This is a genomic window from Nonomuraea sp. NPDC050547 (assembly GCF_044457345.1).
Taxonomy (GTDB): Bacteria; Actinomycetota; Actinomycetes; order Streptosporangiales; family Streptosporangiaceae; genus Nonomuraea.
The window spans coordinates 168,878-225,127 of sequence record NZ_JBITGW010000019.1 but is presented as its reverse complement, the minus strand read 5'-3'; the positions used below and the strand labels follow the sequence as shown (position 1 = coordinate 225,127).

56 protein-coding genes (2 of these 56 only partly in view) are annotated in these 56,250 nt (G+C 69.9%); 19 read left to right on the top strand and 37 right to left on the bottom strand.

The window, feature by feature from the left end; genetic code table 11:
• On the bottom strand, nt 1-253 hold the start of the coding sequence (locus ACIBHY_RS40445; RefSeq protein WP_397309506.1) for an ABC transporter ATP-binding protein. Its footprint begins 665 nt before the window's first position; 253 of the gene's 918 nt are visible here — the first part of the coding sequence; its start codon is at nt 251-253; its stop codon lies beyond the left edge, outside the window.
• 146 nt (nt 254-399) lie between these two features.
• On the opposite strand from ACIBHY_RS40445, the gene ACIBHY_RS40440 reads away from it, so the two are divergent.
• Entirely contained in the window at nt 400-1,032 is a 633-nt protein-coding gene (locus ACIBHY_RS40440) for a TetR/AcrR family transcriptional regulator (RefSeq protein ID WP_397309505.1), read from the top strand.
• A gap of 359 nt (nt 1,033-1,391) precedes the next feature.
• Here the strand turns inward: ACIBHY_RS40440 and ACIBHY_RS40435 are convergent, their stop codons facing one another.
• From ACIBHY_RS40435 to ACIBHY_RS40415, 5 genes are all read right to left on the bottom strand, one after another.
• A complete protein-coding gene (locus ACIBHY_RS40435) occupies nt 1,392-2,612 on the bottom strand; it encodes a cytochrome P450 (RefSeq protein WP_397254134.1) in 1,221 nt (406 codons plus the stop codon).
• A gap of 49 nt (nt 2,613-2,661) precedes the next feature.
• Nucleotides 2,662-3,240, bottom strand: coding sequence for a hypothetical protein (locus ACIBHY_RS40430; RefSeq protein ID WP_397309504.1), 579 nt, complete (start codon nt 3,238-3,240; stop codon nt 2,662-2,664).
• Between the two features lie 157 nt (nt 3,241-3,397).
• Nucleotides 3,398-5,065: a CocE/NonD family hydrolase gene (locus tag ACIBHY_RS40425; RefSeq protein ID WP_397309503.1), complete on the bottom strand. Its 1,668-nt coding sequence runs from the start codon at nt 5,063-5,065 to the stop codon at nt 3,398-3,400.
• A gap of 52 nt (nt 5,066-5,117) precedes the next feature.
• Nucleotides 5,118-6,446 carry a M14 family zinc carboxypeptidase gene (locus tag ACIBHY_RS40420; protein ID WP_397309502.1) on the bottom strand — a complete coding sequence of 443 codons (1,329 nt, stop codon included), beginning with the start codon at nt 6,444-6,446 and terminating at the stop codon, nt 5,118-5,120.
• Nucleotides 6,443-6,811: an FAD-dependent oxidoreductase gene (locus tag ACIBHY_RS40415; protein WP_397309501.1), complete on the bottom strand. Its 369-nt coding sequence runs from the start codon at nt 6,809-6,811 to the stop codon at nt 6,443-6,445. Before ACIBHY_RS40415 ends, ACIBHY_RS40420 begins: the two co-directional genes overlap by 4 nt.
• A 156-nt stretch (nt 6,812-6,967) precedes the next feature.
• Here ACIBHY_RS40415 and ACIBHY_RS40410 point away from each other — a divergent pair, with 156 nt between their 5' ends.
• The gene (locus ACIBHY_RS40410) at nt 6,968-7,660 is read left to right on the top strand and encodes a GntR family transcriptional regulator (protein ID WP_397309500.1); all 693 of its coding nucleotides are present in this window, start codon (nt 6,968-6,970) and stop codon (nt 7,658-7,660) included.
• Nucleotides 7,661-7,804: 144 nt separating this feature from the next.
• On the opposite strand, the gene ACIBHY_RS40405 is transcribed toward ACIBHY_RS40410, so the two are convergent.
• From ACIBHY_RS40405 to speB, 10 genes are all read right to left on the bottom strand, one after another.
• Entirely contained in the window at nt 7,805-8,614 is an 810-nt protein-coding gene (locus tag ACIBHY_RS40405) for an alpha/beta fold hydrolase (RefSeq protein ID WP_397309498.1), read from the bottom strand.
• A 68-nt stretch (nt 8,615-8,682) separates the two neighbouring features.
• Nucleotides 8,683-9,357 (bottom strand): TetR/AcrR family transcriptional regulator, encoded by a 675-nt coding sequence (locus ACIBHY_RS40400; RefSeq protein WP_397309497.1) that lies wholly within the window; start codon nt 9,355-9,357, stop codon nt 8,683-8,685.
• 242 nt (nt 9,358-9,599) lie between these two features.
• Nucleotides 9,600-10,427, bottom strand: a complete 828-nt coding sequence (locus tag ACIBHY_RS40395; protein WP_397309496.1) for a hypothetical protein — start codon at nt 10,425-10,427, stop codon at nt 9,600-9,602.
• On the bottom strand, nt 10,424-10,960 hold the full coding sequence (locus ACIBHY_RS40390; RefSeq protein WP_397309495.1) for an RNA polymerase sigma factor: 537 nt from the start codon (nt 10,958-10,960) through the stop codon (nt 10,424-10,426). Before ACIBHY_RS40390 ends, ACIBHY_RS40395 begins: the two co-directional genes overlap by 4 nt.
• Nucleotides 10,961-11,247: 287 nt before the next feature.
• On the bottom strand, nt 11,248-11,607 hold the full coding sequence (locus ACIBHY_RS40385) for a GNAT family N-acetyltransferase (RefSeq protein WP_397309494.1): 360 nt from the start codon (nt 11,605-11,607) through the stop codon (nt 11,248-11,250).
• 297 nt (nt 11,608-11,904) lie between these two features.
• A complete protein-coding gene (locus ACIBHY_RS40380) occupies nt 11,905-13,116 on the bottom strand; it encodes a hypothetical protein (protein WP_397309492.1) in 1,212 nt (403 codons plus the stop codon).
• Between the two features lie 223 nt (nt 13,117-13,339).
• Complete coding sequence (locus ACIBHY_RS40375) at nt 13,340-14,056, bottom strand: hypothetical protein (RefSeq protein ID WP_397254114.1); 717 nt, start codon at nt 14,054-14,056, stop codon at nt 13,340-13,342.
• A gap of 301 nt (nt 14,057-14,357) precedes the next feature.
• A complete protein-coding gene (locus tag ACIBHY_RS40370) occupies nt 14,358-15,047 on the bottom strand; it encodes a hypothetical protein (RefSeq protein ID WP_397309491.1) in 690 nt (229 codons plus the stop codon).
• A gap of 632 nt (nt 15,048-15,679) precedes the next feature.
• Nucleotides 15,680-17,179: a purine-cytosine permease family protein gene (locus ACIBHY_RS40365; RefSeq protein ID WP_397309490.1), complete on the bottom strand. Its 1,500-nt coding sequence runs from the start codon at nt 17,177-17,179 to the stop codon at nt 15,680-15,682.
• Nucleotides 17,176-18,117 (bottom strand): agmatinase, encoded by a 942-nt coding sequence (speB, locus tag ACIBHY_RS40360; protein ID WP_397309489.1) that lies wholly within the window; start codon nt 18,115-18,117, stop codon nt 17,176-17,178. The genes ACIBHY_RS40365 and speB overlap by 4 nt, the downstream gene beginning before the upstream one ends.
• Nucleotides 18,118-18,220: 103 nt before the next feature.
• Between speB and ACIBHY_RS40355 the strand changes: the two genes are divergently transcribed.
• Entirely contained in the window at nt 18,221-19,663 is a 1,443-nt protein-coding gene (locus tag ACIBHY_RS40355) for a PucR family transcriptional regulator (protein ID WP_397309488.1), read from the top strand.
• Nucleotides 19,664-19,779: 116 nt separating this feature from the next.
• Here ACIBHY_RS40355 and ACIBHY_RS40350 read toward each other — a convergent pair whose 3' ends face one another.
• The 5 genes from ACIBHY_RS40350 to ACIBHY_RS40330 form a co-directional block, all read right to left on the bottom strand.
• The gene (locus ACIBHY_RS40350; RefSeq protein ID WP_397254105.1) at nt 19,780-19,983 is read right to left on the bottom strand and encodes a hypothetical protein; all 204 of its coding nucleotides are present in this window, start codon (nt 19,981-19,983) and stop codon (nt 19,780-19,782) included.
• A gap of 157 nt (nt 19,984-20,140) precedes the next feature.
• The gene (locus ACIBHY_RS40345) at nt 20,141-20,620 is read right to left on the bottom strand and encodes a hypothetical protein (RefSeq protein ID WP_397254103.1); all 480 of its coding nucleotides are present in this window, start codon (nt 20,618-20,620) and stop codon (nt 20,141-20,143) included.
• A 170-nt stretch (nt 20,621-20,790) separates the two neighbouring features.
• Nucleotides 20,791-20,952, bottom strand: coding sequence for a hypothetical protein (locus ACIBHY_RS40340; protein WP_184963816.1), 162 nt, complete (start codon nt 20,950-20,952; stop codon nt 20,791-20,793).
• Nucleotides 20,953-21,072: 120 nt separating this feature from the next.
• The gene (locus ACIBHY_RS40335; protein WP_397309487.1) at nt 21,073-22,485 is read right to left on the bottom strand and encodes a DUF2207 family protein; all 1,413 of its coding nucleotides are present in this window, start codon (nt 22,483-22,485) and stop codon (nt 21,073-21,075) included.
• Between the two features lie 2 nt (nt 22,486-22,487).
• Nucleotides 22,488-23,048 carry a LemA family protein gene (locus tag ACIBHY_RS40330; RefSeq protein ID WP_397309486.1) on the bottom strand — a complete coding sequence of 187 codons (561 nt, stop codon included), beginning with the start codon at nt 23,046-23,048 and terminating at the stop codon, nt 22,488-22,490.
• Between the two features lie 91 nt (nt 23,049-23,139).
• Between ACIBHY_RS40330 and ACIBHY_RS40325 the strand changes: the two genes are divergently transcribed.
• Both ACIBHY_RS40325 and ACIBHY_RS40320 read left to right on the top strand, forming a co-directional pair.
• Entirely contained in the window at nt 23,140-23,715 is a 576-nt protein-coding gene (locus ACIBHY_RS40325; protein ID WP_397254097.1) for a TetR/AcrR family transcriptional regulator, read from the top strand.
• A complete protein-coding gene (locus ACIBHY_RS40320) occupies nt 23,702-24,829 on the top strand; it encodes an alpha/beta hydrolase family protein (protein ID WP_397254095.1) in 1,128 nt (375 codons plus the stop codon). The genes ACIBHY_RS40325 and ACIBHY_RS40320 overlap by 14 nt, the downstream gene beginning before the upstream one ends.
• 18 nt (nt 24,830-24,847) lie before the next feature.
• Here ACIBHY_RS40320 and ACIBHY_RS40315 read toward each other — a convergent pair whose 3' ends face one another.
• Nucleotides 24,848-25,684, bottom strand: a complete 837-nt coding sequence (locus ACIBHY_RS40315) for a helix-turn-helix transcriptional regulator (RefSeq protein WP_397254093.1) — start codon at nt 25,682-25,684, stop codon at nt 24,848-24,850.
• Nucleotides 25,685-25,786: 102 nt separating this feature from the next.
• Between ACIBHY_RS40315 and ACIBHY_RS40310 the strand changes: the two genes are divergently transcribed.
• Nucleotides 25,787-26,542 (top strand): SDR family oxidoreductase, encoded by a 756-nt coding sequence (locus ACIBHY_RS40310; RefSeq protein WP_397309485.1) that lies wholly within the window; start codon nt 25,787-25,789, stop codon nt 26,540-26,542.
• Nucleotides 26,543-26,567: 25 nt separating this feature from the next.
• Nucleotides 26,568-26,750 carry a hypothetical protein gene (locus tag ACIBHY_RS40305; protein WP_397309483.1) on the top strand — a complete coding sequence of 61 codons (183 nt, stop codon included), beginning with the start codon at nt 26,568-26,570 and terminating at the stop codon, nt 26,748-26,750.
• Nucleotides 26,751-26,810: 60 nt separating this feature from the next.
• Here ACIBHY_RS40305 and ACIBHY_RS40300 read toward each other — a convergent pair whose 3' ends face one another.
• Nucleotides 26,811-28,370: a S8 family serine peptidase gene (locus ACIBHY_RS40300; protein ID WP_397309482.1), complete on the bottom strand. Its 1,560-nt coding sequence runs from the start codon at nt 28,368-28,370 to the stop codon at nt 26,811-26,813.
• Between the two features lie 317 nt (nt 28,371-28,687).
• Here ACIBHY_RS40300 and ACIBHY_RS40295 point away from each other — a divergent pair, with 317 nt between their 5' ends.
• From ACIBHY_RS40295 to ACIBHY_RS40285, 3 genes are read left to right on the top strand one after another with little or no spacing between them, the layout of a single operon-like run.
• Complete coding sequence (locus tag ACIBHY_RS40295; RefSeq protein ID WP_397309481.1) at nt 28,688-31,195, top strand: proprotein convertase P-domain-containing protein; 2,508 nt, start codon at nt 28,688-28,690, stop codon at nt 31,193-31,195.
• Nucleotides 31,196-31,250: 55 nt separating this feature from the next.
• A complete protein-coding gene (locus ACIBHY_RS40290) occupies nt 31,251-32,495 on the top strand; it encodes an MFS transporter (RefSeq protein ID WP_397309480.1) in 1,245 nt (414 codons plus the stop codon).
• Complete coding sequence (locus ACIBHY_RS40285) at nt 32,492-33,448, top strand: TolB family protein (protein WP_397309479.1); 957 nt, start codon at nt 32,492-32,494, stop codon at nt 33,446-33,448. The genes ACIBHY_RS40290 and ACIBHY_RS40285 overlap by 4 nt, the downstream gene beginning before the upstream one ends.
• On the opposite strand, the gene ACIBHY_RS40280 is transcribed toward ACIBHY_RS40285, so the two are convergent.
• Both ACIBHY_RS40280 and ACIBHY_RS40275 read right to left on the bottom strand, forming a co-directional pair.
• Entirely contained in the window at nt 33,429-34,355 is a 927-nt protein-coding gene (locus tag ACIBHY_RS40280; RefSeq protein ID WP_397254079.1) for a hypothetical protein, read from the bottom strand. The genes ACIBHY_RS40285 and ACIBHY_RS40280 overlap by 20 nt on opposite strands.
• Nucleotides 34,356-34,357: 2 nt before the next feature.
• Nucleotides 34,358-35,338, bottom strand: a complete 981-nt coding sequence (locus ACIBHY_RS40275; RefSeq protein ID WP_397309478.1) for a helix-turn-helix domain-containing protein — start codon at nt 35,336-35,338, stop codon at nt 34,358-34,360.
• 295 nt (nt 35,339-35,633) lie between these two features.
• Between ACIBHY_RS40275 and ACIBHY_RS40270 the strand changes: the two genes are divergently transcribed.
• From ACIBHY_RS40270 to ACIBHY_RS40260, 3 genes are all read left to right on the top strand, one after another.
• Complete coding sequence (locus tag ACIBHY_RS40270; protein ID WP_397309477.1) at nt 35,634-37,064, top strand: FAD-dependent monooxygenase; 1,431 nt, start codon at nt 35,634-35,636, stop codon at nt 37,062-37,064.
• Nucleotides 37,051-37,632: a TetR/AcrR family transcriptional regulator gene (locus tag ACIBHY_RS40265; protein ID WP_397309476.1), complete on the top strand. Its 582-nt coding sequence runs from the start codon at nt 37,051-37,053 to the stop codon at nt 37,630-37,632. Before ACIBHY_RS40270 ends, ACIBHY_RS40265 begins: the two co-directional genes overlap by 14 nt.
• A 277-nt stretch (nt 37,633-37,909) precedes the next feature.
• Complete coding sequence (locus tag ACIBHY_RS40260) at nt 37,910-38,113, top strand: hypothetical protein (protein WP_397309475.1); 204 nt, start codon at nt 37,910-37,912, stop codon at nt 38,111-38,113.
• A gap of 4 nt (nt 38,114-38,117) precedes the next feature.
• Here the strand turns inward: ACIBHY_RS40260 and ACIBHY_RS40255 are convergent, their stop codons facing one another.
• Genes ACIBHY_RS40255 through ACIBHY_RS40240 form a run of 4 tightly spaced genes read right to left on the bottom strand, consistent with a single transcriptional unit; the run spans nt 38,118 to nt 42,713 of the window.
• Nucleotides 38,118-39,299 carry a lanthionine synthetase LanC family protein gene (locus ACIBHY_RS40255; RefSeq protein ID WP_397309474.1) on the bottom strand — a complete coding sequence of 394 codons (1,182 nt, stop codon included), beginning with the start codon at nt 39,297-39,299 and terminating at the stop codon, nt 38,118-38,120.
• On the bottom strand, nt 39,296-40,207 hold the full coding sequence (locus ACIBHY_RS40250) for a T3SS effector HopA1 family protein (RefSeq protein WP_397309473.1): 912 nt from the start codon (nt 40,205-40,207) through the stop codon (nt 39,296-39,298). Before ACIBHY_RS40250 ends, ACIBHY_RS40255 begins: the two co-directional genes overlap by 4 nt.
• A complete protein-coding gene (locus ACIBHY_RS40245) occupies nt 40,204-41,082 on the bottom strand; it encodes a phosphotransferase (protein ID WP_397309472.1) in 879 nt (292 codons plus the stop codon). The genes ACIBHY_RS40250 and ACIBHY_RS40245 overlap by 4 nt, the downstream gene beginning before the upstream one ends.
• Nucleotides 41,079-42,713 (bottom strand): S8 family serine peptidase, encoded by a 1,635-nt coding sequence (locus ACIBHY_RS40240; RefSeq protein ID WP_397254063.1) that lies wholly within the window; start codon nt 42,711-42,713, stop codon nt 41,079-41,081. Before ACIBHY_RS40240 ends, ACIBHY_RS40245 begins: the two co-directional genes overlap by 4 nt.
• A gap of 370 nt (nt 42,714-43,083) precedes the next feature.
• Here ACIBHY_RS40240 and ACIBHY_RS40235 point away from each other — a divergent pair, with 370 nt between their 5' ends.
• The gene (locus ACIBHY_RS40235; protein ID WP_397309471.1) at nt 43,084-44,127 is read left to right on the top strand and encodes a pentapeptide repeat-containing protein; all 1,044 of its coding nucleotides are present in this window, start codon (nt 43,084-43,086) and stop codon (nt 44,125-44,127) included.
• A gap of 271 nt (nt 44,128-44,398) precedes the next feature.
• Here ACIBHY_RS40235 and ACIBHY_RS40230 read toward each other — a convergent pair whose 3' ends face one another.
• From ACIBHY_RS40230 to ACIBHY_RS40200, 7 genes are all read right to left on the bottom strand, one after another.
• A complete protein-coding gene (locus tag ACIBHY_RS40230; protein ID WP_397309469.1) occupies nt 44,399-45,001 on the bottom strand; it encodes a hypothetical protein in 603 nt (200 codons plus the stop codon).
• Nucleotides 44,998-45,861, bottom strand: coding sequence for a hypothetical protein (locus tag ACIBHY_RS40225; RefSeq protein ID WP_397254057.1), 864 nt, complete (start codon nt 45,859-45,861; stop codon nt 44,998-45,000). Before ACIBHY_RS40225 ends, ACIBHY_RS40230 begins: the two co-directional genes overlap by 4 nt.
• A 441-nt stretch (nt 45,862-46,302) precedes the next feature.
• Entirely contained in the window at nt 46,303-46,971 is a 669-nt protein-coding gene (locus ACIBHY_RS40220) for a hypothetical protein (protein WP_397309468.1), read from the bottom strand.
• A gap of 39 nt (nt 46,972-47,010) precedes the next feature.
• Nucleotides 47,011-47,493, bottom strand: a complete 483-nt coding sequence (locus ACIBHY_RS40215) for a MarR family winged helix-turn-helix transcriptional regulator (RefSeq protein ID WP_397309467.1) — start codon at nt 47,491-47,493, stop codon at nt 47,011-47,013.
• Nucleotides 47,486-48,748 carry an FAD-dependent oxidoreductase gene (locus ACIBHY_RS40210; RefSeq protein WP_397254050.1) on the bottom strand — a complete coding sequence of 421 codons (1,263 nt, stop codon included), beginning with the start codon at nt 48,746-48,748 and terminating at the stop codon, nt 47,486-47,488. The genes ACIBHY_RS40215 and ACIBHY_RS40210 overlap by 8 nt, the downstream gene beginning before the upstream one ends.
• A 135-nt stretch (nt 48,749-48,883) precedes the next feature.
• Nucleotides 48,884-49,294, bottom strand: coding sequence for a MarR family winged helix-turn-helix transcriptional regulator (locus ACIBHY_RS40205; RefSeq protein WP_397254048.1), 411 nt, complete (start codon nt 49,292-49,294; stop codon nt 48,884-48,886).
• 4 nt (nt 49,295-49,298) lie between these two features.
• On the bottom strand, nt 49,299-50,318 hold the full coding sequence (locus ACIBHY_RS40200; RefSeq protein WP_397309466.1) for a hypothetical protein: 1,020 nt from the start codon (nt 50,316-50,318) through the stop codon (nt 49,299-49,301).
• Between the two features lie 125 nt (nt 50,319-50,443).
• Here ACIBHY_RS40200 and ACIBHY_RS40195 point away from each other — a divergent pair, with 125 nt between their 5' ends.
• Genes ACIBHY_RS40195 through ACIBHY_RS40175 form a run of 5 tightly spaced genes read left to right on the top strand, consistent with a single transcriptional unit; the run spans nt 50,444 to nt 55,329 of the window.
• Nucleotides 50,444-51,649 carry an NAD(P)/FAD-dependent oxidoreductase gene (locus ACIBHY_RS40195; protein ID WP_397254044.1) on the top strand — a complete coding sequence of 402 codons (1,206 nt, stop codon included), beginning with the start codon at nt 50,444-50,446 and terminating at the stop codon, nt 51,647-51,649.
• Nucleotides 51,646-52,263: a DUF1365 domain-containing protein gene (locus ACIBHY_RS40190; RefSeq protein WP_397254042.1), complete on the top strand. Its 618-nt coding sequence runs from the start codon at nt 51,646-51,648 to the stop codon at nt 52,261-52,263. The genes ACIBHY_RS40195 and ACIBHY_RS40190 overlap by 4 nt, the downstream gene beginning before the upstream one ends.
• Nucleotides 52,260-53,396: a class I SAM-dependent methyltransferase gene (locus ACIBHY_RS40185; RefSeq protein ID WP_397309465.1), complete on the top strand. Its 1,137-nt coding sequence runs from the start codon at nt 52,260-52,262 to the stop codon at nt 53,394-53,396. The genes ACIBHY_RS40190 and ACIBHY_RS40185 overlap by 4 nt, the downstream gene beginning before the upstream one ends.
• Complete coding sequence (locus ACIBHY_RS40180; RefSeq protein WP_397254038.1) at nt 53,393-54,562, top strand: class I SAM-dependent methyltransferase; 1,170 nt, start codon at nt 53,393-53,395, stop codon at nt 54,560-54,562. The genes ACIBHY_RS40185 and ACIBHY_RS40180 overlap by 4 nt, the downstream gene beginning before the upstream one ends.
• The gene (locus tag ACIBHY_RS40175) at nt 54,559-55,329 is read left to right on the top strand and encodes a DUF1295 domain-containing protein (RefSeq protein WP_397254036.1); all 771 of its coding nucleotides are present in this window, start codon (nt 54,559-54,561) and stop codon (nt 55,327-55,329) included. The genes ACIBHY_RS40180 and ACIBHY_RS40175 overlap by 4 nt, the downstream gene beginning before the upstream one ends.
• A 199-nt stretch (nt 55,330-55,528) precedes the next feature.
• Here the strand turns inward: ACIBHY_RS40175 and ACIBHY_RS40170 are convergent, their stop codons facing one another.
• A protein-coding gene (locus ACIBHY_RS40170; RefSeq protein WP_397309463.1) for a chondroitinase family polysaccharide lyase crosses the window boundary here: on the bottom strand, nt 55,529-56,250 show its final stretch. The gene runs 2,341 nt beyond the window's last position; 722 of the gene's 3,063 nt are visible here — the last part of the coding sequence; the start codon falls outside the window, past its right edge — the gene reads right to left on this strand; its stop codon occupies nt 55,529-55,531.

The window sequence follows — 56,250 nt, the reverse complement described above, 5'->3', positions numbered from 1 at the left end:
AGCCTTCGAGCACGGCGCCGAACTGCGCCATCGCGGACGGACGCTGCCTGGCCACGTCGAAGCCGCCCAGCAGGACCCGGCCGGAGGTGGGGGTCAGCAGCCCGGCCAGCATCTTGATGGTCGTGGTCTTGCCGGCGCCGTTGGGGCCCAGGAATCCGAAGACCGATCCGGCGGGTATGCGCAGGGACACCTCGTCGACCGCCCGGCTCTGGGCCGTGCCGTACACCTTGGTCAGCGCGTCAAGTTCGATCATGTCACTTCCTCGTTCCGGTGGTTCCCGTCAGTGCTCGTCCAGGACGTGAGTGAGTCCGGGGAAGGCCGGTCCGGGAGCACCGACATAGTTAGATCTGCTCTCTAGAGTTGACTTCTAGTGAATGAATCTAGAGATAGACTCTAGCCATGAGCGATGTCAAGCCACCCAGCAAGCGGACGCAGAAGGCGCGGGAGACGCGCGGGCGCATCCTCCAAGCAGCGCTGGAACTGTTCGTCCTGGACGGCTACGGTGCGACGAACCTGCAGGACGTGGCCGCGAAGGCCGGGGTCGCGGTGCAGACGATCTACTTCGTCTTCGGCAACAAGCGCGCTCTGTTGAAGGAACTGGTCGACGTGACGATCGCGGGCGACGACGAGCCGGTCGCCACGATGGACCGGCCGTGGTACGTCAATGCCCTCAGTGCCGGGACCGCCCAGGACATGCTGCGCGCGTACGTCGCGGGCACGGCCTCGGTCCTGGAGCGTGTCGCGCCGATCGGCAAGGTGCTGGACGGAGCGTGCGCGAGCGACCCCGAGGTCGCCGCCTTGTGGCCCCACGACGTCGATCCGCGCTACGTGGTCCAGGAGGGGGCGGCCAAGGCCCTCGCCGGCAAGCCGGGCGCGCGGGCGGAGGTATCGGCCGAGGAGGCCGCCGACGTGCTGTACGGCCTGCTTAGCCCCGAGCTCTACCTGCTGTTCGTGCACGAGCGCGGCTGGCCGCGCGACCGCTGGGAGCGGTGGGTTCTTCGGACTCTGATCGCGCGACTCTGCGCGGAGTAGCAGTGCTGCCGCTTCATGAGCGCGCCCCCGCCGCTACGGCTCGTGACTCATCCTTTGGAGAGGTCAGACGCCGAAACGGCGCTGGGTAGACGATGGTGCCGCTGGGCACGGGGATCGTGTCGTCGAAGACGAGTGCCATGGGATGAAACCGAAGCGGGGGTAGTACTCGGGATGGCCGAGAACGAGGTTCGCGCCCTTGTCGCGAGCGGCGAGTCGAGCCGCGTGGATGGCGGCCCCGCGGGTGGTCCAGGTGGAAGACATGGCGGGTCAGCCCGATCACCGTGGTAAGTGGATGGCCCAGGCCGGCTGGGCGAGCCGGCTCCGCCACTCGTCCGGGTTGTCTTCCAGGGTGTCGGGCTTCAGGCGGTGACCGGAAGGGAACAGAAGCCGCGGATCGATGCCGACGACCGTCGTCGCGGGTCGCCCGTCTGGCGCAGCCGGGGCAGCCGTTCGGCGAGAGCCCGCAGGGCGATCTCTCCTTCGATGCGGGCGAGCTGAGCCCCCAGGCAGTAGTGGATCCCGCTGGAGAAGGCGAAGTGCTCGGGGCCGCCGGTACGGGTGATGTCGAACCTGTCCGGTTCGGCGTAGACCTCCGGATCGCGGCTGGCCGCGGCCAGGACCGTCAGCACCTGCGTGTCCTTGCGCAGTAGCCTGCCGCCCAACTCCACCTCATGCTGGGCGACACGCCCGGTGACCGGCACGGGCGGGTCGTACCGGAGGATCTCCTCCACCGCCCCGGCGGCCAGGTCCGGGTTCTCCCGCAGTGTCCGCCACTGTTCTGGATGGCGCGCGAGCTGGTACGCCCCGTTGCCGATCAGGTTCACCGTCGTCTCGAATCCGGCGATGAGCAGCAGCAGGCAGGTGGCGATCACCTCTCCGACGGTGACCTGCTCGCCGTCGACCGCGTTGACCAGCACACTGATCACGTCGGCGCCCGGCTCTCGCCTGCGCTCGTTCATCAGCTCGGTGAACAGCTGGGTCATCGCCGCGAGGGCCGCTTCCCACTCGGCCCGCTGGCGCGAGGTCAGCTGCCCGTCCAGCGCCTGGCCGGTGAGGGTGCCGTAGCGGGCGAACTCCCCGCGCCGGTTCTCGGGGATGTCGAGCAGCTCGCTGATCACCGTGATCGGCAACGGCGTGGCGAACTCCCCGATCAGGTCGAACGGCCCGTCACCGATCCGGTCCAGCAGGCGCGCCGTGGCCTCTTCGATCCGGGGGCGGTACTCATTGATCAGCTTGGGGCGGAAGGCGGGCGCGACCAGGCGCCGCAGCCGGCTGTGGTCCGGCGGGTCCAGCTCCAGCAGTGAGGGCGCCAGCCCCAGAGGAAGTTGCTGCTCGCTCGGCAACCGGCCCGCGGAGTCCCGCATTCCGAAGCCCTGGCCGCGCAACACCTGGCTGCACAGCTCGTAGGACGTAACCGCCGCATAACCCATCATGCTCCGATAGACCGGTCCGTGCCGCCGGATTCTGCCGTAGACCGGCCACGGATCCTCCCTCGGCAGGTACAACTGGGCGACGTGATCGCCACACGCCGCCAGCGTGCGGGTCGCCGCGCGGACGGCCAGACCTCTGATCGCGGACATGCTTCCTCCTCGATGAGTGGTTTCTTCGGTACGGCGGAGCCCGCGGCCTCTACGACGGCGTGACGCCGATGCCGCCCAGCAGAGTCGCCATCACCAGGCCCGGCGCGTCCAGTGGAGCCAGCCGTCCCAGCGAGATCGCTTCCCAGGCGCTGTAGATGAGGCCGTTGAAGGTGAGGTTCGCCCACCACATGGGCACCTCGGCGCGGAAGATCCCGGCCTGCTGACCGCGCCGGATCAGCTCGTCGAGTGGCTCGTCTATGGCGGCGACCCGGGCCACGAGTTCCTCGTCCAGGTCCAGCGATGGCTGCCGCACCAGGAACTCGATCCGCGGGCCGAGCGGGATCACCAGGGTGACCAGTCGGCGCAGCGCGTCGATCACCTGATCGCCGGGAACGTCCAGCTGCGCCTCGGCGATGGCCTTGTCCAGGCGATCGACCGCGTCATGGGCGATCGCGACCAGCATCGCCTGACGGGTCGGATAGCGCTTGGTCAACGTGGTCCGCCCCACCCCCGCGGCGGCCGCGACGTCGGCCATGGAGGCGGACGGGTTGGACAGGAGCACCTCGGTCGCGACATCCAAGATCGACTGCCTGGTCCGGTACGCGCGCGGCCCTTCATGACCTCTCACGCTCATAAGAGTACATCGATGTCCACATAAGAACGCAAGAGTCCCTATACGGATTCCGCAGTGCACCAGGCAAGGCGCCCCTCGGTGGACGAAGCAGCGGGGTCGAGAGGGGCGGCGGCCTCCGGATCGGGGACGAGCCCCTGATCCCGGATGCCCGTCACACCGGATCAAGCCCGGGGATCACCGGCAGGATCAGCCGGGAGGGACACTCCGGACCGTGCCAGATCTCGTTGTGAGCCACCCGCGGCTCGGCGCCGTGGACGATCGATCCGCCGGTGTTCTGGTTCCGGTCGTACTTCGGGAAGGCACTCGACGAGATCTCCAGCCCTACCCTGTGCCCGACGCTGAACTCGTGCGCGGTGCTCCACATGTCGACCTCGACGCGGTACACCACGCCCGGCCGCAGAGCGAGCTCCGTGGCGAAGCCCTCCCGGTAGCGTGCGCGGACGATGCCGTCGCAGAGCCGGCGCCGTACACCGTCGGGCCCGACGTCGACGAGCTTCGCGGTGAAGTCGGTGTCGGGCGCGTCGCTGCCGACGAACAGCTCGGCGCGTACGGGACCGATCACCGTCAGCGGCTCCCCGAGCTCCGGCCCGAGATAGACGAGCACATCGTCGCGATCTTCGACCTCGGCGTAGTCGTCGGGACCGCCGATCTGCATCGACGTCGGCTCGGTGAGGAACGGCACCGGATCGGCGGGGTCGTATCGGTACGTGTCCGTCGGCTCCTCCGACGCAGGGGCGTCGGTGGTCAGTCGCCCGCCGCCGCCACGAGTATTGGCGTCACCCGCGCTGCGCAGGTACAGCGATGTCCACACGGTGTCCGGCAGCGGCCATTCATCGGCGTCACGCCACTCCCCGCGACCCATCAGGAACAACCGTGCGCGCGCCTCCCGGTCGACGCCGTTGTCGATACCCCGCAGGTGGTGGTCCAGGAAACGCAACTCCAGTTCGGTCACTGCGACGTCCTCGGCATGGTCGCCGAAGTCGACGTCGCCGATCCTCCGGCCGCCCGCGCGACCGGCGTCGTGCCCCCAGGGGCCCATCACCAGCCGTTGCGCGCGCCGCGCCTTCTCCGTGGGTGCCTTCGAGACCATAGCCGCGAAGTTCCGCAGCGTTCCCGGTTGGACGTCGTCGTACCACCCGGTGATGTGCAGCGCCGGAACGTCCACTACGGACAGTTTCTGCTGATAGGCGAGCGGGGCCCAGTACTCGGTGTCGCCGGGGGCGTGTCCGATGTCCGCCCGCCAGGCGGCGCTGACGAATCCGGCGGCCTCGTCCATGGTGTACAGCGGAAGGTGGCTGTAGACGGCGTTCCAATCGATTCCGGCCACATTCTGCAGGGCACGACGATCGACCATCCGGTACCAGCAGACCTCCTGCGGAAGCCGCGTTCCGGTCGGGAAGTCCACGAAAGGATCCGAGGGTGTCGCGTACGCGACGATCGCCCGCAGATGCGGAGGCTTCTCCAGCGCGGTCAGCCATTGGGCGTGGCCGGAGTAGGAACCACCCCAGCTCGCGACGCTGCCATCGCACCAGTCCTGCGCGGCCACCCACTCGATCACGTCATAGCCATCCCGGCCTTCGTTCCGGTACGGCTCGAACACGCCGTCGGAATCGCCGCGGCCGCGGACGTCGTAGATCACGACCGCGTAGCCCCGCTCCGCCATGAGTGCCGCCTGCGCGGGCCGCCTCGGGTCGTTCTTGCCGTAAGGGGTGCCGAGAACGATCGCGGGCGCCGGTGCGTCGCCGGCCGGGCCGTACCGGTCGGCCGCGAGGGTGATGCCGTCACGCAGCGGGACCGTCAGGTTGTACAGGTTCTTCACGTGAGCTCCCCGAGTACTCGGACCAGGGTCCCGCCGACGTGGTGAAGGCCGGTCATCTCGCCTCCTTCAGAATCCGCCGCAGGGCGACCAGTCCGGCGCCCACCTGCACGGCGACCACCTCACGCAGCGGAAAGGGATTCCCCTCCGACACCATGCCCGCGGCCTGGCAGGCCTGGTCGAACAACGCATCGGCTTTCCGGACGGTCGCCCGGAGGACCGGCGCCTGGTTGCCGGTGGCGAGTTCGGCCCGGAGCAGCCGTCGCAACTGCCCGAGACCGCGCATCCGGATCATGTGCGGGGTTATCGCGCCGACGAAGGCTTCGCCGACCGCGGCGGGCCGCTCGTCCATCGCTTCGGCCGCGGCCCGCATCCCCTGCCCCAGCAAGGGAGCGAGCCGGACGAGTGACTCGGCCGAGGCGGCGAGGGGTGACCCGCAGCGCAGCGCCGGGCGGACCGCCGCCATCAGGTCGGCGAGCAGGTCCGACGCCTCGGCCATCTCCGTGGCCGCCTGACCGAACACCTCACCCACCGTCCGGCCGGAATCGGCATCGTCCGCCGCACACGGGTCGTTCCACATCGGAATCTCGGTGACCAGGGTGGTGGTCCCGTACTGGGCGGCCCAGTGCCCGCTGGTCGCGCCGGCTTCGGCGATCCCGCCATCGATCAACTCCGCGGGCGGGAGGAGGTAGACCCCCTTACCGGGGCTGTCGAGCCCCGCCACGGCCGCGGAGTCCATCGCCAGGGGAACGGCGGTCTGGCCGGTGAACGCCAGCAGATCCTCGGCGAGCCCCGGTACGTCATGGTCGAGGACGTAGAAGACGCCGCCGAAATCGCAGTTGTGCAGGGAGTACTGGAACACCGGACGCAGGTCTTCCAGGATCCGCATCACCGCCTGGGTTTCCGGCAACGGCCTGTCGTAGTAACCATTCTCGGAGAAATGGGGGAACGTGAAGTCGACGTCGTCCACCGGCGCCGGGCGGTGGAGATGCTGGTGATAGTCCCGAATGGAGCGTGGCCCCGCGAACCACCCTTCGTTCATCCTGGCGGCGTCGGGGTTGGCCCAGGGCAGGAAATGCCAGGTCAAGTCGTCGCGTAGTTCGGCGTGCTCGATCACGAGCCGGGCGAGGTGGCTGACCGTCAGAGCGCCATACGGCTCGTTCGCGTGCGGGCCGCCCAGGATGAGGACGTTCCGCTCACCGTGCCCGATCGACAGGACGCGGAGTGGATCGCCCAAACGGCTCGTCCCGTAACGGCGCCACCGGCACAGGTCTCCGTTCGCGGCCCGCAGCTTCTCGAGTTGGTCAATCAGGCCGTCGACCGTGGGGATCTCCGTCCAGTCCGGGATCGTGGTGAGGTATTTCGTGAGGTCGTCGGGGATCATGTGTCTCCCTGTGAATGGTTGGTGGTCCAGGAAGGCTGAGGGCGGCTGCCCCTCAGGGAGAAGAAGGTCACAGAATGCGGAACGACGTGCCGGCATCGCCTTTCCACGCGGACGCCGGAAGCCGCGCGACGATCCGGCCGGTGGCCGGGGCGAGGGTCATTCCGAGCGTTCCGCAGAACCCCGGGGTTGGACATGGCCAGGCTGTAGCTCGGCACGACCAGCCCGGCACTCCCCGCCGACGCGCCGCGCCCCGGAGCCGGGTCCACCACCAGGACGTCGGCGCCGGAGCGGGCGAGGTAGGAAGCAGCCGCGCTGCCGATGACCCCACCACCCACGAGGGCGACGTCCACCTGATTCGAACCCATGCCCCACCTCACTTGGCGTTGCGGGTTAGGTGTAATACCTTACACCTCAGGTGTCAAGCACTTACGTGACCTTCGGCAGCTCCACGACGAGAAGGGACATCGGAACGCGATACCTTATACCTCAGACAGGCGGCTTCGACGATCAGGGAGTCCTCTATGTCCCGTCCCGGCCCCACGGTCGCACCCGGCACCGGGTTGCGGCGACAAAGTCTTCGCGACGATGCCGGCCAGGTGATCCGCGCCCAGATCGTAGCGGGCGAGATCCGCCCGGGTGCGCTGTACGCGATCGGCCAGCTGGCCGAACAGCTACAGGTGTCGATCACCCCGGTGCGGGAGGCGCTGCTCGACCTGGCCAAGGAAGGCTTGATCGAAATGGTGCGCAACCGGGGCTTCAGGATCCGAGTCATGACCGAAGCCGATCTCGATCAGATCATCCAGATCCGGTTGATGCTCGAGGTCCCGGCCGTCCGTGAGATCGCCGCTCGCGGGCTCGTCGACGACTTCGCTCCCTTGCGCGACCTGGCCGCGCGTACCGAAGAGGCCGCGATGACGGGGGACTGGGTCGGTTTCCTCGGTACCGACCGGGAACTCCACCTCACCCTGCTCGGCCATCTGGGAAATCCCCGGCTGGTCGACATCGTCGCCCAGCTACGCGACCAAGGCCGCCTGTACGGCCTGGACCACGTCGCGGGCACGCAGGACTTCATCGAGTCCACACGAGAGCACGATGCGTTGCTCGACGCCGTCGAGTCCGGAAGGGCGGACGAGGCGGCCGAGCTGATGAGCACGCACCTCAAACACGCGCGGGGGATCTGGGCGGGTACCGCGGAAGCACGCTCGGAGCACTAGGAGTACGTCGTCGGTTCGCCATGGCGACGTTCTGGGCAGGTGGCCCAACAGCACCCGGTCGCTGTTGGGCTGGTCCAGCGCAGCTCGGTAGGGCGCCGTGACGATGCCGGCCGGTCTTGAGTTCGCGTTGATGGCTGTCAATGCTCATGTGCTGAGCAGGAAGCCGGTCAGCAGCGGCGCCAGCACCTGCGGTGCGGCGACGTGGGGCTGGCCCGGCATGACGTGATGGCGTCCGTCGGGCATGGCGGCGGCGAGCTGGGCGCCGGTTTCGACCATCCAGGCGAAGCTGTCGCCGCCGCACAGCAGCAGCGCGGGGATCGTCACCGTGGCGGCCTGTTCTGCCGGGGTGGCGCCGCCTCTGCTGCTCGCGCTGACCACGTCGAACGGATCATGGGGCAAGGTGTGGGCGACGGCCTGCACGGCGGGGTCGTTGCTCATCTGCTCGACCATCTGCCGCGGCATCCCGGTGGGCGTCAGGAACGCGGCGACGGCCTCGGCCCTGCGGTCCTGGGCGAGCAGGGCGCGGATGGCGGTGGCTTGCTCGCGTCCGGCCCGCTCCTCGGCGGCCTGCCGCTCGCGCTGGTCTTCGCCGTCCTGGGCGGGGGTGAAGGGCGGCTCGTGCAGGACGAGCTTGGTGATGGGCAGGCCGGCGGCGGCCGCGTGCAGGGCGAGGGCCGCTCCGGAGGAATGGCCGTAGACCGCGGCGCTGCCACCGGCTCCGTCGATGAGGGCGGCGAGGTCCTCGATCTCCCGCTGGACGCTCCAACCGGTGATGCCTCCGCTGCCGCCGCGCCCGCGCCGGTCGTAGGCGATCGCGGGAAGGCGGGGCGCGAGCTGCTCGGCCAGCGCGGTGACCGAGGTGCGGTCGCACAACGCCGCGGTGATCAGGATGAGCGGCGGGCCGTCGCCGCCGAAGCGCTGGTAGGCGATGGGTGTGCCGTCTGCCGAGATCACCTTGGTCATCATGATCCTCTGGTGTCGATGGGGTTCGGGACATGGGGAGGCACTGATCAGGAGCACTGTCACTGCGAACGGTCACCGGCGCCCAGCGTTCCGGCCGGCCTGCTGGGCCGGCTCACGCCGTAGGCGGCCAGGAACACCCGGGTTCCCTCGTCGGCGTAGTGCTCGAGGGTGGCGGGGGTGAGGTGGTCGTCTGTGTGGAACATGGCCTGGTTCAGCGGGATCGAAAGGATCAGCCAGTTGAAGTGCTGGGCCGCCAGTGCCGGGTCGTCCGCTCGCAGCAGGCCGCGCCCGGCCAGGGTGGTGAACACCCGTGCCAGGGTGGTGTGGCCGCGTCCTGGGCCGTTGGCGTACCAGGTGCTCGCCAGGTCGGGGAAGCGCTCGGCCTCGCCGATGACCAGGCGGCGCAGCCGCATGAGGTGCGGCTGGATGACGTTCACGACATGCCGTCGGGCGAAGGCGCGCAGGTCCGTGGCGAGGTCCTGACTGGCCGCCAGCGCCTCGACGCTGTCGTGCGAGCGGTGTTCGGCGGCCTCGATGTCCTCGGTGATCACCGCGGTGAACAGCCCCTTCTTGTCGCCGAAGAGCCCGTAGACGGTGCGTTTGGAGGTGGAGGCGAGCGCCGCCACCTCATCCACACTGGCCCCGGCGAAACCGCCCGCGAGGAACACCGACCGCGCGGCGTCGATGATCGCCTGACGCTTGGCGGCCGACCTGAGCTCCGCCGGGCTGACCATGGGCATCTCCTTCGCCAGCGAAAGGGAAACGGCTATTCTGGTACGGTACCGTACCGTACCAGACAATGCGAGCCAGGAGATGCCCACGCCCGAAACGGTCGTCGTCCACCACACGCACCTGCTGACCCACGCCGAGCCCGGCCGCAGGAACGGACCACCGAAACGACAAGATCCCGCCTGACCACCAAGATCAGACGGGATCTCTCGACTTCAGCCCGGCCGGCATGCGGCGCTGTGGGGTTTCACGACGAGCGGCAGGCGTCACTTTCCGCGGGCTCCCGCCGGCCTGGGCGCTTCGCCGGCTCCGGGCCCGCCCAGATCCGCACCTCGCCAAGGGCATGCGGCGTGACGTCCTGGACGAACCAGTGGTCCGGCACCTGCATAGCCGTGACCTTCCGCGACTCCCCGCCGACCATGATCCTGAAGTCGGTGATCGAGCCGTCGCGCTTGGCCAGCACCTTCCGCAGTTCGCCGACCGTGATGTTCTCGAAGGCGACACAGTGCAGCAGCTCGCCGGGAGCGTTCACGAAGCCCATCGTGTCGTACTTCTCGCCCGGCCTGGCAGGCCGCGCCAATACGATGGCCGCCTTTTCCGACAGCTTCGCGGGGATGCGCAGCGAGATCGTGCAGCCTGTCGGGTCTGTCGCGCACGCATTCGTCAGGGAGACGATTTCCGTGGTCGACAGGTAGACGACTGACCCGACCACGCTGGGCGAGCCAGGGGTGAAAGACAGCTCGATGTCCAATCCTCGTGCGCGGAACTCCTCCCGATACCGTTCAGGATCGGCGTAGAGGTCGCTGACGGTGACGATCCAGTCGTCGCCCGACCGCTGGAACGCCAGCGCGGCACTGGGGGCGATCGGCGCCTTCTTCGGCAGGAACGCCACCCCGACGACGGCGGCCAACGCGATGACCGCGGCCAGGGGCAGCAGGACGGGCCAGCTCCACCGCCTGCGTACCTCGGCGGGCGTCGCCACGATCTCCTCCATGAGCTCCCGCGCGCCCCGCCCCTCCTGCGGCGCGATGGGAGCGGGATCGATGGTCCTCAGCATGCGGTCGATCTTGCTCACAGGTTCTCTCCCCTCAGTTCCGCGGTCGGGTTTCCCTCTTCGGCCACGCCCAGCTCTCTGGCCAGCCGTTTGCGTGCCCGGTGCAGGCGGATGCGGACGGCTGTCGCCGTACAGCCGAGGACCTTGCCGATCTGCTGCCCGGTCAGACCTTCCCAGCAGGTCAGCGCGAGCACTTCACGGTCACGCGCGGACAGGCGGTCGAACACGTCACTCACGTGGTCGAGGTCCGCGGGGGCCGCGCGGCGCTCGGCTGTCAGTTCCTCACGAAGCCGCTCGGCCAGTACGGCCCGGCGGGAGGCGCCGCGGCGCTGGTTGGACAGCACGCGGCGGGCCACGCCGTACAGCCACAGGCGCGCCCCATCGCCCTCGGGCACATCGCCGATGCGCCGCCACGCGGTGAGGAACGTCTCGGAGATGGCGTCCGCGGTGTCGTCAGGTGAGTCGGTACGGCGGGCGACGTATTGATGGATGGCCGGGTAATACGCATGGTAGATCGTCTCGAAACGATCCCGCGCCCCCAGTGGACGGGTCACGGATGGGTCTCCTCAAGCCGAAGGTGCCAGACATAGGGGTACATGTCCGGCCCCGGTGGCGACTGTTTCACCCCTCCAGACCCTTCACCGGAACGCCATCCACCGGCCAGAGCAGGCCGCCCAACCGCAAACTCCGGCCCGCCGTGGGACATACCTGGCGGTCCGCTTCACCGAGCAGCCGGCGACGCCTGTTAGGTGACGGACTCGCCCGCCGGGAGCTCATCCTGCCGTGCCGCGCGGACACCACCGCCACCTTCCGGGGGCAACGTCAGCGCACGCGGTTCCGCTCAGTCCATCCTGCGGTGCTTGGTGTACTCGACCTTGGCCGGTCCCTCCGCCTCCAGCCGTCGGCCAGGTGACCAGCCGCATGCCTCGTAGAAGGAGTTGGCCGCGGTGTTGCCGGCGAAGCTCTCCAGCCGGATGGCTGCATGATGCGCGAACAGGGTCGACTCCGCATGCCGGAGCAGGACTCGGCCCAGCCCTCGACGGTGATGGTCGGGGTCGACCATCATCACGTCGATGGTGGGGCCGTCGAGGATGGAAACTCCGACGATCCGCCCATCGTGGCTCAGGTGGTACACCTTGCCCTGCTCCAGATAGGCCTTCACGTGGGCGTCCGACGCACCGCTACCCAGGAACCAGTCCACCGCCTCATCTCCCAGAAACGCGCGGTAACAGGCGTCGATCGTCCGGCGGGCAAGGGCTTGAAGGGCGTCAAGGTCCTCTGCGGCCGCGACTCGGATGACGTGCTGATGTCCTGCCGACATGGTGGTTCCCGGTGCGAAAAGGGGGTGTCTCCTTCACCTTAGCCGCTCCACACGTCCTTGCCCGCCAGCCACGGCGCCCCTGCTCAAGGCCACGCTCGCCGACGGCGGTCCGTTGCTGAGGATGGCTGATGTGCCGACCGTAGGGTGCAGAGGCTAGAGCCTGACCGGCTTCGGCGGCTAGCCCGCGCTGGGTTGAGACGGTTGTACCTCGTCCTTCACCGCCAGTAGCTCCGCGTGGCGCTGCAGCTCGGTCAAGATGGTGTCGGGCCGGGCGGTGAGGGCCGGATTCCGGCGTAGCGCTTCGACTTCCAGCTGGCTCAGCTCACGACGTACCACCGACCCGCCGTACTTGACCACGAGCAGCGTCCCGTGGTGGATGATCGCCGAGTCCATATCCGCGATGGCTTCCATCACCTTGGCGAAGGCTTCGGCTTCCTGGACGTTCACCTCGGCCTGGCGAGTGTCGAGCCCGTACAGTCCTGCGGCGCGGGCGGCGATGGCCATACCGTCGTCGAGATGATCCTTCTTCGCCCGGGTCAGGAAGGTCTTCCAGAGAGACCCGATGATGGGAATGCCCTCGTAGATGACCTCTGCGCCTTGCGCGGCGAGCCACTCGGTCACCGCCGATTCGACGTACTCCTGCTGGTGCTCATGGCTGAGGAAGATCGTAAGAACTTGCGCCTGCGGCTCCTCCTCAGCCGAACGATCGCGCAGCGCCGCCTGCTGAGCGATGTTGAAGCGCATCCGTTCCTCGTTGGCCGTGACGACGGCGTGCACGGTTCTGCTGTACCCGGACGGGAGGGGAGGCTCGTGCTGGGCTGGAGGGGAGAACGGTGAGCGAGGATCCACCCAAGAGTCCGGTGGCGCTGGAACACCGTCCTCGCCGGCCACCCGCAGGAGCTGACGTGCGAAGTCATGAGCCATGCGCCATGGCGCACGCCGCCAACCGGGCTCGAACCTTCGCCGTAGAAAGAGCTCAAGATCCGGCAAATCAGGAAGGCCGGCCTCGGGCCGGAGCAGAGTGTGCCCCACTCCCCGTCCAGAAGCCAGGTCCTCCAAGGGATGCAGGATGCGCAGAACCTCTTTCACCGGATCGCCCCGATAGCCGGTTGGGCTCATCAGCGCGCCCACGAATCGCAAACAGGTCTGCCAGGCGGCGATCTCGGCCCCTGTGATGAGCGGGTCGAGCGTGACCAGCAGCACCGTGAGTTCCGCAGGGTCTGGTGGGGCTTGCCCGGTAAAGATCTCGTGCACCCGGCTCTCGGAGGTCTCCAGCCGGCTCGCCAGCGACTTGAGCGGAGCAGCCTTTTCCCCCGAGACCCTTCCCAGCTCCAGGGCGAACTCCTGAAGGGGCCGGATGCGGTCGAGGGCGGACATGGTTCCGGGCATGACTGGCTCCTGCCGTCTGGAGGTGTCCACCCATCTTGAACCGCCACACATCGGCGTGCCATCGAAAGTTCCTCAGGCGACGCGAAGGGCTGGTCGGTCTGCGGAAGCGGGCCCAATGCACACCGTAGCGTTCAAGCCGTGCCAATCCGGACCTGCTGGAGGGGTGGCGCATCTCGTCATACGGCCGCCTGGTGACGATGGCGGTCGTGAACGGCGATGCCGTCTAGTGCCACGCGTAGATTCTCCAGTACGCCCGCTCGTCAACCCCGGCCTTGATCGCGTCCATCTGTGGTCTGCTGAGGAGTAGTCCGACGTACTCCACCATGTAGCTCGTTATGTTGATCGTCCATTTCTCATAGGTCATGGTCGTGTGGTCGCCGGGGGCGGCGGCGTCCATGCAATATTTGGCTCTTTTGAGTGCGTGTCCCAGTTCTCGGTCGCCTGCGATTCCCGCTCGCCTTTCCAGTGATTTGCATGCGTCGAGCATCGATTCGACGCGGCTGTAGAACTCGCGATGGGCTGTCATGTACTTGCGGGGCAGGGCGCGATTCTGTGCATGCCATCGGAGCGCACTGGTGAGATTTTCGTGTCCGTCTCCTCTCAGGTCGATGGCTGTTGTGAACCGGCCCAGCTGAACCTTTGAGGCCGTTCTCCAAAACTCCTCCGGGACTTCTCGAAGGAGGCCCATCATCGAGCCGGTGACGAAGCAGTAGGCTTTTTCTTGCCGTGCGGATCGATGAACGTCCGTGTACCAATTGATTCCAACGACCACGCATCCGCCGAGAAACGAGTATCCAATGACGCCCGAGAGAAGATTGACCATTATCGGATGCTTCTGAAGAAGCTCTAGATAGTACATCTCCATATAGCAGGCGATGGTGATGCTGGCTAAGAACGTTGCGATGAGGACGGCGACCACGGTCTTCGGCAGGCGCGGCATCAACCTTCTCCAATCGTGCCTCAGCATCGCCAGGGGTGAGTATTCCCAGGACACGATAACGACCCGCAGCGCACCCGCGTTCCCGATTGGCGCTGGTTGTTCCGAGGGGATTTGTCCTACTGGGCTGCACAATCCACTCAGGTGGGCATTGGAATGGCAAACCGTACGAAAGGAGTGGCTGTGGGTCGCGTCTTAATGGGGAATTTCGATGACCCAATACGCCCGATTCGCGAATCAGTCTCACGTTCAGATCGGAGAGTGCACTCGGCGTCGAGGCCGCCCTCTCCGACGAGCCCATTGCTCACGGCGCGAGGTGCCGCTGGGCCTCCTCGAAGCCCGCCGCCTGAAGGGCGGGTTCGATCTCGAGCTTGCTCAGGACGAGTCGCGGATCAGCGAAGTAGCTGGGGTTTCTCTGCATCCGCGCCACCTGCTCAGGTGTCAGTTCGCGTACGAGAGGCACGCCGTCGACCTTCACGATCAGGATGTTGCTGAACGTGAGAAGCGCGTTGTCGGTCCCCTTCAGCGTCTCCAGCAGCGCGGCGATCGCTTCCCCCTGTGCTTTGGTGATCTGGGACTGGGGCTCGCCGTACCACCGTGCTGTGGCGCCGGCGGTGAGGGCGTCGGCGGTGGTGTTCAGGTTGCCGGGTTCTCCCTGCCGTTTGACCGCTGAGATGAACGCCTGCCAAATGGACCCGATGACGACGTTGCTCGCGAGAATGATCTTTTGGCCGAATGCGTCGAGGACCGCGCCCAGGGCCGTTCGGACTTCCTCGAAGTCGGCTGGATTCTCCAGGTAGATGACCACCGGATTGGGGGCTACATCCGAATCGGGTGTTCGCATGGCGATGATGCGCTGCATCTCGACGATCTGCGACTCGGGAGAGACTACTTGTTGCCGGCTGTGAAGGTGGATCGTGTCGCCGTGGATGTTCGCCGCTTGCACGAAGTACCCACCTTGACTGACGTCCACTGGTCCGCGTTCGCTGCTCATGGTGGCTCCTTCTGTGTGAGACGCTGCCAGTGCGGATCGCGCCCGCCGCCTGCTCGATGGGCGCGGAAGCGTAGCCGGTCAGCTGTCACTGATGGCGAAGTCTGCGGCTGTATAGACTTTTTGGGCTTGCGCGAGCCTATTGGTCGATTCGTCGTATTTGACGAGTTCCAACCGGTGAGTACGCGCGACAGGCCATGCTATCGCGGGACTTATGGACGTCCCGCTAGCGTGTCGGCCCTCTCACCCTGAAGTGAGGACTTGCGAGCGAACCGTCCGGTGCTGACGACAACCAGGACGGCGACAGGCTGACACCTCGTTCCATGCGGAAACACACCCCGCCGTATGTGAGAGTCACAACTTTCGTGATGTGCGCATGCTTCACCGTGGGCATCATCGGCGATTCCCAGAAGTGCCGGCCCCGGCGGAATGCCGCCTGAGGTCAGGGAACGGATCTCTCCGTACCATGCGCGTGATATCCAGATGAGCTTGTCGCGGTTACGCGGAAACCAGACCTTCGCCAAGACGGCCGAGCCAGCCCGACTGGTCAGGGTGATTCAGCACGGAACCGTGTTCCCGAACGGCAGAGGATCACCTCCACGGGCGTGGAACGGCTTCGCGCGGCGGGGACCGGTCTACTTGGCGGCGGGCACGATGGGCGGTACGGGCGTGTCGGACGAGCGGACCAGGCGGGGTCCGGCGGGCCCGAACACCTCGCGGGGTTCGGGGAACCACGACAGCAGCGCCAGGTAGAGCAGTGCGGCCAGGGCCAGGCCGATGGGCAGGGAGACGTCCACGCCTCCGGCCAGGCCACCGAGCGGGCCGACGAACTGGCCGGGCAGGTTGACCGACAGCAGCGCCACCAGGGCCGAGACGAGCCAGGCGGTCATGGCCCGCCAGTTCCAGCCGTGGGTGAACCAGTAGCGCCCGCCCCGCTGGCGGCGGTTGAAGACCTGCAGCGCCTCGGGGTCGTACCAGCCGCGGCGGGTGACGTAGCCGATCATCATGATCACCATCCAGGGAGCGGTGCAGGTGATGATCAGGGTGGCGAAGGTGGAGATGCTGGCGGTCAGGTTGGCGGCGAAGCGGCCGATGAAGATGAAGACGATCGACAGGGTGCCGATGAACACCGTCGCGCGCACCCGGGAGAAGCGCGGGAAGACGCTGGAGAAGTCCAGGCCGGTGCCGTACAGGGCGGTCGTCCCCGTGGACATGCCGCCGATGAGCGCGATGAGGCAGACGGGGACGAAGAACCAGCCGGGGGAGACGGCCAGCAGCCCGCCGACGTAGTTGGGGGCGGCGGGGTCGACGTACGGCGCGGCCTTGACGGCGATGATCGAGGCGGTGGCCAGGCCGAAGGTGAAGGGCAGGAGGGTGGCGATCTGCGACAGGAACGCCGCGGCCATCACGCGGCTCTTGGGCGCGGAGGCCGGGATGTAGCGTGACCAGTCGCCCAGGAAGGCGCCGAACGAGACCGGGTTGGACAGCACGATCAGCGCCGCGCCGATGAACGAGGGCCAGAACAAGGGGTCGCCGGAGGCGATGGGGCCGACGTACCCGGAGTCGAAGTCCCCGGCGAAGGCGACGGCTCCCACGGCGAACAGCAGGGACGCGGCCACCACGGCGATCTTGTTGACGAACAGCATGAAGCGGAAGCCGTACACGCAGACGACCAGGACGAGACCGGCGAAGATCGCGTAGGCCAGCCCGCGCATGGTGTTGTTCTCCGGCAGCCCGGCCAGGCGGTGGGCGCCGCCGACGAGCGCGTCGCCGGAGGACCACACGGAGATCGAGAAGAAGGCGATGGCCGTCAGCAGCGACAGGAACGACCCGATGATGCGGCCGTGCACGCCGAGGTGGGCGCTGGAGGAGACGGCGTTGTTGGTGCCGTTGAGCGGGCCGAACAACGACAGCGGCGCCAGGATGAGCGAGCCGACGACCAGGCCGAGCACCGTCGCGGCCAGGCCGTCCCGGAAGGACAGGCCGAACAGGATGGGGAAGGCGCCGAGCACGCAGGTGGAGAAGGTGTTCGCGCCGCCGAAGGCCAGCCGGAACAGATCGAAGGGTGTGGCGCTGCGATCGGCGTCGGGGATGCGGTCGACGCCGTAGGTCTCGATCTCGGTGATGGTGCTCACGGCGACTCCCGGGGGGTGTTCAGGGCGAGGAGGCTGACCAGGTCGTAGGCGACGTGGGCCGCGGCCACGGAGGTGATCTCGGCGTGGTCGTAGGCGGGGGCCACCTCGACGACGTCGGCGCCGACGATCGCGCGGTCGGCCAGGCCGCGCAGGATCTCCAGCAGTTCCCTGCTGGTCAGGCCGCCCGCCTCGGGGGTGCCGGTGCCGGGCGCGTGGGCGGGGTCGAGCACGTCGATGTCGACCGAGATGTACAGCGGGCGGTCGCCTACGCGCTGGCGCAGGATGTCGACGACCTCGTCGACGCCGCGGCGCATGACGTCGGAGGAGGTCAGGATGCCGAAGCCGAGGCGCCGGTCCTCTTCCAGGTCGCGCTTGCCGTACAGGGGACCGCGGATGCCGACGTGGCTGAGGGCGGAGGTGTCGAGCAGGCCCTCCTCGACGGCGCGGCGGAACGGGGTGCCGTGGGTGTAGGCGGCGCCGAAGTAGGTGTCCCAGGTGTCGAGGTGGGCGTCGAAGTGCAGCAGCGCGACCGGGCCGTGCCGCTCGGCGGCGGCGCGTAGCAGCGGCAGCGCGATCGTGTGGTCGCCGCCGATGGTCACCAGGCGGGCGTCGAGGGCGGCGGCCGAGGCGGCGATGGTCTCCACGGCCTCGCCGATGTCGAAGGGGTTGCAGGCGATGTCGCCGGCGTCGGCGACCTGGACCGTCTCGAAGGGGGAGAGGTCCAGGGCCGGGTGGTAGGGGCGCAGCAGGCGCGAGGCCTCGCGGACGGCGGCCGGCCCGAATCGCGCGCCGGGCCGGTAGGAGACGCCGCCGTCGAACGGCACGCCGATCACGGCGACGTCGGCGCGGCCGACTTCGTCCAGGCGGGGCAGCCGGGCGAAGGTGGCGGGTCCGGCGAAACGCGGGATCTTCGAGGAGTCGAGCGGCCCCCGGGGCATGTGGTGGTCCTTTCGCGTGACAGGTCCTTTCCGCAGAGTGTGCAAGCCCCGCGCCGGACCGGGCAATTGTGGCTGCCATGGAATGGCTGCCTATGCTTTGTGGGTGACCACAAAAGTCTCCGTGGAGGATCTGGTCCGCTCGCCCGCCCTTCAGCTGCGGGTGCTGGCCGGGCGGGCGGGCCTGTCGCGGTCGGTGTCGTGGGCGCACGTCAGCGAGCTCGATGACCCGACGCCGTGGCTGCTGGGGGCCGAGGTCATCATGACCACCGGGATCGGTGTGCCGCGCGGGGCCGCCGAGCAGAGGGCCTACCTGGAACGGCTGGACGACGCGGGGGTGTCGGCGCTGGCGTTGTCGGCCCAGCTGCATGTGCCGCCGTTGCGTCCGGAGTTCGTGGCCGCGGCCGAGGAGCGCGGGATGCCGGTGCTGGAGGTGCCGCTGGCGGTGCCGTTCATCGCCATCGCGCAGGAAGTGGCGGCCGCCGTGCAGGAGGACGCGCGCCAGCGGCTGGGCGCCCAGTTGCAGGTGTTCGGAGCGCTGCGCTGGCTGGCGGCCGAAGATCTCGACAGCGCGACCCTTGTGCGGCGGCTGGAGCGCCTGTCGGGCTACGACGTGTACGCCTGCACGCCGCAGGGACGGCCGCTGCTGGACGGCGTGCCCGTCCCCGACCTGGGGGTCATCCCCGCCGAGCCCGACGCCCCGCCGACGATCGCCGGCGGGTTCGTGTTGCCGGTGCCCGCGCCCGGTGGGCCCGCCGGCTTCATCGTCGCCTTCGAGCGGGAGGGCGCGCGGCCCGCCGGGCTGGCCGTCGCCCAGCACATCGCCACCGTCGCGGCCCTGCGGGTGGCGATGGAGCGCCACGACCGCGAGACCCTGCGCCGCGAAGGCGCGGAGACGCTGGCCGAGCTGCTGCAGGACGTTCTCGATCCGGCGACCGCGCGCCGTCGCCTGGCCAGGCTGGGGCTGACGGGCGAGATGGTCCTGCTCGTGGTGCGCGGCGTGCCGGGCGAGTCGCTGCTGCGCGCCCTCGACGAGGTCCCGCACCTGCTGCTGCGCCGCGGAGAGGACCACCATGTGCTCGGTCCGGCAGATGTCTGTACGGCGGTGGCCGCGCTGCCGGGCCTGTCCGCGGGAGCCTCCCGGCCCTTCCCGGCGGGGGAGTCCACCCGCGTGGCGCAGCGGGAGGCGGGCTGGGCGGCCTCCCGCTCCGGCGAGTCCGGCAAGCCGCTCGTGCACTATGGCGAGGACACCACCGGCCGGTGGCTGCCCGACGACCCCTGGACACTGAACGCCCTGGTCGAGCATGTGCTGGGGCAGGCGCTTGCCTACGACGCGGCGCACGGCTCGCAGCTGGTCACCTCGGTGCGTACATGGATGGAGCGGGACAGGCGTACCGAGGAGGCGGCCCAGGTGCTGCACATCCATCCGAACACGCTGGCCTACCGGCTGCGCCGGTTCGCCGATCTGACCGGGCGCGACCTGTCGTCCAGCGCCGCGTTCACCGAGGTGTGGATGGCCATCCGGGCGGCGCGGGAACTGGACATGTGACCGCCTGGGTCGTCATGGACGCGGGATCTCCACCAGGCCGGCGCACACGATCCCGGCCTCCGTTGGTACAGAGGCCGGGATCGCGTCGTATCTCGCAGTGAACTGCCGGGCCGGCTCTAGAGGGGCAGGCCGCCGCCCGCCGCGCCGCCGAGCAGGCCGCCCAGCAGGCCCAGGAGCACGTTGGAAGCGGGCGCGTCCGCCGAGGACGTCGGTGCGGGCTTCTGCGCATCGGCGTGCGCCGACATCGCCGGCATCACTGCGATGGCGGTGCCGAGCAGCCCGATGGCCGTCAGCCGCGCTGTAGCCTGCATGATCGTCATGTGTTCTCCTCATGGTGTTGTGCATGGAGGCGCTGATCTGGCGACCCACAGTTCAGCTCAGAATGTGGTCGCCGGGCTCTCCTGCAACGCCCGCGTTGATACGACCCAGGCCAAACACCGACCTTCCACTGACCCCAGCGCCCAGATCGAACATCGGCTAGTTGAAACAGTCCTGCTTGTTGAGGGCGATGCCGTACTCGGTGACCTTGCCGCGCGTGAGGCCGAAGGTGTAGTAGGCCTTCTTGTTGCCGGGCACCGTGGTCACATAGAAGCCGTGGACGTCCTTCTTGACGCGTGGGTAGGCCGCCTTCACCTGCTTGGTGGTGGAGCCGATCCTGATGCCTTCCGGGGTTTTCATGCCCTTGGCGGCGAAGATGGCGGCCAGTCCCACCTTCGGTGAGATGTAGACGCCCACCGAGTCCTTGGGCGTCGGGAAGCTCTTCAGGTCCCAGCCGGAGCAGCCGCCGTTGCCCGGCAGCTTCTTGACGACGGCGCCCGTCGCCGTGGCCTGCTTGAGGGTCATGCCGAGCTTGACACTGCCATATCCGTGGGGGCCCAGCGCCGGCCTCGTCTGGGCGTCCGCCGCGGTGGCGCCGGCGATCAGCAGGGAACCGGCAAGCAGCGAGGCCGCAGTCATCGTCTTCATCATGTTCTGCTTTGACTGCGTGTCGCCGGAAAATGTTGCGCGTAGAGCGATCTTTCTCGGCTCGGCGACGAGTCATGGCTTGGACCCCGAGCATCTGGTCACATGGGCGGACAACCTGCCCGGGTTGTCCGCCCACGTGGCCTGAACCGAGGCTATGGGCCTCAGCCGACCGGCAGCCCGTTGATCGGCAGTCCTTGGGTCAGTCCGGCGAGCAGGGTGCCGGGCATGCTGTGGCTCTCGCCGGGCGGTGCCGGTGCGGCTTGGGCGGGAGAGGCCAGAAACAGGCCCGCGGCGGCAACGGGGATCAGGACCAGGTAGCGCATCGTGCTCCTTCAAAGGTCGGCATGGACCTCTGCATCCTGGGCCACGACCTGGGCGGCTGCCATCCGCCTAGCGCGACCTTGACCAACCCCAGACTGGCGGCCGCCCCTTGCCCGACGCTCTCACGGCTCCGTCGTCGTGATGTCGGATGGCCGGGCGGGGCGGCGTTCCAGAACCTCGATCGAAGCCAGGTAGCCCGCCCCGGTCACCCGCGCCCGCACCAGGTCCCCGTCGGCGACGCCGGTCAGCCGGCTCGCGAGCGCGCGAATCGCCCGTACGCGCCGCGGTCCGTGGTCGATGGCCAGGTAGTGCAGTTCGCCGGTGATCTCGGCCGGGTGCAGCCTGATCACCCGGCCCTCCAGCGTCCGGCGCGGCTTGGCGTTCCTCGCCCGGCTCTTCCACACCGCCCTGGTGACCAGCCCGATCGGCAGGATCACGATCAGCATGAACACGACGGTGACGAGCCCACCCCCGACGATCATGATCATCGAGATGACGAACGGCGCCGGGTCGTCGGGAGCCAGGGTACGCAGGCCGTACCAGATGCTCACCCCCAGCGCGCTCCCCACCCAGACGCAGAAGATCAGAGAGAGCAGCAGCCCGGTGATCACCTTGCTCTGGCCGGGGTAGGTGACCCGGACCCGGTGCCAGAGCCCGCCGTGGTCGGACCAGGCGTGCTCCTGATCGCGCGGCAGCAGCACCGGAAGGCTGGCCAGCGCGGCGCGGGTGAGCCCGAACGCGGCGGCGTAGGCGAGTTGCCTGCCCCAGATCGTCACCGCGGCCGACGGCAGGCTGTCCACGTGCGCGATCCCGCGCAGGTGCGCGCGCACGCCCAGCCAATGCCCGGCGGCGGCCCGGCCGCGCCCGGTCAGTCGTTCGCCGCCCAGGCGCTTGTCGAAGGCGGTCGTCGCGACGAGCCCGATCAGGAGGATGTGCGGCGTGAGCGCGCCCACCGGCCTGGGCATCAGCGTCAGGTCGGCCAGCACGCCCCACAGGAGGAAGGCGAGCAGCCCGGTGATCGACATACCGGTGCCGGGGCCGCCCGCCTTCCCGGTCAGGCCCAGCGCACGCGCCTCCGCGATCACGCTCTTCTCGAATCCGTCCTGCCATCGCCGCAGGTCGCGGCTGCCCTCGGCGATCGCCTCGGTGGCGACCACGCCAGTGCCGCCCAGCGTGGTGAGATGGTCCAGGACCATCGTCTCGTACGGCTTGAGCCCGTCCCTGGCACGATCCCGGCGCAGCCGTACCAGGCAGAGGTGGGGCCCGACCTCCTCGATCCCGGCGTATCCCCGCGCCGCCAGATCCAGCACGGTGGCCGCGGCCGCCTCGTGGGTGAGCGTGCCGTTCTCGGTGATCAGGTCGACCACGGCGGGCGAGAGCTCCTCGAACTCCGGCGCCGCCGCGCCCCGGCCCACGCGTGGCCCCTTGGCGGCACGGATGCGCCGGATGACCTGCAGCGACCACAGCAGGGTGAAGGCGGCCGCCGCGATCGCGAGCGCCGGAGCCAGCGTGACGAGCTCGTCCTCGACCGGCACGCTCAGAACCTGACCTCGACCGGCCCGCGCTCGGGGTCGGCGGTGCGGAAGTATTCGCGTTCCCGGTGCCCGGTCAGCCCGGCCACGAGGTTGGACGGGACCGTGTGCAGCGCGTTGTTGTAGGCGAGCACGGCGTCGTTGTAGTACTGCCGGGCGTAGGCGATGCGGTTCTCGCCGGTGGCCAGTTCCTCCTGCAATGCGGCGAAGTTCTCGCCGGCCCGCAGCTGGGGGTATGCCTCCGCGATCGCCATGACGCCGCCGATGGCCGCGCTGAGCGCGGACTCGGCCTGCGCCCGTCGCTCCGGACCGGCCGGCCGCACGGCTTCGCTTCTGGCCGCGAGCACCGCCTCCAGCGTCCGGCGTTCGTGCGCGGCGTAACCCTGGACCGCGCGCACAAGGTTGGGGACGAGGTCGTGGCGGCGTTTGAGCTGCACGTCGATCTGCGACCAGGCGTTGTCGACGGCGTTGCGCTTGACCACGAGGCTGTTGTAGATCAGGACGACCAGGAGCACGCTCAGCAGGAGCAGGGCGAGCAGCGTCAGGTAGAGGGCCACTTTCTTCATTTACCGCCCGTCGCTTGCAGGCGGCATGACGATTTCATAAAGCGACCACACCGGCGTACGGCGTAAACCATCATGGTTTACTGTGTACACCATGAGCCTTCCGACTACGGCGGAGAAGATCGCCGACGCCGCGCGGGGCATTCTCGTGAGTGAGGGAGCCGCGGCCGTCACCATGCGGCGAGTGGCCGTCCTGGCCGGAGTGTCGCCGATGGCGGCCTACAAGCATTTCCCCAGCCGTCAGGCGCTGCTCGACGCGGTGGCCGAACGGGCCTTTCGCGAACTGGCCGGAGGGTGGGGGGCCAGAGCCCCGAGCGGTTCCTGGGAGGACCGGGCGTTCGGTCTGCTGGAGGACTTTCTCGATTTCGCCCTGGGGCGGCCCCATCTGTACACGTTCCTCATGACCGACCGCCGTGAGCGGGCCCGGCGTTTTCCCGAGGACTTCGAAGGTGGCGCGCCGCCGTTCGGGCTGCTCGTCGAGCTGGTGAAGGAGGGCATGCGCGAGCGGGTGCTGCGTCAGGACGATCCGCTGGAGGTGACGCTGGCGCTGACGGCGCCCGTCCAAGGGCTCGTGCAGCTCTACCTCGGCGGCCGCATCGGCCTGGAGGAGGACGGCTTTCGCGAGCTGTGTAAGCGTACGGTGCGGAGGCTTTTCGATGGCGTCCAATAGCTGGAGGCGGCGGGCCTGGATCGCGGGCGCGGCCGTCCTGGTCCTCGTGGTCGCGGCGGCGGGAGCCGGAGCCTGGTACGGCAGCGATCAATCGATCAAGGTCGTGCACTACGGCACGAGCGACACCCGGGTGCTCGCCGTCCAGGGCGACACGGTGACGCTGACGCGGACGCCGCAGTCGGCCAAGCCGGGCACGTACTGGCTGGAGTGGAGCGGCGCGTACTCGATGCTCGGAGACGTCGTGTCCGACGCGCCGGGCGGGGTCACGCGCAAGGTGCTGCGCGGTCCGGTCCCCTCCGTGGGAACCCCCGGCTTCTTCGGCAACGTGCCTCCCGGCGATCCGAAGGTCGCCTGGGGAATCGGCTACACCGAGATCATGGTCCCCACCGAACTCGGACCCGCCCCGGCCTGGTACGTGCCGGGCGACGGCACCACGTGGGTCGTCGCCGTGCACGGGCAGAACGGGCGGCGCAAGGCCGAGCTGAAGATCCTGCCCGTCGTGCACCGGCTGGGGCTCCCCTTCCTGGACATCACCTACCGCAACGACGAAGGCGCCCCGCCCTCACCCGACGGCCTGCTGCACCTGGGCGACGCGGAGTGGCGCGACCTGGAGGCGTCCCTGCGTCAGGCGCGGACCATGGGAGCGCGCCGATTCATCCTGTACGGCACGTCGATGGGCGGCCAGATCGTCGGGCAGTTCCTCGGCCGCTCGCCGCTCGCGAACCTGGTCGACCGCGTCATCATGGACGCGCCCATGATCGACGTGCGGATGACCGCGGAACAGGGCGCCAGAAACCTCCACCTGCCCACCGTCACGGCAGGGCTGGCCGGCCAGGTCACCGAGTGGCGCACTGGCGTCGACACCGACCGGCTCAGCCTGATCCGCCATCCGCCGCGGATCAGGCCGCCCCTCCTGCTGATCCACACCGTCCCCGACACCGAACACCCGATCCAGGAGGCACACGGCCTCGTCGCCACGGGCGCGCGCCTGGGCTGGAAGATCCAGTTCGAGCCGTTCGCGCAGGGCGGGCACACCGAGGCCTGGAACGTGGACCGCGCCCGCTACGACCGGCTCGTACGTGACTTCCTGTCCCCGGCCACAACCGCACCCTAGCGGCGCGTTGTCCGGGGCTCATGGACTCGTGCCCTGCCGTTCGGGCAGGGACCAGCTCGCCAGCAACCGCAGCGCCTCCTGCGAGGGCGAGCCGGGCTCGGCGGCATAGGCCACCAGCACCTGGTCGGCCTCCCCGGTCACCGTGAACGACTGGAAGCTCAGCGACAGCTCGCCCACCACCGGATGGCGAAGCAGCTTGGTCCCGCGCGTCTTCTCCAGCACGTTGTGATCGGCCCACCAGCGGCGGAAGTGCGCGTTCTTCACCGACAACTCGCCCACCAGCGCCGCCAGCCGGGCGTCGTCCGGATACTGGGCCGCCTTCAACCGCAGGTAGGCGACGATCTCCCTGGCCTTCTTCGTCCAGTCGACGAAGACCTCCTTGCTCGCCTCGTCGAGGAAGCAGAAGCGCGCCCAGTTACGGTGCCCGTCCAGGCCGGTGTAGAGCGCGGAGGCCAGGCGGTTCCAGGCCAGAACCTCGCTCCTGTGGTCGATCACGTAGGCGGGCACGCCCTCCATGGCGTCGAGCAGGTGCCGTAGCCGGGGGCCGACCGTGCGCCGGACGTGCCGCGGGCGCTGGGGCGCGCGCACCGGCCTGGCCAGGCTGAACAGGTAGGTGCGCTCGTCCTGGTCCAGGCCGAGCGTCCTGGCCAGCGCGTTGAGCACCTCTTCCGACACCCCGCCGCCGCGTCCCTGCTCCAGCCGCGTGTAGTAGTCGGCGCTCATCCCCGCGAGCTGCGCGAGCTCCTCCCTGCGCAGGCCGGGCACGCGACGGCGTCCGCCGTACGACGGCAGGCCCGTCTCCTCGGGACGGACGCGCGCGCGACGCGACTTGAGGAATTCGCCCAGTTCGTTCACCCCGCCATTATCGGCCCGCCCGGCCGGGCGAGCCTGGCCCTGTCAGACCCAGGAAAAGCAGGTCCCTGGGTACGGCATGCGGCGGGCGGCAGAGTCGGCGCCATGACCAACAACCTCGCGGGCCGTACCGCCGTCGTCACCGGAGCTTCCAGCGGCATCGGAGCGGCGACCGCCGCGCTGCTGGCCGCCAGGGGCGCCAGGGTCGCGCTGCTGGCCCGGCGCGAAGAGCGGCTGACCGGCCTCGTCCAGGAGATCAAGCGGGCCGGTGGGGAGGCGATCGCCGTCGCCGCCGACGTGGCCGGCTCCGCTTCGGTGGCCACGGCCGTCCGGCGGGTGCTCGGTGTCTTCGGCGGAGTGGACCTCGTCGTCAACAACGCCGGGATCATGCTGCCCGCCCCCGCCGAACAGGCCGACCTCGCCGACTGGGAGCGCCAGATCGACGTCAACGTCACCGGCGCGCTGCGCGTCGTCCACGCGCTCACGCCCTCCCTGCTGCGGGCGGCGGCCACCGGACCCTCCGACCTGATCAACATCTCCTCGATCGCCTCGCACGTGCCCTTCCCCAGCTTCGCCGCCTACACCGCGAGCAAGGCCGCCGTCACCCACCTGTCCACGACCCTGCGCGCCGAACTCGGCGGCCGCGGGGTGCGGGTCACCGCCGTCGAACCGGGGGTGGTCGCCACCGAGTTGCAGGGGCACGTCACCGATCCCGCGGCCAACGAGTGGCTCGACGGGCTGATCGGCAGCATCGAGGTGCTGACGGCCCAGGACGTGGCGGAGGTGATCGCGTTCACGGCGGCTCGGCCGGCACATGTCAATCTCTCGCGCATCGCCCTGTATCCGACTCGGCAGACGTAACTCCCAGGAGGCCGTCTCGGAGCTGATGGCGGTCGAGGCGTTGATCTTCCTCGTGGCCGGCATCTCGGTGATCTCGGTGCTGGCCGACGCCTTCACCGGCTCGTACGCGCGGCCGTTCGCGTTGGTGACGGTCAGGGGCGCCGCGTCGGTGATCTCGGCGCCCGGCAGGAACAGCAGGCTCGGCGGGCCCAGCAGGTCCGGCTCCTGAACAGCGTTGGCTCCGGTGCCCGCACCGGGTCTGAACTCTGCCTGCCAAAGCGCGCACCGGTCAGAGGGTGAGGCTCCAGGACATAAGGGTTCCCGTATCTCCCTTGTAGGCGTCGCGCACCCTCAACCGCCACGTCCCGCTCCTGGTCTCCGCGCTCAGGTCGACGGGGAAGTCGGCGACCAGGTCGGCGGCGGAGTCGTCCGGGCCGGCGCCCTTGAGCGAGTAGACCGTGCCGTCCGGCGCGATCAGGTCAAGGACCAGGTCGCCGCGGTAGCTGTGCCGGATGTTGACCGAGACCTTGGAGGTGGGGGAACCGTTCCCCGCACAGCCCGTCACCTCCAGGCTGCGTTCGACGGTCGTGCGGTCGGGTAGCTCGGCGCCTTGGCCGTCGGTGAACGGACCACAGGGCGGCGTCGCGGGCGGGATGTGCAACAGCCGGTTGGGCGATCCGGAGCCGGCATCGGTCACCTTGCCGGTGGTCGCGGAACTCACAAGGGACTCCTGAATCTGCGCGGGCGTGATGCCCGGATCGGCGCTGAGGAGCAGCGCGGCGGCGCCGGCCACGTGGGGCGAGGCCATCGAGGTGCCACTGATGGTGTTCGTCGCGTTGTCGGAGGTGTGCCAGGCCGAGGTGATGCCGCCTCCCGGCGCGAACAGGTCCAGGCAACGTCCCCAGTTGGAGGTGCCGCGCCGGCTGTCGTCGGAGTTCGCCGCACCCGCCGTGATCACCTCGGGCACGGAAGGAGGCCCGACTCCGCACGCGTCGGCGTTGTCGTTCGCCGCGGCCGCGACATAGGTGTAGCCGCGGCGGATCGAGGACTGGATCGCGGTGGTCAGCGCCGAGCTGACCGCGGTCTTCACGCTCACGTTGACCACCGCGGGCGCGGTGCCGTTGGCCGCGATCCAGTCGACCCCCGACAGGACGCCGGAGCCGGGCCCCCTGCCGTCGCAGCCCAGCACGCGCACGGCGATCAGCGACGCCTTCTTGGCCACCCCGTGCAGGGTTCCTCCGATGGTGCCGGCGACGTGGGTGCCGTGGCCGTTGCAGTCACTCGCCACGTCGTCGCCGTCGTGGAGGTCGCGCCCGTATGCGGCTCTGCCGCCGAAGTCGGCATGGCTGATCCGGATGCCGGTGTCGATCACGTAGGCGCGGACCCCTTCGGCCGTGCCCGCATAGGTGTAGGAGCGCGACAGCGGCAGGTCACGCTGATCGATGCGGTCCAGGCCCCAGCTCGGCGGGTTGTCCTGGCGGTCGGCGACGGTCGTCATCTGATCCTGCTCGACGTAGGCGACGGCGGGGTCGGCCGCCAGGCGCCGCGCGTCCCGCTCGCTCATCGCGGTGGAGAAGCCCGTGATGGCGGTGGTGTAGGTACGCTCGACCCGGCCGCCGTAGCGCTCGGCCAGCCGCCTGGCCGCCGGTGGCACGCCGCCGCGCAGGTCCGCGGTGTTCTTGAGGATGACGATGTACTGGTCGGGGATGGCCACGGCGGGGTCGGCCGCGACGAGCCGGCCCGGTGGTGGATCTGCGTGGGCGACGCCAGATGGTACGGCTGCCGCGGCCACGGCCAGGCCGAAGGCGCTCGTCGCGCGTAAGGCCAGGGTGCGGATGCGTCGTCTCATGGCCACAACGTCGCGCCAAACACCGCACTTGTGGGACATCCAGTGCCGCTGGCACTAATGCGCCACGATCAAGAGATTAAATATGGGCAAATCCGGATAAATCAGGACCAGGTGGGCCATGCCGGAGGCGTCAAATCACGGAACGGCCAGTGTTGAGCCGGGCAGGACCCCGGCCTCACCTTGGCGAAGGGCATCCAGCCTGCTCGTGGCATTCACTGAATGAGGTCACGCGCCATTGACTCGGCTGTCATGGCGGGTAGTTTCCGTACCGCCGTGGGCCTACGGAGTCACACCCCCCATCCGAGAGGACCCATTCCGTGATTCATCACAAGCATCGGCGCCGGCTCATGGCCGGCGCGACATGCCTGGTGATGCTGGTGGCGCTCGGCGCGGGCACCGCGCACGCCGAGTCCCGCATCCCCGCGACGGCACCCGCGCAAGCCGTGCCCGTACAAGCTGTGCCCGTACAAGCCGTGCCCGTACAAGCAGAGGCCGTACAAGCAGAGGCCGGCCACGTGCCGCAGCTGGCGGAGGCCGGCGCGGTCATCCAACCCGCCTCGGCGTCGGGCAAGACGGCACGCGAGGTGTGCGGCCGCGGTGCCACCTGGCTGCGCCTCCGCTTCACCGAGCTGGATCTGCGCGGCGACGACAGCCTGACCATCACCGGCGCGAAAGGCGGCGGCTTCCGTTTCACCGGCCGCCAATGGCGCGGACGGGCCTTCACGACACGCGCGTTCCCCGGCGAGTGCGTCAAGGTCGAGCCGCGTTTCGCCGACCCGGCCAGCACGTACGCCGTGGACGGCGTCCAGACCGGCACCCAGCCGCTCGAGTCGGCCGAGGTGGTTGTCGCGGGCGCGGGCGACATCTGCGGCAGCGCCTGCTCAGAAACCGGCAAACTGATCACCGCCATCAACCCCGCGGCCGTCTTCACCACCGGCGACAACGCCTACGACAGCGGCACGCTCAGCGAGTACCGCGGTGCCTACCATCGCACCTGGGGCCCCTTCTTCGGCAAGACCTACCCCACGGCGGGCAACCACGAGTACAACACCAGCGGCGCCTCCGGATACTTCGACTACTTCGGCGCACGTGCGGGAGCCCGCGGGAAGGGCTACTACAGCTGGGACATCGGCGACTGGCACTTCATCGCCCTCAACAGCAACATCTCGATGAGCGCGGGCTCGGCCCAGGAGCAGTGGCTACGCGCGGACCTGGCCGCCAACACGAAGCCGTGCACGGCCGCGTACCTGCACCACCCGCTCTACAACGTCGGCAACCACAGCCCCTCCACCGGCACCCGCCCGCTGTGGAAGGCGTTGTACGACCACAAGGCCGACCTGATGCTGGCCGGTCACGACCACAACTATCAGCGCTGGGCCCTTCAGGACCACCAAGGCAACGCCAAGGCGGACGGCGTCAGAGAGATCCTGGTCGGCACCGGCGGCAAGAGCTTCTACGGCCTCAGCTCGAGCAACCCCGCCAACCTCCAGGCCAAGAACGCCAACACGCACGGCGTGCTCAAGCTGACGCTCTCGGCCACCGGCTACAAGTTCGACTTCGTGCCGATCGCCGGCCGTACCTTCACCGACTCCGGTTCGGCCACCTGCCACAAGGCCGGCTCGACCGAGCCTGGCTTCACGATGAGCGCCGACCCGGCCACGCTCACCGTCGCGCCCGGCGCCTCCGGCAGTTCCAGCGTCAACGTGGCCGGAGTCAATGGGTTCTCGGGCACCACCAACCTGACGGTCACCGCGCCGTCCGGTGTGAGCGCGAGCCTGTCGCCGTCATCGGTGACGGTCCCGAATGGAGGTACGGCAAGCGCCGCCCTCACCATCTCGGTGGCGCAGTCCGCCCCGGCGGGCACCCACACGCTGACCGTGACCGGCACGTCCGGCACGATCACCCGCACCACCACCGTCCGGCTGGTGATCGGGATCCCGCCGGCCTTCGCCGATGACTTCGAGCAAGACCATGGCTGGACCGTCAACCCCGCGGGCACCGACACCGCCACCGGCGGACGATGGGAGCGCGGCGACCCCGAGGAGACCGCAGAATCCGGCATCAAGCAACTCGGCAACGCGGTCAGCGGCGCCAATGTGCTGGTCACCGGCAGGCTGGCCGGGTCGGGGCCTGGCGCGCACGACGTCGACGGCGGCCTCACCAGCGTGCGGTCACCCGCGATCGAACTGCCTTCCGGCGCCTCCACGCTGAAGCTGTCCTACACCTTCGCCCACCGAGACAACTCCTCCACCAGCGACTACCTGCGTATCAAGGTGATCGGCTCGACCACCGTCACGGTCCTGGAAAGGCTCGGCACCGCATCCACCGACCTTGACGGCGCGTGGACGCCGGTCACCGCGGACCTGTCGGCCCTCGCGGGACAGAGCGTGCGGATCCTCGTCGAAGCGGCCGACGCCGGCACAGCCAGCCTCATCGAGGCGGCCGTCGACGACGTGAGCGTCACATCGGCGGTCTCGGGCGGGACGACGTTCGGCAACGACACCGACATGCCCGTCGCGGACCAGGCCACGGTGGAGAGCCCCATCGAGGTCACCGGCCGCGAAGGCAACGCCCCCGCCGCGCTGCGAGTCACGGCGCGGATCACCCACCCCTACCGCGGCGATCTCGCCGTGGAGCTGGTCGCCCCCGGCGGGCGCGTCTTCCCGCTCAAGGCGGCACGCAACAAGGAGGACGGCGCCGACGTGGCCATCGACACCACCGTGGACGCCTCATCGGTGATGGCCAACGGGACGTGGCGGTTACGCGTCAAGGACACTCTCGCGCAGGACAACGGCGTCCTGACCGGGTGGAGCCTGACCTTCTGACCGACACGCGGGGTGCGGGGAGCATCGGCCCCGCACCCCTTCCCGGAGGTGTGCTGTGTATCTGTCCTCGACGTACGTGTCCTCCACGGGACCCCGGCGGCGGCTACGCGTGGGCGGCGTGCCCGCGACGGTGTTCGCGCTCGGCCTGGTCAGCTTCTTCACCGACGTGTCAGCGGAGATGGTGGCCGCGTTTCTGCCCATGTACCTGATGTACGGGCTGGGTGCGGGCCTGCTTCAGCTCGGCCTGCTCGACGGCCTCTACACCGGGGCGAGCGCACTGCTGCGGGTGGCCGGCGGCCACCTGGCCGATCGGTGGTCGCGGCCCAAGGCGGTGGCGTTATGCGGCTACGGCCTGTCGGCGCTGAGCAAGCTGGCCTTCCCGCTGGCAGGCGGCGCGCTCGGCGGGATCGGCGCGGCGATCGCGGTGGACAGGGCCGGCAAAGGGCTGCGTGCCGCCCCGCGCGACGCCCTCATCACCGCCGCCACCCCGCCGCGGTTGCTCGGCGCCGCCTTCGGCGTGCACCGGGCCTTGGACACGGCCGGCGCGCTGCTGGGCCCCATCGCGGTTTTCGCGCTGGTGGGCGCGGTCGGCGACGCCTACGACGCGGTGTTCGTCGTCAGCTTCTGCCTGGCGCTGGTCGGCATCGTGATCCTTGCCGCCTTCGTGCGGAATCATCCGATACGGCCTGCCGTACCGGCGGAGGCTCACCTGCCCGGACGGCAAGCCGCACGGGCAGGGGCCGGTGTGCGTGAGGGGCTGCGGCTGCTGGCCGAGCGCCCCCTCCGCCGGGTGACGCTCTTCGCGTCGCTCCTGGGCCTGGCCACCGCGGGCGACGCGATCCTCTTCGTCGCGGTACAGCGTCAAGCCGGGCTCCCGGTCTCCGCGCTGCCTCTTCTCCCTCTGGCCACCTCGCTGGTCTTCCTGGCCGCCGCGGTCCCGCTGGGCAGGCTGGCCGACAAGGTCGGCGGATGGCGGATCTTCCTGATGGGCCACGCACTCCTCGCACTGTCGTACCTCTTCGTGGCCCATCCGGGCACCGCCGCCGCCGCCCTCCTGCTGCACGGCCTGTTCTACGCCTCGACCGACGGCGTGCTGATGGCCCACCTCGCCGGCATGCTCCCCGCACATCTGCGTGCCACCGGCCTGGCCGTCACCCAGACCGGGCAGGCGTTGGCCCGCATGGCAGGAGCGATCGGCTTCGGGTTCCTGGCCACCGGACTCGACCTGCGCTGGTGCTTCCTGATCTGCGCCACGCTCCTCCTGTCAACCCTGCTCGCCGCCTGGAGGTCGGGCACATGAGACGCATCCTCGTCGCGATCGCCTCGATCGCTACCATCCTCCTGGCCGGCGGGGGCTATGTCGCCTGGGCGATCAGAGGCGATGACCGCCTGGCCGAACCGGCCGCCGCGGCGCCAAGACAGCCCCTGCTGGTCTTCCTCGACGGCGGGCGCACCCTGGCGGAGGTCCCGCTCAGCCGGCCGGACGCCACCCCGGTTCGCCGCGGGCCGAGTTGCCTGCGATCCCACACCTCGGGCGGAACCACCATCTGCCTGCGTCCTGTCGCCATACCCGCCGGATTCGAGGCGGTGATCCTGCGAGGTGGCGAGCCGGCGGCCGGGCCGATCCACGTCGACGGCACGCCCAGCCGGGCCCGTGTCTCACCCAGCGGGCGGCTGGCCGCCTGGACCGTCTTTCGCACCGGCGACTCCTATGATCCAGGCGCCTTCGCCACCACCACCGGCATCTACGACACCGTGACCGGCGCGCACCACGGTTCGCTCGAGGACTTCTCCGTGGTCGTGAACGGCAGGCCGTACACGCGAGAGGATCGCAACTTCTGGGGCGTGACCTTCGCCGACGACGAAGCCTTCTACGTCACGATGAGCTCGGCCGGGCGAATCTGGCTGATGCGTGGCCGGTTGTCCAGCCGGGTACTCACCGCCATACGGTCAGGCGTGGAGTGCCCCTCGCTCTCTCCCGACGGCACCCGCCTGGCCTTCAAGAAGCGGGCCGGCGACCGGTGGCGGCTCCATGTCCTCGACCTCGCGAGCGGCAAGGAGATCCCGCTCGCCGAGCGAGCCGGCATCGACGATCAGGCGGCCTGGCTCGACAACGGCACCGTCGCGTACGCGCGGCCGGTCCGCGGCGAGCGCCCCTCGCTGTTCGCCGTCCCGGCCGACGGCAGCGGCGCACCCCGTCTGCTGCGCGCCGACGCCACCTCCCCGGCGCCGGTCAGTCCCACTCCCAGATGACGCTGTGGATACCGGGCTCCGGATCGAACACGATGTGGGCGGCGACCAGCGTGCCACCGATCCACAGCTCATCGCCGGCCGGCCGCGGGCGATCGATCGACGGCTGGAAGCAAGCCCGGCATTTCGCCGGCCGTGCCTCCCTGTCGAACTCGACCTCCATGGTCAGCTCGCGCATGCCGGGTTCCACCCGAAAGCTCGCGTAGGGGTCCAGATGTCCGGGTGGGAAGGCGAGGGTGTACTCCATCACCGCCATCCCGCCCTCGGGCAGCACCCGGTCCAGGATCATCTCGTGCACCTCGAAGCCCGTCTCATGGTCGCTCCTGATCCTGCCGGGGCGCCAGCCGCGGGCGCGCTCGACGACCGGGCCCTGCACACCCGCCATGTAGGAGCGATGCACCATCAGGTCCCGGCCCACCCGCGCCGCGCGAGCGCGTACCACCACCTGTTTGGTGATCGTGCGGATCTGCCGGTGTGCGTCGAGCTGAACCAGCATGCTGTGGCGCAGCCGTACCAGCTGAGAGAGGTCGTCGGGGGTGGCCTCGACCTGGGCCAGCACACGCCGCAGCCCCTCGGGTCTGGCCCAGCTCTGGTCGGGCCTTCGCGAGGCCGCGGCCTGCTGCCCGATCCACCGGCCCCTGGGCCGAGGCGGGCCGAGCAGCCCGACCAGCGAATCCGGCGGTACGGCGAGCACCTCCTCCAGCACGTGCACCGCACGAAGCGAGTCGGCTCGCTCCGGCTGAGTACGTCCAGACTGCCAATAGCTCAGCGCGGTCCTGCTCACCGAGAGACCCTGCTCGCGCAGGTGGTGCTGGAGCCGGTCAAGGCTCAGCCCGCTCTCCTGTACGGCCAGCCGTAACGCCGCGCTGAACGGACCGTTCGCCAGCGCCCCACGTAACTCCTCCCGCATCGCTACAGCCACCCTCTGCGCGCGGCCGCGGCCGCCAGCTGAAAGCGGCTGGTCGTGGCCGTCCGCGCCATGAGCTGCTCAAGGCGGCGGTAGAAGGTCCGGCGGCTCAGCCCCAGCGTCTCCGCCGCCCTGTTGTCGCTCACGCCCGCGTTGAGCAGGACGAGCAGCTTGCGATCCGCGGGGTTGATGGACCCGCTCCCGCCGTCCGACAGGTGCAACGGCACGGACATGGTCCAGCACGTCTCGAAAAGCCCGATCAGCGCCTCCAGCAGACCTCCCGCATAGACAATGGTGAGCGTGGCCGCAGGTCCCTCGGCCGGCCTGGCGAGCCAGGCCAGGTCGTTGTCCAGGATGGTCATGTTGACCGGCAGCACGGTCGTCACCCGCGCCTGCTCGCCCGCCTCCATACAGGGGTTGACGTTGTCCTCCAGATAGCCGGGCAGTTCGAGACACTCACGTGAGTAGACCACCCGGTAGCGCATCCCGCGGCCGAGCTGCTCGATCTCGGTCCTGTTGGCGGCGCCGAACAGATGCGGCGGCCGGTCGAGCCGGCGGATCTCGTGCCGGGCACTGTTCACAAGCTGCCTGATGCGAACTTTGACCGCCACGCCTGTGACCACTTCGACCGGCGATTCGACGTCAGCCCTACGTGCGGATCTGCGGTGCGTCTCGAACGCCTGGCTCACGGCGATCCTCGCCTGTTCCAGGTCGGCCTGGTGCCGATGCACCAGCGCCTCCAACCCGGCTTCCGGAACGACCGCGCGCACCACCCTGTCGGTGCCTTGGATGTCGTGCCGGGCCACCAGGCCCCAGGTGATCAGGTCCTTCAGCGCGACGCGCACGGCCTCGTGGCCCATGCGCAGTGCCGCGGCCAGCTCTCCCTCACTCGCCTGCTGGACCCAGAGCAGCCGCTCGTAGACCTGGGCGGTTTCAGCCCGTAGGCCTAAGAGCAGGAGCTGATGGCGCAGATCACTCTGTTCCACTCCGTCACTATAGACAGCCGGATGACCCCTTCCTAGGAGCCCGCAGGCGGCCGGGCAGCGCGCCCGCTCCACGATGACCAGGTGCCGTGCGGACCGTATGGGCGCCCTCCAGGACCGGACGCGCTTGACCAGCCGGCTCGCCCTCCGCCCGGCTTCCCGTGAAAGCGCGACCGCACCCACCTCAAGGCCGCTCCGTGTAGGCGGGGGAGCGGCCGATTCGCGGCCGCGCTCGGCGCGCCGGCCCATCCATACGCTATAAATGTAGCGATACATGTGTAGCGAATGGAGAAGCGTCATGCACGACGTCGTCATCGTGGGAGCCGGTCCCACCGGGCTCATGGCCGCCTGCGAGCTCGCACTGGCCGGCATTCCCTGCACGATCGTGGACAAGCGCGGCAACGAGTCCAACGTCACGCGGGCTTTCGGTCTGCACGCCCGAGCCCTGGAACTGCTCGACGCCCGAGGCATGGGCGACCAACTGGTCGCGGCAGGCAACCCGCTCAAGACGGTGTATCCCGCCTACGCCTCACGGGTCGACTTCGGGCGGCTCGACACGCGGTACCCGATGCTGCTGCTCGTGCCCCAGAACGGCACCGAGAAGCTCTTGCGGCGGCGTGCCGCCGAACTCGGCGTACAGATCCGCCGCGACGCCCACGTGGCCGGCCTGACCCAGGACGCCGAATCCGTCCGGCTGAGACTTCAGGACGGAGGCGAACTGGAGGCCAGATACGTCATCGGAGCCGACGGCGCCCACAGCACCGTCCGCGACCTGGTCGACGTGGGCTTCGCCGGCGCGGCCTACAGCCTGCCCATGCTGCTGGCCGATGTGCGCATTCCCACCTCAGAACCGCCGCCCATCACCCAGGTCGGCACGCGGGGCGTGGTGGTGACCCTCCCGTTCGGCGACGGATGGTTCCGCGTCGGCGCATGGCTGCGCGACGGACAGGAGAACGCGGGCTTCGCCCAGATCCGCGAGGCCTTCCGCCGGATCGCCGGCACCGACTACGACATGAGCGAGCCGCGCTGGTTCTCCCGCTTCACCGCCGAACGCCGCCAGGCCCGCACGTACCGATCGGGGCGGGTGTTCCTGGCCGGAGACGCCGCCCACGTGAACTCGCCCATCGGCGGCCAGGGCATGAACACCGGCATCCAGGACGCCATCAACCTGGGCTGGAAGCTCGCCGCCACGCTGCACGGCTGGGGGCCGCCCCGTCTGCTCGACACCTACCACGCCGAACGGCACCCCGTCGGCTCCGCCGTCCTGGCCATGACCGACCACCTCACCGGGCTGGTGCTCAGCGGTTCACGCGTGCGCCTGGAACTCAACCGGCGCATCATGGCGACCCTGCTCCACACCGCTCCCGGCCGCCGCCATATCCTCGGCAGGCTGTCCGGCCTGGAGTTCGCCTACGCGCCCGGCGAGCCGGACGCCCACCCGCTGGCCGGGCGCCGCGCGGCCGACGGCCCGACAGACGCGGGCCGCCTCTACGAGGTGCTGCGCGCCGGCGCCTTCGTCCTGCTCTCCGGCAAGGACGTGCCGGCCCCCTGGCGCCATCGCGTACGGCACGCCAGACCCCTGGGCGGCACCAGACCCGAGGCCACGCTGATCCGCCCGGACGGCTACGTGGCCTGGGCCGGGGATCACACCGGCATCGAAACGGCTCTGGTGAAATGGTGTGGCCCCGCCGACCACACCGACAGGAAACGAAATCGTGCCACCGCCTAACCCACAGCGCCGCGACCACCTGGCAGACGCGGCCATCACGGTGCTGGCCGAGCAAGGCTCACGCGGATTGACCCACAGAGCCGTCGACACCGCCGCCGCCGTACCGGCCGGCACGACCTCTCGCTACTTCCGCACCCGCGACGCGCTGCTCAACGGAGTCATCGAGCGGATCACCCGCCGGCTCGGCGAACACGTGGACGCCCACACCATCCGGCCGATCTCGCCCGCCGATCTGGAGGAAGCGCTGGTCGCCGTCCTGACGACGATGCTGACCGACGACCAGCACGACCCGCTGGCCCTGTTCGAGCTGCACCTGGAGAGCACCAGGAACCCCCGCCTGCGGCACACGCTGACCGACGCCCTGCACGGCCGAAGCGACCTCATCATCCGCCAATGCCGCGCCGCCGGAATCGACATCAGCCAGGACGACGCCATGCTCCTGGAGATGAGCGTGCTGGGCATTCTCTTCACCGCCCTCACCACCGGCGTGCCCGAATCCCCCGGCGAGCTGATCCGCACCGCCGTACGGGCTCTCCTGGCCCACCACCAAAAGCCGACGGCGACATAGCCCACTTCGGGGGCGCCACACGAACCCCGATGCCCCCATAGGGCCTTGTCCCGTATGGGTCTGGCCTTCCCGCGGCCCTGTGTGGGCTTCTTGCGGGGCTCTCCCCGGTCGCCGGGAAGGTGCCCCTGAAGCGGTGGTGCTCAGCGCCTGTCCAGCGGGCCGTCGCCTGGTTGCGGCTCATTCGTCTGACGCGGTACCGCTCCTCCGGAAGGCGCGGGTCGCCGCACCTGGCCTTCGCGGGGGACGATGAGATATGGGCCTTCGCATAGTGGTGGGCATGGAACGCGGCGCCGTCCCAGATGAACTGGCCGGCGCATTGCGGCGGGAGGGGGCGGTGGTGCTGCCACCGCGCCCGGAACTGCCGGATGTCCTGATAGCGCTGTTCCCCGACACGATGAGCGCCCCGGAGGCGGCCGAGCGGGCCGCGCGCCTGCCCGGCGTGGCCTACGCGGAACCGGAGGAGTTCCGCTTTGGCGGCTGAGGCGTCACGACCAGCTGACCGGCGACAACGGGATCGCGTCGCGTGGGTCGTGGAGGCGAAGCAGGGTCAGGCCGATCCCGGCGGTGCCCAGGAACAGGTCGGGCGTCTCGCCCCGATGGAGCTCGTGGGGCAGGCCGCACGGCCAGGTACCCATCCGGTCCCGGTGTTCGATCATCAGCGTGCCGATCTTCCGCGCCGCCCGTAGATGCGCGTCTTCCTTCAGGACGGTCGCGGCCGTGATGAGCAGCTCCGCGGCTCCGGACAGGCCGTGGCAGAGGGACAGATCGACGGGCTGGTGCTCGCGGGAGGCCGTTCCAGCGCGGATGGTCAAGTCCCGGACGGCCTGGATCGCGAGGGAGGCTTCGGCCAGGGCCGTGGTGTCCCGGGTCAGTTCGTGGGCGCGGAGTCTGCTCAGGCCGATCCCTACCGCGCCGTGACACCAGAAGGCGGGATAGCCGGGAGGCTGCGCGCGCAGGTCGGGCCAGTTGCCGTGGAAGGGCGAGCACCAGGAACGTTCGTAGCGCATGGCGGCGGTGGCCGCCTCGATGTCGCCGGTCTCCAGCAGGGCGAGGGCGGGCCCGGAGGCGCCATGGGCCAGGCCGGTCAGGTGAGGCGGCCAGGATCGGCCCCAGGGCTCCGGGGCCGAGGCGGCCTTGAGGTCACGTGCCAGGGACAGGGTGGCGTCGCGGAGGACGGGGTTTCCGGTGATCCGATGGGCGTGGGTGAGCCCGATGATGATCCCGGCGGTTCCGCTGATCAGGTCGTGGCCGCCGGAGGGGCAGGGCGTCCGGGTGATCGACAGGCAGAGTTTCTCGCCCTCGGTGACCAAGCCGTCGTCGCCCAGGAGCCGCCCGGCGAGCAGTGCTGCGAGGGCGATGCCGGTGGCGCCGTCGTACAGGCCCAGCCGGCTCTGCCGTACCAGGTCAGGGGCTTGAGTGAGGGAGCGGGTGATCGCTTCCGCGGCCAGGTTCGCGAAGCGGCCGGTGGGGTCGTGCCGCGCGGCGCAGCTCAGGAACAGGCCGATGCCGGCCGACCCGCTGTACAGGTCGTCGCCGGTGTCGCCGATCCGCACGTGTGGGTCGTCGTCCGTGCCGCCGACGATGGCGCCGTGCCAGTGGCCGCCTGGGCGCGCGCTCTCGGCCAGGTCGTGGGCGATGGCGATCGCGCTGTGCAGGAGCGCGCTCACGCCGCCGCCCATGGCCGGTGGAGGGCGATGCCCGCGGCGCTCAGGCCGTTCAGGAGGCTAGCGCGCAGATCCTTCCGATCGGTGCCCGCGCGCAAGGCCGCCACCAGCGCGGCCGCCAGCACCCGGCAGCGGCTCTGCCCGAAACTCTCGCCGCCTGCGGGTTGCTCGGCGTGGGCGAGGCCGGGAGCCAAGCGCAGGCTCAGCGGGGGAACGGCGGGCCGCAGCAGGGAGCCGATGTCCAGGTGGACCTCCTGGAGCGCGGTGTGCGCCTGTTCCTCGCGTTCGCGTTCGTAGTAGATGACGAGGCTGTCGACACGGGCGTAGCCGTCCGCGGCCGACGGGCACTTGAGCGAGTGCCGCAGCCCCTCTCGTTCCAGGCGCGCGGTGACCGCGTGCAGCACCGGCGCGGCGGCGCCGGCGGGCAGGTTCAGGTAGGCCCGGTTGATGGGAGGTTCGGGCTCGTCGGGGGAGCGGGCGCACCAGAATCCGCTGTCCTGATCCGTCCAGTCTTGGCGGCGTACGACGTCGAGCAGGTCACCGGGAGCCGGCGGTACGGCCGGGCGCAGCGGCAGGACGTATTCCCCCGGCTGGACGGCCCGCGAGCGCCCCTGCCGGGACACCACGCAGCGCCCGTCGGGCGAGGCGGCTGTGACGAGCCAGCCACCGTCGAACCGCTCGGCTCCCGCGTGCGCGGCGCGCAACAGCGCGGTGAGGTCGCCCATTCTGGCCGGGGGGTCGACACCGAAGGGCGGCAGGTACCAGCCGGTGTAGAGGGCGTCGGTCACGCGTTCGCAGGCGTCGGCGGCGGCCGGATCGCACCGTTCGCCCGCCACGCGCACACCGTCGTCGTCCGCGATCTCCACGAGGTTCACCAGCCGGTCCAGCGCGATCAGCACGGAATGCCTCATGCGGGTCTCCGCGTCGTGGCCAGGCGCAGGGCCAGCTCGACAGCCGGCTCGGCGGCGCGGGGGTCGGCCGTGTGCTCGGCCTGTTCCAGGGCGAGGTGCGCGAGCCGGGCGATCGTGAACAGCTCGCGACGCCGGGTGGAGTCTCCCGACGCTCCATAAGCGTCGACGAACGCCGGGATATGGGCACCTGTGTGGAAAGCGAGTTGGTCGGCGATGACGCAGGCGACGTCCCAGGCCGGATCGCCCAGCCCGGACAACTCCCAGTCGATCACACGAATCCGATCGCCGGCCACCACGCAGTTGTCGGCCTTGAGATCCCCGTGCACCAGGCAGCCGGCCCGCCACGCGGCGGCGCCTTCCCGGAGGACGTCGCTCAGTAGCGGGTCCGCAGCCAGACGGGCGCCGAGACCGCGCGCGGCGTCGGTGGTCAGCGCCCACTCCTCGGGCGAGGTGTCCGGCAGCCGCAGGATTCCCGCCGACCTGGTCGGCGGGATCGGCAGCCCGGACGTCGCGCGATGCCAGCCCGAACACAGCTCTCCCAGCGACGCGGCGCTCTGGGCGGTGAAAGCCGTCAGCGGCCGCCCGGCCGCGCCGATCACGAGGACCTGCGCGCGCTCGTCGAGGAGGACGGCCCGCGGAACGGCGGCCGCCAGCGCGTCGTTCCATCCGGCCAGCCGGTAGGCCAGCAGTTCGGCCGCCAGATCCCGCCCGCTGTCCCGGGCGCTTCTGCTCAGCCGTTTGACCACGTGCCCGGCGGCCAGCCGTACGTCATGGAAGCGCGACAGATCGACGATCTCGGCGCCCGCGGCGTCGATCCCCGCCGCCGCGAGCGCCTGAACCGCGGACGGCGGATCACGCCAGGCCGCCTCCGTCACTGTCCGTAGTCGATTCCGTAGGGGTCATCGCCATATGGGTCATAGCTCTCGTAATCCTCGCCCATACCCAGCGGCGATCCTGGTCCCGTCGGACAGCGGATCTGGACCGACCTGCACGGAATCTGGATGGATGGGCAGGGAAGCTGAACGGTGACCCGGCAGATCACCTCACGGGTCAGGGGTACGCACGGAATTCGGATGGACGGGCAGGTGAAGATGGGCAGGGACGGGCGGCACGGGACGGGCGTCAGCGTCCTCCTCGGCGGGCAGGCGCGATCCAGCGCGGCCCTGGCATCGACCAGACCCGAGCCGTACTGCTCGTTCGGCAGCGGATCACCGGGATTGTCCCGCAGCGGCCGTGCGGTGTCCCGGATGATCTGCCCGACCTGCGCGCCCGGCAGTCCGGGGTTGCAGGAAAGGATCAGCGCCGCGACGCCCGCGACATGCGGGGCGGCCATCGACGTGCCGTTCGAGATGGCGTAGGTGTCGTCCCAGTAGGTGCTGAGCACGTTGACCCCGGGCGCCGCCACGTCGATGTGCGGTCCCGTTTGCGAGAAGGCGGCCCGGCGATCGGTGGCCTCGATCGCGCCGACGGCGATCACATCGGGGAAGGCTGCCGGGAAACTGGGATTGTTCGTCCCGTCGTTGCCCATGGCCGCGACCACGACGACGCCCCGGCCGATGGCGTAGGCGACGGCGTCGCGCTCCACGAACGTGTTGGCGCTCCCGCCCAGGCTCAGATTGATCACGTGGGCGCCGTGGTCGGCCGCCCACCGGATGCCGGCCGCGATATCGGCCGAACTGCCCATGCCCCTGATACGGCCCGTCGGCGTGTGCCTGACACGGGCCAGCACCCGGACCGGCAGCAGGCGGCAATTCCAGGTGACCCCGGCCACGCCGACGCCGTCGTTGCTCAGGCAGGCGATCGTGCCCGCCACGTGGGTGCCGTGCCCCACTTCGTCCTGCGGGTCGTTGTCCCTGCCGAAGAAGTCGCCTTCCAGTACGAAGCCCGGGGGAAGGCCGGCCGGTGTGGGATTGGGTCCCAGATCGACCAGGTCACTCCCGGGCAGCAGCAGCGGGGCCAGCTGAGGATGATTCAGATCCACGCCCGAGTCGACGACCGCGACGGTGACGTTCGCACTGCCCGTGCTGCGGTCCCACGCCGCCGGACAGTTGATCTTCGCCAGTCCCCACTGCTGCGCGTAGTCCGGATCATTCGGTACGGCGAAGCTCTCGCGATACCGGTTCGGTTCGGCCGCCTCGACCTCCCCCAGCGCGGCGAGCCGGTCGACCACGTCGCCGACCTCGTTGGCGGGATCGAAGCGCACCTTGTACGTCGCGGTCATCGGGGTGAGCTCCGCCGCGACCGCGAACCCCCGCTCGACCCGCGGGGGAGGCGGCGGATGCACCGCGGTGACGGAGGTGACGCCAATGCCATTGAGGACGCCGTCCAGGTCGTCGACGCCGAAGCCGGCGGAGAAGCCCGTCAGGCCACGGGAGGGTCCCGCCGGGATGCTCACCGTGAGGCCGGCCGCCACTTCCGTCCGGAGCTGCACCACCACCTCCCCGGGGACGACGTTGCCGGCGTCCGGGCCGAAGATCGGAAGGTAGTCGTCGCCTGAACCGTGCATGGCGCCTCCGTTTCCGGATGAACGGCCCTCAGCGTCTCACCGCGTCAGGGCGTCAACAAGGCGCGGAGGGTGTCCTGATGCGGCCATGACCAGGACAAACGGGCTCTTGGCCGGGATACTGCAGCTCCGGCGTCAACTCGGATGCCGGTCGCGACCGGCTCTGGTTCGCGGCCTTCGCCGCGACTGATGCAGCGCGGCCGACGTGCTTCCGGGATCGGCTACTTCAAACTCTTCACGCTACCCGGCGAAACGCGCGGTGGCGGATCCACGGCTAAGGTGCAGTGCGTCTCCGCCTGGAAGCCCTCCAGGTAGGCGATGGCGGTCACACTCCAGGCGTACACGCGAACGGTCCGGAGGAATCTGATCTGGAATGAACGCACCCAATGACCCTGCCGGCTCCGCCAGGTCCTCCCGGGATCCGGCGTCGGCCGGCGCGTCACCTCCCCGCATCGCGGAACCCACCCAGGAAGAACTGGACGGGTTGCCAGTCGAAAAGCGCCTGGAACTACTGGAGGCCCAACGGCAGCGCGATGACCAGGAGCGCGAACGCCGACGGCTGAACCGCCACCAGTGGTTCAACAGCGTAGGGATCCTGCTGGGCGCCCTCTTCACCGCCGGCAGCCTGATCGTGACCGCAGTTACGTTGCGCAACGGGCAGGAGGAGCTGCGAACCGCACGCGAGGGACAAATCACCGATCGGTACACCAAAGCAGTCGAACAACTTGCTTCGCCCGCGACCGATGTGCGGTTCGGTGGGATCTACGCCTTACAGCGGATCGCCGCCGATTCCCCTAGGGACCGCCTCACCGTGCGCAGCGTGCTGGCGGCGTTCGTCCGCAACCACGATCTGTGCGCGCCACGGCCCGCGCCGCAATGTACCGCCTCGATCGCCGAACTCGCCGTGGTCCGGAACATCGCGGACGTGCCGCCAGATGTCCACGCGGCCCTCACCATCGCCTCTGGCCTGACTGTCCCGGGGGACCCGCGCACCGACTTCTCCCAGGTCCGCTTCCCCCGCGCGGCGCTCGAGGGCATCCGGCTGAGCCGTGCGGACCTGGAGGGGGCCGATCTGACGTGGGCCGGGTTGCGGGGCGCGGACCTGAGCGGTGTGAACGCGCCGGAGGCGTGCCTCACCTACGCGCGGCTACGTGGCGCAGACCTGAGCAAGGCGAACCTGAGACTCGCCGAACTGTCCGGAGCCGATCTGACAGGAGCGAACCTGTCTGGCGCCGATCTGCGCGGTGCCGATCTGCAGGGTGTGACCGGGATGACCCCAGACCAGATCCGGGCCGCCGCCAGCACCGACTCAGCCACCCGGTTTGGCGAGAAACGGGTCGGACCACAATCATGCGGACCGCCCAACAAGCTCGGCGGACCGCTCGAAGGAGACCCCGAACCTCTCCACTCCGGGTAACGCCGGAGAGCGGACCATGCCTCAACGCCGCACCCATCCACCTCCCGCCACCTCACGGAGGGGCCAACGTCGCCGAGCCGGTCTGGGGCGGGTGAAGGCTTCACCATGGGCATGCGGTTCTGCGGCCGAGGCGTAACGCCCCTTCGATCATGGCCACGTGTCATCAAGATCATGGCCAAGTACAGCCAGGACATCGGCCCGAATCCGTTGATGCGCGGGGAGACCGCCGTCCACGTGCTGAGTGCGCCGGTGCTCTTGGGAATGCCGACACCTACCTCGCCGTCATTCCGGAACGTTTTCTGATCTTGCCGAGGGTGAGCTGGCTGGCCCGGATGTCGGAGATCAGCACGTACGCGACCAGCAGGAGGCCGAGACACAGGGCGGCGGCGCCCCACCAGGGGATCTCGGCGAGCAGCAGGTTGCCGTCGCGGTCGCTCAGCGACCTGATCACCATCGTGACCGCGGCCACCACCACGGTGCCCATCAGCCAGCTTCGCAGGCGTGGCAGGCTTTCCATGTTCCACAACCGGACCCGCCACGTCATGAACACGGCCAGGACGCCGAGCAGCGCGCAGAATCCGATCAGCCACCAGGGCAGCGCGAACGACTGCTGTTCGGCGATCTGTGCCTGGGCGGCGCGCAACCGGGCCTCGGCCTTGCGCTGGGCCGTGACGGCGGCGTCGAGCTGCTTCTGGAGCTGCGCCACGCTCTTGTCCTGACGCGCAGGCGGCGTGGCGGCCTCGGTCGGCAACATGCGTGCCACGACGGTCAGCATGATCGCGACGAATGCCAGCGCCAGCACGATGGCCATGAACAGGTCGATGAAGCGCAGGTCGAGCGGCGGCGCGAACGACCTGGCCGGGCGCCTTCTCACGGCTCCCTCACCAGCGTGTACTTCTGGGGCCTGCTCTCGGCGGCGCTCAGTCGTTCCACCGCCGTGCGCAGCGCGTCGAGGCCCTTGACCAGCTCCTCCGTCCTGCCTCTGGACTGGGCCAGCTCCTGCGTCAGCCCCTGCATCGCCGGCGCCGCCTGTTTCGCGGGCAGCCGCGCGACATAGGTCAGGAACACCTCGTCCGCGGCCACCACGCCGGCCCGCTCGGCCCGCTCGACCAGCGCCATCGCGCCGAACGCGAGCACGCTCAGGAACAACGCGATCAGCGTGACGCCGAAGGCCGACGCCAACTCCGGCAGCACGTGCTGCTTGAGCGCGGTGATCAGCACGGAGGGGTCGCCCTGGCTGTCCAGGGCGCTGGAGAACGAGCTGACCATCTCGGCCATCGTCAGCGCGGTGCCGATGAATCCGAAGACCGGCAGCGCCCAGATCAGCGTGTGGTCAAGGTGATGCTTGTTGGCCATCTCGCCGTCGTCCAGAGCCGAGCGCGCGCTCAGCACCGCCTCGCAGTCGTTGCCGGCCTCGGCCGCCTCACGGAACAGCTTGAGCCGCCGCGCCACGAGCGTGTCCTCGTTCGCCTTCACGGCCTGAACGTTCACCCTGGCCCGGGTGATGGCGGCGTTCTCCCGCCGGATGTCCGGCACCGCCCGCGCGATCCTGAGCACGGTGGTCAAGAACACCCCGATGATCACCGTGACCACCAGCTCCGCCGCCGCCGGGGCGGTGGCCGCCCCCACGGACACCAGCACCGCTTCCACCGCTCCGGCCACCATCAGCAGCACGGAGACGATCAGGGCGACCACCGGCGCGAACACCGAGTGATGCCAGTCGTACCTTGACACTCGTCAACCTCACTCCGGCACAAGAATTGTCAAAGCAATACCCAAGCACACGCAAAGCGATTAAAGGTGACGGTGAGGCATCGGATCTCTGGGAGTTCGGCGATGGGACGCCGGTCGGTGAAGCGCCTGGAACTCCGCTTCGGACAGGACCCGCATGTCGCGGCCCTGGGTGGATCCCCTCCGCGAGGAGCTGCGTGATCAGTGGGTACGCGTCTTGCGGCTCCTCGATCCAAAGCCGCGATGCCACGATGAAGACCTTGGTCCGGAGAATGATCCTGCGCAGCGTCATCCGCGCTCGAGTCGCGCGACGTGACCTCCAAAGAGGGAAGCCGAGCACTCGGACGAGGGCGGTCGCCACGTGAATGGCTCCTGGCCGGACTTGGCGGATGGATTCGGCCCTCACGGGATCCACGGAGAGGTGGCAGCCATGGGTAGGAGGGGTCAGGCCAGTCCGCCGGTGACCATCAGCCTGGGGGTGGCCGCGTGGTTGGGGGAGGGGGCGTGCAGGAGGTGGGGGTGCGTGAAGACCACGTCGCCCGGCTCGCCCGTCAGCTCGACCACCCGCATGGGGATGCCGGAGATCCGCGCTCCCCGCTCGACGAACCGCGCGACGCGTTCGGTCGCGGGCCCGGGGCGGCGGATGCCGTCCAGCCAAGGATGTGCGTTGAGGATCGCGTCGCGGACGGTTGGTGAACGGCCGGGCTCCGCCTCTCCTGCCCGCCGGAGGAAGTTCGCGACCAGCCGGTGTGAACCGGCCAGGACCACGGTGCCGCCTCCCGCCGGCTCGACGGGGGCGAGGTTGCCCAGCCACTTCAGCAGCAGGGCGCCTCTGGCGGGGAAGTCGATGTGCCAGCCGCCGAGCGGCACGTCCCACACGCCCGGCGTCGGGAACGTGACGAGTGGGTCACCCCAGCTGAACGGCTGAGGCCAGTCCGCGCGCCCCAGCAGCGCGTCGATCGCGGCTACGACCGCTGGGGAGGCGAGCCGGTCGAAGGCTCCGGCTTTCCGCAGCGCGCCCAAGCCGCGAGGTTCCGCGATGGTCCATGTGCCGGGCCGTTCGCGGAAGATGCCGTGCTTGGGTGCGAGCTCGGACCACAGGGCCCGCGCCATGTCGTCGACGGCATCGGCGAAGGCGCGAGCTTGGGCGCCTCACGGGTGTCTGGAGGACTCGTCCCGGGCGGAGAGTGTGCCGCGGACGGTGCGCAGCATCCGGGTCAGTGCTTCGGCGTCCTGGCCGGACAGGCCGATCGCCTGTGGAGCGTTGAAGGCCACCACCGCGGGAAGGACGCGGTCCAGAACCGCCTGGCCGGCCGGGGTGATCCGCAGCCTCGCGCGCCGGCCGCGGCCGCCCGGCCCCTCGCGTTCGACGAGGCCCCGCTCGATCAGCGTCACCGCCACCTCGCCGAGGCTCTGTGGCCGCACCATGATCACTCGGGCGAGTTCGGCCTGGTTGAGGTCTTCGCCTGTGGCGAGCGAGGCCAGCACGCCGAACTGGACCGGGGTGAGCCCGACCGTTCCGAAGACCTCGGTGAAGCCTCGGGCGACGACGTAGGAGGTCTGGATCAGTTCCCAGAGCGGCAGGTCCGGCGCACCCGCCTGTTCATCGGCGTGCGTCTCGGAGTGCTCAGGCACCGCGGGCTCCGGCCAGGGTACGGCCCAGCCGGGCGGCCGAGGCGAGGACCGGCAGGCCGAGGCGGGCCGCCCGCGTCCCCACGGGGGTGGCGAGCAGGTTCATCCAGCCCAGAGGCCTCAGCGACGTGCGTACGGCCTCGGGGGCGTAGCCGGCCATGCGGGTCTGGAAGCGGCGCACCGCCAGCGGGATCGTGGACGTGCCCTCGCGTACCTGGATCAGTTCTTGCGCGAGGATGTCGGCGTCGCGGATCGCCGTGGCCGCGGCCATGCCGCCGGTGGGTGGCATGGCGTGCACCGCGTCGCCGAGCGCGGTCACGGCGCCGGCCGGCCACGGGGTGAGATCGGTGTCCGCGGTCGCGGCGTGGAAGCCGAAGAAAGCAGCCGTGGCGGGGTCGGCGGCGCGCACCAGCGCCCGTACCGGCGCGCTCCAGCCGCGCAGCAGCCCGTCGGTGAGCCGGATCAGCCCGGCGCCGGCGAGTTCGCGCGGGCGCCCAGGATAGATCCCATCCGGCGCCATCAGCCCCCAGACGAGCGCGGGCGGCTCGATGATCGGCTTGACCCGCGCGCAGGCCGCCGGATCGACCATGGAACCGGCGCCGGGGTCGTGGAGACTGAGGAAGAGCCCGGTGCCGCCGGGACCGAACGCCAGCGCCGGGCCCTGCGCCAACAGTGCCGGAACCAGGGGCCTGGTATCGGCGCTCAGCGGCGTGCGAGCGGCGATGCCGCTCACCCCCACGGGGGCGGACGTCGGGCGCCCGGCAAGCGCCGCCGCGACCCGCGACCCCACGCCATCCGCGCCGACCAGCAGGTCAGCGGTCTCCGTGCGGCCGTCGGCGAAGGACACGGTGAGCGTGCCGCCGGGGTTGGCGCGGTACCCGGTGAACTCCGAGCCCAGCCGCAGCGCCTCCCCCAGGCCGTGCGCCAGCAGCCGGCGCAGCGGGATCCGGCCGATCATCAGCGTGTCCGTGGCCCCGTCGCGCGACTCCTGAAACAGCAGCCGCATCCGGTGGTCGGTGACCGCGAACCGAGTGAACGACCGCGACCCCGCTGAGCTCGCGAGCAGCGCCTGGTAGAGATCTGGCGCGAGGCGGCGGCGCAGCGCCCGGCAGGCGCGCTCGTCCAGATGGAGCCGATAGCCGCCGGTGGATTCCACAGTCTGATCCCGCTCGTGCACGACCACGTCGATCCCCTCGCCACGTAGCGCCTGGGCCAGCGTCAGCCCGCCCATCCCGGCTCCGATGATCACGACTCTCACGGCTCACCTCGAATCAGGAACCTGATACTTAAGAATAAGGTACCTGATTGTGGGTGCTGCCGGACATCGTGTGTGGTCCCGCGTGGACACTCGGCGTCCGCGCCCCGGCGGGCCGCGCGGCGAGGTGAGCGCCGCTCAGGCGACGCTGATCAGCTTGATCAGCTGCCGTCTGAACTGCTCGTAGTCGTCCACGGCGCCGAGCAGTTGCTCCGAGGTGCGTTCGGCCTCGTGGGCGAGTGCCAGGGTCGCGGTGCCCGGTTCGGTGATGGTCACCGAGACGCGCCGGCGGTCCCGCTGGTCCGCGTGCTTGCCGACGTACCCGGCGCGCCGCAGGTGCTCGATCGTGCGGCTCATCGTCTGGTCGGTCACGCGGCACAGCCCCGCCAGTTCGCGCTGGGTGAGCGGCCCCTCGGCCAGGTGATGCAGGGCGATCAGGCCGGCGTGCGTCAGTCCGTGCGCGGCGAGGAACTCATGGAAGCGCCCCTCCACCAGGCGTGCGGCCACCGACAGCAGCCGGCCGGTGGGCCAGGAGTCGATGTCGGCCACCCGTTCATTGTCCCACCTCGCGATCGTGAACCGGCTCAGGAGATCGCAGCCTTTTCGCGACCGCCAGGCCGAGCCAGATCATCCCGGCGAGCACGGCCACCACGAGGTATTCGATGGCCGGGATCCGGCCCACGGCCAGCACGCCGGACAGGTCGTGGCGCAAGCCGTACACCAGCAGGGAGCCGAAGGCGTAGGCCAGCCCCAGCGACCAGCGCACCCCGCGCGGCAGGCCCAGGCCGTGCATCTGGGTGATGACGAAGACGCCGAGGAAACCGAACAGGAACATCGGCCAGATCCCGTCCGGCCCGCCGCTCATCACGGCGACGAGCGTGCCGTGGACGGCGACGGCCAGTTCCAGGGTGAGCGTCCACCAGCGGTTGGTGTGGGCGCGGGTGAGGAACAGGCTGCCCTGCAACAGCAGCAGGAACATGTAGAAGAAGCCGATCAGGTGGCCGCTGGTGGCCTCCATGGGGTGGTACCAGAAGGTGTAGACGGCGGCCCAGCTGAACAGGTAGCCGTGATAGCGGCGGGCGAACCGCACCACCTGTGCGCCGATCGGGGCCGGTTTGCCGAAGAACATGCCGCGCCGGCGGTTCTCCATGAGCAGGACGACCACCAGCAGCAAGATCACCGAGCCCTGGGAGCTGAAGATCGACACGTCCTGGGCCAGGCCGTCGTAGAACAGCTGCGTCTGGGCCATGTGCAGGGCGATGAAGACGGCGTTGACGCCGAGCGCGACGACGTTGACCGGATGCAGGCCGGGCGTGTGGCGGCCCACCCTGGTCTGCGCGTAGTAGATGAGGCCCCATAGGGCGAGTTGGTGGGCCGCGTAGGGGAGCCAGGCCGACAGCCGGGTCCACAGGGTCGGCTCAGGAAGCTTCCAGTAGTACCAGAACGCGCCCTGGTCGGGCAGGAGCGTGACGCCGTGCAGGCGCTGGCCGAGCAGCCAGACCAGGGCGGTGATGATCGCGCCGGCCAGCACGCCCGCGGCGAGGGTCCGGCCTGGGCCCCAATTGTTCAGCATGCTGACTATTGTGCTTATGCTCAGCCTGCTGAACAAATTTCTCCAGGAGGGCAACCGCCGGCCCGTCGGCTCCGAATAGGCGTATGTGGAGCTGTTCGACCGGGTTCCTTTCTGAGGAAGTGATCATGGAACGACGCAGGATCGCGGTGATCGGCAGCGGCATCGCCGGTCTCACCGCGGCCTACGTGCTGCAACGAGACCACGACGTGACCCTGTTCGAGGCCGACGAGCGGCTCGGCGGCCACGCGCACACCCACGACGTGCCGACCGGGGCCGTGGACAGCGGCTTCATCGTGCACAACCGCCGGACCTATCCGCTGCTGACGCGGCTGTTCGCCGAGCTCGGCGTCGAGACCCGCGCATCGCAGATGAGCCTGTCCGTTTCGTGCGCGGGCTGCGGGCTGGAGTACGCGGGCGGCAAGGGACTGACCGGGCTTCTGGCCCAGGGCCGGGTACGGCCGGCGTACCTGCGCATGCTGGGTGAGGTGCCGCGTTTCCGCCGGGCGGCGCGGCAGGCCCTGGCCTCGGGCCAGGATCGGACGCTCGGTGAGTTCGCCAGCGGTTTCACCCCCTACTTCGGCACGCACTTCCTCGCGCCGCTGATCTCGGCGGTCTGGTCGTGCACACCGGCCAGGGCCTTGCAGTATCCGGCCCGCCACCTGTTCACCTTCCTGCGTAACCACGGGATGCTGGCGGTGGGCGGATCTCCGCGCTGGCGCACCGTCGTCGGCGGCTCGCGCGCCTACGTGGAGCGCATCGCCAAGCACCTGCCGGCCGTGCGCACAAGCTGTCCGGTGATCCGGCTGCGCCGCTCGGGCGACGGCGTGGAGCTGGTCGCCGATGGCCGGCACACCTTCGCGGCCGCGGTCGTGGCCACCCATCCCGACCAGGCGCTGCGCCTGCTGGCCGCGCCTACGGAGGCCGAGCGTGAGGTGCTCGGCGCCTTCACCTACTCGCGCAATGAAGCCGTCCTGCACACCGACACCACGGTCCTTCCGCGGGCCGCCGGGGCGCGGGCGTCGTGGAATCTGCGCATGGACTGCCGTGCCGCCGCCGTGCCGAGTGTGCGGGTGAGCTACGACATGAACCGCCTGCAGGGCCAGCCGTACCTGGTCAGCCTGGGTGAACCGATCGCCGCGCACCATGAGATCGCGCGCATGGTCTACCGGCATCCGGCATACACCCCCGAGTCGGTCGCGGCGCAACGGCGCCTGCCCTGGCTCAACGATCGGCGCATCGCCTTCGCCGGCGCCTACCACGGTTGGGGATTCCACGAAGACGGCTGCCGCTCCGGGCTGCTGGCCGCCCAGGCGCTGGGCGGTGACTGGTGATCCTCTACGAGTGCGTGATCACCCACGCCAGGGCCGAGCCGGTGCGCAACACCTTCCGCTACCGCACGGCACTGTGCCTGGCCGATGCCGACGAACCACCACGCGGATCGCTGGTCGCGCCGCCCGCGGGCCGTGGTGACCTCGACGCGTTCCTTGCCCGCCATGAGCTGGCCGCCGACCGGGTACTGACCCTGGCCCACCACCGGCTGCTGGGCTGGGCCTTCGACCCCTTGCGGGTGCACTGGTGCTTTTCCGGCGGACGGCTCGCGGCCACGGTCGCCGAGGTGCGCAACACCTACGGCGGGCGCCACCGCTACCTTCTGCGGCCGGGCGCGCGCGAGGCCGCCAAGGAGTTTCACGTCTCGCCCTTCAACGAGGTCGACGGCTTCTACCGCATCGATCTGCCGATCCCCGATGAACGGCTCCGCCTGACGGTCACCCTGCACCGGCAGGGCAGGCCCCCTTTCGCCGCCAGTGTGCGCGGACGCAGGGTGCCGGCCATGAAGGCGCGTCACGTCCTGGCTCCGGTCTTCACCAGCGCCCGCATCCGCCGCCAGGGGATCGGCCTGTATCTGCGTGGGCTCACGATCCAGCCGCCTGGAGTGGACCGATGACCGCCTGGTTGCGGGCCCAGCTGGCCCGGCAGCTGTTCCTGCGCGTCGCCCGCCGCATGGGCCCCGCCTTGACCGGACTTCGACTCCATCGGCCCGACGCGTTCTTCCGCCGGGTGGGCGCTGATGGGCTGATCGGGTTCGGCGAGTCCTACACGGCGGGAGACTGGGACGCCGACGACCTCGTCGGCGTGCTGACCGCGCTGGCCGGCGAGGTCGGCACGCTCGTGCCGCCGTCACTGCAGCGGCTGCGGCGGCTGGCCCTGCCGAGGGCTCCGCTGGCCGTACGCGGCAGCCCGGAGGGGGCGCGCCGAAACATCGCGCGGCACTACGACCTGTCCAACGAGCTGTTCGCCGCCTTCCTCGATGAGGGCATGACCTACTCGGCGGCCTGGTTCGCCGACCCGGCCGCCGCGACGTGGGCCGACCTGGCGCCCGCGCAGCACCGCAAGATCGACCGCCTGCTGACGCAGGCCAGGGTCGGGCCGGGCACGCGCCTGCTGGAGATCGGCAGCGGATGGGGCGAACTGGCCATCCGCGCCGCCCGGCGAGGCGCCGACGTGGTCTCGATCACCCTGTCCGAGGAGCAGGCGCAACGGGCCCGCGAACGAGCGAGCGCCACCCGCTTCCCGGGAAGGCCGGACTTCCGGCTCTGCGACTACCGCGAAGTCGACGGAAGCTACGACGCGATCGTCAGCGCCGAGATGATCGAGGCCGTCGGCGCCCGGCATTGGCCGGACTACTTCGCGGTGCTCCGGCGGCGCCTGGCCCCGGGCGGCCGGATCGCGCTGCAGGCCATCACGATGCCGCACGATCGCATGCTGGCCACACTCGGCACGCACACCTGGGTGCAGAAGCACATCTTCCCCGGCGGCATGCTGCCCTCTGTCCCCGCGATCGAGAGCCTGCTCGGGCCGCTGCGCATCGTGGAACGGCTGTCGCTACGCGAGCACTACGCCCACACCCTGAGACTGTGGCGCGAACGCTACACGCAGCAGCACGACCTCATCACCAAACTCGGCTTCGATGAGACCTTCCACCGCATGTGGAGGTTCTATCTCGCCTACTCCGAAGCCGGATTCCGCTCCGGCTACCTCGACGTCTGGCAGCTCACCATGGAAAGGGGACGCCCTTGACGACGATCGCGGCCCGAGCGGGACACTCGATCGACGCGCTCTTCGGCGGAAGGCCGCCGGTGACGATCCGGTTCTGGGACGGCAGCACACACGGCGACGGCCCGGCGCTCGAACTGCGCAGCCCCGTCGCCGCCCGGCACCTGCTGTGGAGTCCGGGCGAGCTCGGCCTGGCCAGGGCCTACATCAGCGGCCACCTCCGTTTCCACGGTGACCTCACCCAGACCCTGCGCCGGGTACGCGCCGCGCCCGCCTTCCGCCCACGCCCGCGCGACCTGCTGGCGCTGATCCGGTTGCCGGGCGTGCTCGGCCCCCGGCCCGCGGTCCCGGCCGCGGAGGCACGGCTGCGCGGCCGGTTGCACACCCGCGGACGCGACCGCGCCGCCATCGCCCACCACTACGACCTGTCCAACGCGTTCTACCAGCTCCTCCTGGATGATTCGATGGCCTACTCGTGCGCCGTCTTCGGACCCGGCGACGATCTGGAGCGGGCGCAACGCCGCAAACTCGACCGCATCTGCGACGACCTGAACCTGCGGCCCGGCATGCGCATCCTCGACGTCGGCTGCGGCTGGGGATCACTGGCCCTGCACGCGGCGCGCGAGCGGGGTGTGGCGGTCGTCGGCGTCACGCTCTCGGCTGCCCAGCGGCGGTTCGCCCTCGACCGGGCCGCAGGACTACCGGTGGACATCAGGTCGCAGGACTACCGCGACCTCGCCGACGGCCCCTACGACGCGATCAGCTCCATCGAGATGGGCGAGCACGTCGGCCAGGCCGGCTACCCCGGCTACGCGGCCGCGCTGTACCGGCTGCTGCGCCCCGGCGGCAGAGCGCTCATCCAGCAGATGTCGCGCGATCGCCGGCCCGGCGGCGGGCCGTTCATCGAACGCTACATCGCCCCCGACATGCACATGAGACCCCTGGCGCGGACCACCGCCATGCTGTCGCGCGCCGGATTCGTGGTGGATCACACCCGCTCGCTCGGGCACCACTACGTGCGGACCGTCCAAGCCTGGCAGGACCGGTTCAATCAACGCCTGGCGGAGGTCAGGACACTGATCGGCGAGGAGCGTGCCCGCGTGTGGCAGCTGTACCTGGCCGGCGGCCTGCTCGCCTTCGAGCAGGGCCGCATGGACGTTCATCAGATCGTGCTGAGGAGACCACGGTGAACGTCTTCCTGTCCTGCGCGGCCACGGTGGCCTTCCTCATGGTGATCACCTTTGGAGTGGCGATCAAGGTGGGCAAGCACGCCGTGATCGACGCGGCCTGGGGCCTCGGCTTCGCCGTCATCGCGCTGGCCGCCTTCCTCCAGGGCGGCGGCGATCCGCTGCGCGGTTCGCTGCTGCTCGCCCTGACCTGCCTGTGGGGGCTACGACTGGCCCTGCACCTCGGCCGGCGGGTCGCCGGCGGCGGCGAAGACCCCCGCTACGAGACCCTCCTGGCCAAGGCCCCGGGCAGCCGCGACGCCTACGCCTTCCGGACGATCTACCTCACCCAGGGCCTGATCATGTTGTTCGTCTCGCTGCCCGTCCAGGTCGGCATGACCACGACCGGGCCGGTCGGCCGGCTGGGCTGGGCGGGCGTGGCGCTGTGGCTGGTCGGGTTCGTCTTCGAGACCGTCGGCGACCGGCAACTGGCCCGCTTCCGCGCCGACCCCGCCAACAAGGAACGCGTGCTGGACACCGGTCTGTGGCGCTACACACGCCACCCCAACTACTTCGGCGACGCCGCCATCTGGTGGGGACTCTTCCTCATCGCCGCCGAACGCCGGCCCGGCGTCCTGACCCTCCTCTCTCCGCTCGTCATGACGTACTTCCTGCTCGCCAAGACCGGCAAGCCCCTGCTGGAACGGCGGCTGTCGGCCACCCGGCCGGGATATGCCGACTACGTCCGCCGCACCAGCGGCTTCATTCCTCTGCCGCCCAAGCGCCGATGAGCGTGCGCCAGGCGAGCGCTCGGCGTCTGCCGTGAGGTCATGCGTCGTTGGTCCCCTTTGACGCGGTACGCTCTTGCCGCCCTCCCCGGATCGGGTTGCTGCGACGGCCCAGCGGAGAAAGGTGGCGGACCCGTGAGTGCTCCGCCACCTGGTAGCCATCCGGCAGACCATGACCCGGCCCCGATGAGAGGGCACGAAGTCACGCGGGCGTGAGGCGTACCTGCAAGGGGCGTCCGTCGACGGTCTCGAAGGTGATGATCGTGCGATCGCCGTGCGCGCGGGCGGTGCAGGGCTGGTCGTCGTCCGCGCGCCACCGGCCCGCCACGGTGACCCGCAGCAGGTGGGGGTGGCTCGCGCTGGTCAGCCACCGCCGCGACCACGGGCTGAAGCGGCCGACGTAGCGCCCGCGCTCGTACTGGTCGTGGTCGATCCCGGAGTAGAGCCGCAGGTCGGGGTCGCTCACGGCGACCACCAGAGCCTCGCCGTCCCGGCGGGTGAGCAGCAGCGCCGGGGTGTCGACGCGGCGGATCACCCCGTCCAGGCCGGTCGGCTCGAAGACGGCGTAGCCGGTGATCCCGGTCTGCCGGTCGGTGACCACGTGGGCGCGGGTGTCGGCCCGCTCCACCGTGTACGGCGCCCGCTGCGCCTCCGCCATCCCGGCGGCGAACGCGGCCATCCCCTCGGCGGTCGCGCCGACGACCATGGCGTAGTGGTAGGCCCCCTGCCGCGGCGCGGTCCCATGTTTGATCCAGGCGGTGGAGAAGTCGCCGGCGGTGGCCGCCTCCGTGGCGTTGTGCCGGGAGGACTGGGGCCCGCGCGACACCCCGACCCGCTGGCCGGGGGGCAGGTAGTAGCCGATTCCCTTGTCGTCCAGCAGCCACCGCGCCCCCGTCTCGGCGGCCGGATGGGGATACGGCAGCG

Excerpts from the sequence above, each read along its gene's own strand:
- ACIBHY_RS40300 (WP_397309482.1), bottom strand. The coding sequence starts at position 28,370 with ATGAGACGACGCATCCGCACCCTGGCCTTACGCGCGACGAGCGCCTTC.
- ACIBHY_RS40200 (WP_397309466.1), bottom strand. The coding sequence starts at position 50,318 with ATGCTGAACAATTGGGGCCCAGGCCGGACCCTCGCCGCGGGCGTGCTG.
- ACIBHY_RS40340 (WP_184963816.1), bottom strand. The coding sequence starts at position 20,952 with ATGCGCTACCTGGTCCTGATCCCCGTTGCCGCCGCGGGCCTGTTTCTG.
- ACIBHY_RS40260 (WP_397309475.1), top strand. The coding sequence starts at position 37,910 with ATGGAACGCGGCGCCGTCCCAGATGAACTGGCCGGCGCATTGCGGCGG.
- ACIBHY_RS40410 (WP_397309500.1), top strand. The coding sequence starts at position 6,968 with ATGTCCCGTCCCGGCCCCACGGTCGCACCCGGCACCGGGTTGCGGCGA.
- ACIBHY_RS40435 (WP_397254134.1), bottom strand. The coding sequence starts at position 2,612 with ATGTCCGCGATCAGAGGTCTGGCCGTCCGCGCGGCGACCCGCACGCTG.
- ACIBHY_RS40240 (WP_397254063.1), bottom strand. The coding sequence starts at position 42,713 with ATGCACGGTTCAGGCGACGACTACCTTCCGATCTTCGGCCCGGACGCC.
- ACIBHY_RS40235 (WP_397309471.1), top strand. The coding sequence starts at position 43,084 with ATGAACGCACCCAATGACCCTGCCGGCTCCGCCAGGTCCTCCCGGGAT.
- ACIBHY_RS40320 (WP_397254095.1), top strand. The coding sequence starts at position 23,702 with ATGGCGTCCAATAGCTGGAGGCGGCGGGCCTGGATCGCGGGCGCGGCC.
- ACIBHY_RS40375 (WP_397254114.1), bottom strand. The coding sequence starts at position 14,056 with ATGCCGCGCCTGCCGAAGACCGTGGTCGCCGTCCTCATCGCAACGTTC.
- ACIBHY_RS40220 (WP_397309468.1), bottom strand. The coding sequence starts at position 46,971 with ATGGCGCGGGCCCTGTGGTCCGAGCTCGCACCCAAGCACGGCATCTTC.
- speB (WP_397309489.1), bottom strand. The coding sequence starts at position 18,117 with ATGCCCCGGGGGCCGCTCGACTCCTCGAAGATCCCGCGTTTCGCCGGA.
- ACIBHY_RS40400 (WP_397309497.1), bottom strand. The coding sequence starts at position 9,357 with ATGGTCAGCCCGGCGGAGCTCAGGTCGGCCGCCAAGCGTCAGGCGATC.
- ACIBHY_RS40195 (WP_397254044.1), top strand. The coding sequence starts at position 50,444 with ATGGAACGACGCAGGATCGCGGTGATCGGCAGCGGCATCGCCGGTCTC.
- ACIBHY_RS40350 (WP_397254105.1), bottom strand. The coding sequence starts at position 19,983 with ATGACGATCATGCAGGCTACAGCGCGGCTGACGGCCATCGGGCTGCTC.
- ACIBHY_RS40250 (WP_397309473.1), bottom strand. The coding sequence starts at position 40,207 with ATGAGGCATTCCGTGCTGATCGCGCTGGACCGGCTGGTGAACCTCGTG.
- ACIBHY_RS40270 (WP_397309477.1), top strand. The coding sequence starts at position 35,634 with ATGCACGACGTCGTCATCGTGGGAGCCGGTCCCACCGGGCTCATGGCC.
- ACIBHY_RS40420 (WP_397309502.1), bottom strand. The coding sequence starts at position 6,446 with ATGATCCCCGACGACCTCACGAAATACCTCACCACGATCCCGGACTGG.
- ACIBHY_RS40345 (WP_397254103.1), bottom strand. The coding sequence starts at position 20,620 with ATGACTGCGGCCTCGCTGCTTGCCGGTTCCCTGCTGATCGCCGGCGCC.
- ACIBHY_RS40380 (WP_397309492.1), bottom strand. The coding sequence starts at position 13,116 with ATGCCCGGAACCATGTCCGCCCTCGACCGCATCCGGCCCCTTCAGGAG.
- ACIBHY_RS40305 (WP_397309483.1), top strand. The coding sequence starts at position 26,568 with ATGGCGGTCGAGGCGTTGATCTTCCTCGTGGCCGGCATCTCGGTGATC.
- ACIBHY_RS40330 (WP_397309486.1), bottom strand. The coding sequence starts at position 23,048 with ATGAAGAAAGTGGCCCTCTACCTGACGCTGCTCGCCCTGCTCCTGCTG.
- ACIBHY_RS40310 (WP_397309485.1), top strand. The coding sequence starts at position 25,787 with ATGACCAACAACCTCGCGGGCCGTACCGCCGTCGTCACCGGAGCTTCC.
- ACIBHY_RS40280 (WP_397254079.1), bottom strand. The coding sequence starts at position 34,355 with ATGCGGGAGGAGTTACGTGGGGCGCTGGCGAACGGTCCGTTCAGCGCG.
- ACIBHY_RS40285 (WP_397309479.1), top strand. The coding sequence starts at position 32,492 with ATGAGACGCATCCTCGTCGCGATCGCCTCGATCGCTACCATCCTCCTG.
- ACIBHY_RS40440 (WP_397309505.1), top strand. The coding sequence starts at position 400 with ATGAGCGATGTCAAGCCACCCAGCAAGCGGACGCAGAAGGCGCGGGAG.
- ACIBHY_RS40370 (WP_397309491.1), bottom strand. The coding sequence starts at position 15,047 with ATGAGCAGCGAACGCGGACCAGTGGACGTCAGTCAAGGTGGGTACTTC.
- ACIBHY_RS40185 (WP_397309465.1), top strand. The coding sequence starts at position 52,260 with ATGACCGCCTGGTTGCGGGCCCAGCTGGCCCGGCAGCTGTTCCTGCGC.
- ACIBHY_RS40325 (WP_397254097.1), top strand. The coding sequence starts at position 23,140 with ATGAGCCTTCCGACTACGGCGGAGAAGATCGCCGACGCCGCGCGGGGC.
- ACIBHY_RS40415 (WP_397309501.1), bottom strand. The coding sequence starts at position 6,811 with ATGGGTTCGAATCAGGTGGACGTCGCCCTCGTGGGTGGTGGGGTCATC.